Origin of the sequence: Lactiplantibacillus pingfangensis, from assembly GCF_005404945.1 — a bacterium.
In the GTDB taxonomy this organism is placed as follows: Bacteria; Bacillota; Bacilli; order Lactobacillales; family Lactobacillaceae; genus Lactiplantibacillus; species Lactiplantibacillus pingfangensis.
The window spans coordinates 1-55655 of sequence record NZ_BJDG01000025.1 but is presented as its reverse complement, the minus strand read 5'-3'; the positions used below and the strand labels follow the sequence as shown (position 1 = coordinate 55655).

The window sequence follows — 55655 nt, the reverse complement described above, 5'->3', positions numbered from 1 at the left end:
AAAATCGAAATTAAATTTACTCATAAATGAAACCCCCAAAATTGGATTTTTCTGTCCAACCTTGGGGGTTCACTTTACTCAGCGGCATTTTTAGTTGTCCTCGGTTTGCTGCCAAAAATTGGCGCCTTAGCGACCGTCATTCCCGACCCAGTTTTAGGTGGCGCGATGGTCGTCATGTTTGGGATCGTCGGTATCCAAGGGATTCGCATGCTCGCTCAGGTGGATTTCCGCAATAACAATAACTTACTAGTTGCCGCCGTCTCCATTGGTTTGGGGTTAGGCGTTACCGTTCGTACCAATATTTTTCAGTTCTTACCAAATTCACTCCAAATCATGTTAGGCAACGGTGTCGTTGTCGGGAGTTTGGCCGCAGTTGGCTTAAATCTCTTGTTCAATCGTCACGCTGCCGAAAAAACCGTCGATGAAGAATCAGTCGGCCTAAATGAAGAAAACAATTAATTTCATAAAAAAGACTCAGCCGGTCTAGTCGTGATAATCACGATTGGACCGGTCTTTTGTTTACATTGGTCTTACGGTTAATGCGGCCACCCCCTACCATCCAAAAACCAGTATGTTATACTGGATAATTGTTGAATTGTTAACCTTTTATTATGTAAGGAGCGGGAAACTATTTTAGAGCAATTATTTCATTTAAAGCAACGACGCACTTCTGTCCGAGCTGAACTTGTGGGTGGCTTAACCACCTTCTTGGCAATGTCATACATTTTGGCGGTAAACCCCGAACTATTAGGGGGTGCCGGCATGAACAAAACTGCCGTCTTTACCGCGACCGTGTTGGCTGCCATTGTTGGTTGTTTACTCATGGGCCTTGTCGCAAATTTCCCGGTTGCTTTAGCACCAGGAATGGGACTCAACGCCTTTTTCACGTATACCGTTGTGCAATCTTGGCATATTCCGTGGCAAACAGCTTTAGCCGGCGTGTTCGTTGCTGGCTTACTATTTATTTTGCTAACATTATCCAAGTTAAGGGATAAATTAATCAATTTGATTCCGAGCGCGTTAAAATATGCCGTTTCTGCTGGTATTGGGCTGTTCATTGCCTTTTCTGGCTTACAAACTTCTGGTATCATTGTCGCCAGCAAATCGAACGCGGTCGCTTTAGGCAACTTGCATAGTCCAGCCGTCTTGCTCGCCATTTTCGGGATTATCGTCGGCGTCATGCTGGTCACTGCCAATGTGACGGGTGGTATTTTCTGGGGCATGTTCATCACCGCAGTTGTCGGGATGATTTTCAAAGTCATTCCCTTACCAACCGGCATTATCAGTGGCGTTCCTAGCGTCCAACCAATCTTTGGTCAAGCCATCTTGCATCTGACAGACATCAACTCGTTTCAAATGATTATCGTCATTTTGACCTTCTTCATCATTGGCTTATTTGATACCTCGGGAACCTTAGTCGGTGTCGCCACGGAAGCCGGCATGGTCAATCATGACACTGGCGAAGTCAAAGGTGTCGGTAAGGCCTTGTTTAGTGGCGCTTTAGCAACAACGATTGGCGCCATTTTCGGGACTTCGCCAACCACCGCCTATGTGGAATCCACCTCTGGCGTCGCTGTTGGAGCACGGACCGGTTTATCTTCCGTCGTCGTGGCAATTTTGTTCGCGATTGCTGCCTTCTTCTCACCACTCTTATCGGTGATCACGTCAGCCGTCACGGCCTCAGCGTTAATTATCGTCGGTATTTTAATGTTATCCAACGTCCAGTATATTGATTGGACGAAATTTGAAATTGCGGTGCCGACCTTCTTCACTATGATTATGATGCTATTGACTTATAGTATCTCCGAAGGCTTGGCTGTGGGCTTCATCTTCTACCCAATTACCATGACGGTTAAAGGCCGTTGGCGCGAAGTTAACGCCTTAATGTGGACGATGATGGTCGTCTTCATTGCTTACTTTGCTTTTGTGGCTTAATTAAACCTGACAGCAGCAACAAAAAGTGATTCAGAAATTTTAACCAAATTTCTGAATCACTTTTTTTATTTCATTAACTAATTTCGGTGTTAAACTTGTTTTTTCAGGCGACTCAACCCGATTAATCCCATGCAACTGCCAAAGAATATGCCACGAAACACCGCATGCCAAATATTACCAGGTAAACTCAAAACAGCAAAGAAGTCACTACCATCAGTCAGCATATCAATACCGGCAAACAAGAAATACGTGCTGATTCCAAAATAGCTGCCGGAACCGAGTGCTTGCCAGCCTATTTTTTGGCGGGCTTGACGCATTGATTGCCAGCCAACCTCCTGATCAGTTAGATGTGCACGCTGACTAGCAATCATCACGTAAGGTGCAATGATTCCCATCGAAAAGACAATATTCGCCATCATGAGACCAACCAATGCGTCATACGGTGATTGTATTCCCCACACACCCGCAATCACAGTGGCAACGACTATGAACATAATGGAAGCCAAAAAAGCAGTCGTACTAATCCGCCCCACTGCTTGACGTTTATACTCGTCAAAGCTTCCCGTAATACAAAAAAACGTTTGACAACCCAATCGTGCAGCCATTCCCCATTCTTCATCCGTTTATTTTCTCCCAGAACAACTGATTAAGATCCGTATGCAACACTTGCGCTAAACGAATACAGAGATCGAGTGATGGATTATACTTGTCATTTTCAACCAGATTGATGGTTTGGCGGGCAACACCAACCGCTTGTGCTAATTCAAATTGGGTTAATCCTGCCGACTTACGATAATTTTTGACTCGATTCAATGTACTCGCTCCCTTTTAAAACATCAAGGCTAATTGACACCTAGCGTCTAACACTCACTTAAGAAATGTCGATTATATATGACATTAAAATATGAAAATGAGCCATCAACCAACTTCGGCCGATGACTCATTATGATCTAATTAACTGCCTAAAGATTGTAATCAAAAAGGCTCGTAAACACCGTTATGTCAATAATAAACATTTTAGACTAGAATTATGATAACTGCTCCGTCAATCAGAATGATTGTCGGATACGGGATAGTCCCAACCAGAGTGTGGTCTAAGATTTCGATTCAAACCCGATACCCCACGTCTTTGAATCTTACCCACACGGCACAATATTTCTGCCAGTCTCCGCTAAGTTTATGGCTGAAGGTTGGGGCTGATAACATCGGTCGTGATGGTGGCGTTACATCGGCCGTTTTTTGCCGACGTTACGCCACGGACGGTCCGGGATAGTTGCGGTTTTTGCAACCATTCCGGGCGAAGGCCAAGACCGCTCCTCAGGCTTGGCCTGGTCCCACGACCGCATGTGATCAGTTCCAACCGGAAGCGACAGCTATTAATTAATTGGTGACTCATTATGACCTGGTTAGACGCCCCAGACTTCTTCAGCAATTGACTTAACGAGGGCAATCTTTGCCCACTGTTGTGCTTCAGTTAGCACATTGCCTTCTTCGGTAGAAGCAAATCCGCATTGTGTGCTTAAGCACAACCGGTCTAATGGCAAATAGTTGGCCGCTTCATGAATCCGATCAATGACAGTCTGGCGATCTTCCAACTCACCTGATTTAGAAGTCAATAATCCTAAAACAACTAACTTGTTGTCACTAACTAATTTCAATGGTTCAAAGCCACCCGCACGGTCGCTATCGTATTCAAGGTAGTAAGCCTTAACGTTTTCTTGGTTGAACAGTGGGTCGGCCACAGAATCGTAACCACCAGCTGATGCCCAAGTAGAATGATAATTACCGCGACAAATATGTGTATTAATCGTTAAATCTGCGGGTAAGTCTTTAATCGCTTCGTTATTAACGTCCAAATAAAGTTGTTTGTTTTGGTCCAAAACCGCGTCATTACGAGCGGTGAGGTCACCAGTTTCCGCACCTTTAGCATGATTACCGGCTAACATCCCCCAAGTACAGTCATCCAATTGAATCGTGCGCGCACCCGCGGCGTATAAGTCTTCAATAACTTGATGATAGGCCGCTGCTAAATCCTTAACAACTGCAGCCTCCGTGCCATAAACTCGGCGTAATGCCGCCACATTTTCTGGCCTCTGTAATTCAGCTAGGCACTGGGCTGGTGCTGGAATCGTTTGCTTGATTTGGGTGCCAGCACTGACATGATCACGCACAAACTTGAAATGGTCAACAAACGGGTGATTCTCACCGCTAAGCTTGCCGCTGACAATGGCAGATTCGGCCCGCGTTTCTTCATCATGGAAAACATAACCTTGGGCCAGTTGTTTCTTTTCAATCCCTTGTAAGCCCCAGAAAAAGTCTAAATGCCACCAGCTCCGCCGAAATTCACCATCGGAAACAGCCTTTAATCCTGCCGCTTCTTCCTTTTGAATCAGCTCAACAATTGCGGCATCTTCAACTTTTTTTAACCCAGCCGCATCAAGCGCTCCCTTAGCAAATTGCGCCCGTGCTGTCTTTAAAGCTGCTGGCCGCAAGAAACTACCAACGAAGTCATAACGAAATGGTGAAGTGGTCCGGTTTGAAAATGTTTGTGTTGCTGTTGTCATCATAAAAGCCCCCGTTAAATTTTGTTTTAATCGTAACTAAAAAATCGTCCCTTTTAATCACACCAATGTGATTAAAAGGGACGATTTTTTTGCGCGTTACCACCCTAGCTTCACTAATTGTTTACACAACTAGCCTCAACGGTACCTGTTGATACCTGGCAAGCTAACGGTTGCAACCGGTCAGTCAGCGTGAACCGCCTGACATGCTCAGAGCTCATCTTCACGCTTATCTTAGGACCCGTTTCCACTCGTCGGGCTCACTGTCACCTAAAACTAAACGCTACTCTTCTCCTCAACGCAAATATGAGATTACGATTAAATGATGATTAAACTATAAGTCTGTTTCTCATAATTGTCAAGCTCATCATCACGCTTTTTAGGTTTTAGTGAGTCCTTTGGCACCAATATCATGCCGATAACACAAGTCACCTAAGGTCAATTGCGCCAGTTGGGCATAAACTTGGTGCTGGGCTGTCGCTAAATCTACGGCGTGCGTCCCCAGCATCATCAAGCGTCCACCGGCACTCACTAAGGCGCCCGGTTCGCCAGCAACACTGGCATAGTCAGCACCAGGGACGGTCGGTACCGGCACATTTGCTTTTGTTGGCCCCGGATACCCCGGTGCCGCCAAGACAACCCCGAGATAGGTTTCATCGGTTTGCCATTGCACAACCGGTTGCCGATGCTGCAACAAGTCGACGATGAGCTGATAAAAATCGCTCTGACATTGTGGCAACAAGATTTGTGCTTCAGGATCACCTAGTCGCAAATTATATTCAATCACTTGTGGTCCTTGTGGTGTCAAGATACCACCCACATAAATGACGCCTTCAAAACTCAAATCATCGGCTTTAAGCCCTTTGATGGTCGGTTCAATAATGGTCGTCACCGTCTGCGCCAAAATTTCCGGTGTTATTTGCGGTACAGGTGAGTAAGCTCCCATGCCACCAGTGTTAGGCCCAAGATCATCATCCAACAGGCGCTTATGATCCTGTGCGGTTGGTAACAAGACAGTCTTGTCGCCACCAACGAAGACCATTTGTGAGAATTCAAAGCCTTCAACATAATCTTCAATCAAGACCGTCTCAGTTGCCTCAAATGCGGTCACTAACGCCGCTTCCGCCTCATCACGAGTCATGGCCACGGTGACCCCTTTGCCAGCCGCTAAGCCATCGACTTTGATGACTTGTGGCACAGGCTGTTCACGACTATACGCAATGGCACTCGTTAACTCATGAAAAAGTTGATAACCAGCCGTTGGGATTTGATGTCGCGCCATAAATTGTTTTGCAAAAACTTTTGAGCTTTCGAGCCTGGCAGCGGCTTTGTTCGGTCCAAAAACAGCCAAACCCGCCGCCTGAAAGTAATCGACAATTCCGGCGGCCAATGGCACTTCTGGTCCGATCACGGTCAAGTCAATGGCTTTTTGACGTGCAAAAGTGACTAATTCGGAAAAGGCCAGCTCATCAATCGCAACCGTTTGAATATCATCTAACCGCATGCCTGGATTGCCCGGGGCACAATAGACCCGCGCGACTTGAGGACTTGCTAGCAATGCTTTAGCAATCGCATGTTCACGCCCGCCATTACCAACAACTAAAACTTTAGCCATGCCTTGCCACCCTTTCGCTTAATGTCTGAAGTGTCGTACACCCGTCGTGACCATGGCAATACCGTAACGGTCCGCCATATCAATTGAGTCCTGATCTTTGATACTGCCACCAGGTTGTACAATTGCACGAATCCCATGTTGGGCGGCGAATTGAACACAGTCATCCATTGGGAAGAAGGCATCGGAAGCCAAAATGGCATTTTCATAACCTGGCTTGCTCATGGCTTTTTCAATCGCAATTTTGGTTGAATCAATTCGGTTCATCTGACCAGATCCCACGCCCAAAGTTCGGTCCGCGGTAGTCACCACAATCGCATTACTCTTGACGTGTTTGACGACTTGTTGCCCGAATGCTAACGCCTTTAATTGCGCGTCCGTTGGTTGTTGTTTGGTCACAACCGTGAAATCAGCTAGGTTTTCGAATGCTTGATCAACTTCTTGACGTAACAAGCCCCCACCAACGGAGATTGTTTCAAACTTATCGGCCGTGTGTGCTTGATCAAAGTTGACCGTGAGTAACCGCACATTCTTTTTCTTCGCTAAGACGTCAAAAGCATCCTGATCAAAACTAGGCGCAATGATAATTTCCAAGAAAATCTTGTGCATTTTTTCCGCCGTTGCCAAATCAACTGGTCGATTAAGCGCAATAATGCCCCCAAAAATGGAAATTGAGTCGGCGGCATAGGCTTTATCCCAGGCCGCTTCGACCGTATCACCTAGCCCAACACCGCAAGGATTCATATGCTTCATCGCAACAACTGCCGGAACATCGTATTCGCTGACCATATGCAAGGCTGCATCAGCATCCTTGATGTTATTGTATGACAATTCTTTACCATGTAACTGTTTCGCACCGGTAATTGAGAATGGGGTTGGCAAGGCATTTTCATAGAATGATGCCTTCTGATGACTATTTTCACCATAGCGCAGTGCCTGCTTCTTGTCGTAAGTCAGGGTTAATTTGTCAGGAAATTCATCCGTCGTTAAATATTGCGCAATCAACGCATCATAGCTCGCGGTGTGTTGGAAAACCTTGGCAGCTAAGCGCTGGCGCAATTCTGGCGTCACTGTATCGGTTTGTAAGTCAGCTAAAATTTGATCATAGTCAGCTGGGTCCACAATTGGCAATACGGCTGCAAAGTTCTTGGCGGCTGAACGTAACATTGAAGGACCACCAATATCAATCTGTTCAATGGCTTCTGCTTGCGTCACATCTGGTTGTAAGATAGTTGCTTTGAACGGATACAAGTTGACCACAACCATATCAATTGGCGTAATTCCAGCTTCTTTGAGTTGCGCCATATGGGCTGGTAAGTCGCGTCGTGCCAATAAACCAGCGTGAACTTTTGGATGCAAAGTCTTCACGCGACCGTCTAACATTTCTGGGAAGCCGGTCACTTCTTCAATCCCGATAACGGGAACGCCCGCAGCTTCTAAGGCTTTCTTCGTGCCACCGGTTGAAACCAATTCATAGTCGAGTGCGACTAACCCTTTTGCAAAATCAGTCAATCCTTGTTTATCAGAAACACTTAATAAGGCTCGCTTTGTCATTAGATTGCTCCTTCATTGATGAGTGATTGTAAGACGTCTGGATAAAATTGATGTTCTGTTTCGTGAATCCGTGCCGCCAACGACGCGACGGTATCTGCTTGCTTGACTGGCACTTGTCGCTGACCAATAATTTGCCCGGTATCAATGCCAGCATCAATAAAATGAATGGTGACGCCAGTTTCAGAAACACCGGCCGCAAAAGCATCCTCGATGCCGTGCCGCCCGGGAAACTTAGGCAGTAGTGCCGGGTGAATATTAATAATCTTATGTGGATAAGCGGTTAACAACGTTGGCCCAATGATGCGCATGTAGCCTGCCAATAAAATGGCAGCAATTTCATGGCGTTGTAGTGCAGACAAAATAATTGCTTCTGCTGCTGCTTTATTAGCATAATCATGAAAATTAATGACCAAAACCGGAATTTGATCGGCCTGCGCCTTTTTGATTACGGGTGCCTCGGCGTTATCACAAACTAATAAGGCAATTTCTGCCGCGATCGGTCGCGTTTGAATGGCTTGTTGTAACGCCACAAAATTAGTTCCCGTTCCAGAAGCAAAGATGGCAATCTTTTTAAGCATGCGCTGCCTCCTGAAAGACGACTGGTTCACCATGGTCAGTCACTTGACCGACCTGATAAAACACTTGTTGCTGTTGCGTCAAGCTGGTCGTCACTGCTGCTAACTGTTCTGGATGAACAATCAAGACCATCCCCAAGCCCAAGTTAAAAGTTGCGCGTAAGTCGGCCGCTGATAAGTCCCCTAAATCTGCTAAGAGCGACATGATCGGCGGGATCGGCCAAGCACCGACCGTAAATTGTGCCGATAATCCAGTCGGCAAAGCTCGCGCCACGTTCTCAATTAAACCGCCCCCCGTAATATGGGCAATACTAGCAACGCACTTTTGTTGCAACAACGGTAAAATCGCGTCAACATAAATTTTGGTTGGTCGTAATAATTCGGTCTGTAACTCGTGCCCCAATTCAGGGAAAACGTGGGTCAACGCAAAATCATGTTGCTTGAATAAAATATCTCGAACTAAACTGAAGCCATTAGAATGCAGCCCATTAGATGGCAGACCAATCAAAATGTCACCAGCTTGCACATTATCAGGGCTGAGCAAATCCGCTTTATCCGCAATTCCGACCGCAAAGCCGGCTAAATCATAATGATCCTGACCGTACATGTCTGGCATTTCGGCCGTTTCACCACCAATTAAAACTGTTCCAGCTTGCTGACAACCGGCGACAACCCCTGCTAAAATTGCTTTAACGCGAGTCGTATCCGTATGTCCCAGTCCTAAATAATCTAAGAAAAATTGTGGTTTAGCACCTTGAGCTAAAATATCATTCACGCACATCGCCACCAGATCAATTCCAATGGTCGTGTGCTGATTTGCGGCAATCGCGACTAATAACTTGGTTCCAACGCCATCCGTCCCGGCAACCAAAACTGGCCCGTTCTCAACGGCATCGGGCGCCAACGGGAATAACCCACCGAAAGCCCCAAGTTGGCTGTTACCACTCATTTTTTTGACTTCTTTCAAGACTTCATAACCGGCATTTAGGTCGACGCCGGCTTTTTTATATGCGTCGCTCACCTAATCACCCCTCGACTGTTTTGCTTGTAACTGTCGTTGTTCTTCATCATATTCCGCTTGGTAATCATATAGTGGCGTTGGATAGTCACCATTAAAGTAAGCCATGCAAAGACCGCCATATGGGGCATCCACTTTTAAACCGACCGCGTCAATGACCCCTTGTTCACTCAAGAAGCCCAGTGAATCAGCCCCAAATGTCTGACACATTTCAGGAATCGTTTGTTGCGCGGCAATTAACTCTTTAGTGGTCTGAATATCAATCCCATAAAAACACGGGAAACGTAATGGTGGTGAAGCAATTCGTAAATGAACTGCCTTGGCCCCGGCATCTTTTAGCAATTTCACAATGCGCCGACTAGTGGTCCCGCGCACGATTGAATCGTCAATTAAAACCACGCGCTTACCGGCAACGACCCCTTTGACGGCCGATAACTTCATCCGAACCCCTTGTTCACGTAACGCTTGAGTTGGCTGAATGAAAGTCCGCGATGAATATTGATTTTTTATGAGCCCCATTTCATAAGGCAAGCCACTCGCTTCGGCGTATCCCGTCGCCGCAGATAAAGACGAATTGGGCACACCGACAACAATATCAGCTTCAACCGGTTGTTCCTTAGCTAAAGCTGCCCCCATTCGCTTACGCGCAGAGTGGACATTGACACCATGAATATCGGAATCGGGACGGGCAAAATAAATATATTCCATCGAACAGATGGCTAATTGGGTATCCGTCGTATAGTGGTCGATTTTCAAACCCTGGTCATCAATAATCAGTAGTTCTCCTGGATGGACGTCTTGAACAAACGTGGCGCCAACCGTATCTAAGGCACAAGTTTCACTGCAAACGACATACCCACCCGTTGGTAACTTGCCGACAACTAATGGCCGAAACCCATTCGGGTCCAATGCGGCATAGAGCCGGTCATTAGTTAGCAGTAAGTAGGCAAAACCACCATGGACTTGCCGCAGCGCATCTTTGACTTGCTCCGTTAAGGTCGCTGCCGGACTGCGACGAATTAAATGCATCAGGATTTCACTGTCAGAACTCGCATGGAAAATGGCGCCATTTTGCTCCAAATTATGGCGTAACGTCACAGCATTGGTTAAATTACCGTTATGTGCCAATGCGAATTGCGCATCACTAAAGTTAAATTCTAACGGTTGAATATTTTCAACGCCGTGGTTGCCTGCTGTCGCATAACGAACGTGCCCAACCGCCGCATCACCGGTTAACCGGGCTAACCGAGCGGGGTCCCGAAAAACATCGGCTAATAGCCCCAGGTCACGTTCCGATTGCAAGACACCGTGATCATTAGCAGTAATCCCAGCACCTTCTTGACCGCGATGTTGTAACGCATGTAAGCCAAAATAAGTGAGTTGTGCCGCATCCGGGTTACCCCAAACACCAAAGAGCCCACACTCTTCATTCAAACCCTTTACTTCAGTAGGCATGGTAAGGCTCCTTCCCATAACCGTTTCGCAAAACTGACCTTAATGTCAAAATTCTGGTCGGCCGTTTCGATGAACAACCGGTCATCTGCCGTCGTCATGCCTAAATAGGTGGCGTAGGGTTCCATTAAGTTTTCAAATTCTGCACGCTTCGCCGCAGTCACAGAAATCACGAATCGTGATTGGGTTTCCGCAAAGAAATGTGCTGCTGGCAAGTCGCTCTTCAAGTTAACCCCCAAGCCGTTACCAAAGCAGGATTCCGCAATTGTTGTAATTAAGCCACCTTCCGAGACATCATGCGCACTGGCAACGAGCCCTTTTTGAATCGCACGTAATAACAACCGTTGATTTTGATTTTCAGTCACCAGATCAAAGTCAAAAAGTTCGCCAGAAATCGTTCCAGTTAACATCTTTTGTAATTCACTGCCGTTAAAGTCGGCGCCAGTTTCGCCAAAGACGTACACCGCATCGCCCGCTTGTTTAAAGTCTTGAGTCGTAATATCACGTTGATGTTTGATTAACCCGACCATCCCAATCATCGGCGTTGGATAGATTGGGTCGCCATTCGATTCATTGTTCAACGACACATTACCGGAAATCACTGGTGTATTGAACAATTGGCAAGCACGGGCAATCCCCATCGCCGACTCGTCTAAATCGTAAAATTGTTCCGGTTTTTCTGGATTACCATAATTTAAGCAATCGGTAATCCCAAGCGGCTGTCCACCAGAGGCGACAATATTTCGGGCCGCTTCAGCGACTGCAATTTCACCACCGACTCTGGGGTTCAAATACAAGTAGCGGCCATTCACATCGGTCGTGACGGCTAAAGCTTTATCCGTGTATCGAATCCGAATGACCCCAGCGTCAGAGCCCGGCTTAACGACGGTATTCGTCTGAACTTGTGAATCATACGTTTCATAAAGACATTTCTTAGACGCAATCGTTGGTTGTTGCAATAATTTTTTCAATGCGCCGGTCGCATCCACGATTCTTGGCATAAATTGATGATGACTCTGTTTGTTTAAGCGACTGGGCCGTTTCTTTTCACGTTGATAGACGGGGGCCTTCGTCGCTAAGGCATCGACGGGCACATCCGCCACGAGGTTGCCGTGATGGAATAATTGATACTGATGACCATCGGTAACTTTCCCAATCGTCACCGCATCCAGACCGTACTTGTCAAAGACCTGGGTAATTTCAGCTTCTGCGCCAGCCTTCACACAAAGTAACATCCGTTCCTGTGACTCTGACAACATGAGTTCAAAAGCTGTCATGTCGCTTTCGCGTTGTGGGACTAAGTCTAAGTTCAGTTCCAAGCCACTACCGGCCTTTGAGGCCATTTCAGCTGAAGACGACACCAAGCCGGCTGCACCCATATCTTGAATCCCAATCAACACTTCGCGATGGTCATGAATCACTTCCAGACAAGCATCCATCAAGAGTTTTTCCATAAATGGATCACCAACTTGAACTGCTGAACGTTGTGATTCTTTGGCATCATTAAACTCAGCCGAGGCAAATGACGCCCCGTTGATGCCGTCACGGCCAGTTTTTGCGCCAACGTAAATCACTGCATTGCCTATCCCAGTAGCTTGGCCCTTCTGAATATCGGCTTGATTTAAAATCCCAACACACATGGCATTGACTAATGGGTTCTTTTGATAACTGGCGTCAAAAACCGTATCGCCACCAATGGTAGGAATTCCAATACAATTACCATAACCACCAATTCCGGCAACCACTTGTTCAATTAAGTATTTGGTATGCGCATCGTTAGGTTCACCAAAGCGCAAACTATCCAGTAACGCAATCGGCCGCGCGCCCATGGAGAAAATGTCGCGAATGATCCCACCGACGCCAGTTGCTGCGCCTTCATATGGTTCAACTGCCGACGGATGATTGTGACTTTCGGCCTTAAAAACCACGGCTTGACCGTCACCAATATCGATAATTCCGGCACCTTCACCGGGGCCCTCTAAGACTTGTTCGCCTTGAGTCCAGAACTTCTTAAGCACTGGTTTAGAGTTTTTATACGAACAATGTTCACTCCACATACCGGAAAATAAGCCAGCTTCCGTATAATTTGGCAACCGCCCTAACACTTTTTCAGTAATTAACTGGTATTCGGCGTCGGTCAGTCCCCATTCACGGTACGTTTGACTGTCACGTAGCGCTTCGGGTGTTAACTCATTATTTTTAAGCATGGGCAACCTCCTCATGGTGTGCTAACAGTGACTTAAAGATCCCGAGTCCGTCGGTAGACCCTAGCAAGGCTTCCACAGCCCGTTCTGGATGGGGCATCATCCCTAAGACATTGCCTTGTCGATTCACGATGCCAGCAATATTTGCGACACTACCATTTGGATTAGTCACGTATTCAAAGACAATCTGATGATTTGCCTGCAAGTCGGCCAAGGTGGCGTCATCACAATAATAATTGCCTTCCCCGTGTGCAATTGGCAGCTGGAGACGCGCATCCGCGGCATAATCACTCGTAAACTGCGTCTCAACATTACAGACACGTAATTCACTCGTCTCACAAATAAATTGCGCTGAGCGATTCGCTTGTAGTGCACCCGGAAGCAAGCCAGCTTCAGTTAAAATTTGGAAACCGTTACAGATTCCCATGACTGGCTTTCCAGTTACGGCAAACGTCTTCACCGCAGTCATTACTGGGGCAAACCGAGCGATGGCACCGCTGCGTAAATAATCACCGTACGAAAACCCACCTGGCAAAATCACGGCATCATATTCGGCTAAGTCCGTGGTCGTCGCAGGCACTAAATCCGCGTCAGCGTTTAAAATATCACGCAACGCGTTGACCATATCGTGGTCACAATTGGACCCTGGAAAAACAGGTACGGCAAATTTCATGATTGCTTACGCCTCCATCTCAGTAATTTCGTAACGATAACTTTCCATATTCACATTAGCTAACAAGCGATCACACATTTCATCAACTTCCGCCTCAACGGGTTGTTTACCAGCGGTTAGTTTGATTTCAAAATACTTCCCGAGTTCTACCGCGTCAACATTAGTATAACCAAGCCGGTGTAGGGCATCATGAACGGCTTCACCTTTTGGATCTAAGATTGATTCTTTATAAGTCACGTATACTTTTGCCAAATACATTATTGTTGGCTCCCTTCGACAGTGGCTAAACGCTGGAGGACTTCTTGATAAACAGTCGTTAAATCGCCCAGATTTTTCCGAAAAACATCTTTATCTAGTGACTTTTGAGTCTTCTCATCAACTAAGCGACAGCTGTCCGGTGAGATTTCATCCGCCAGTAATACTTGACCAGTTACAGTCAGGCCAAACTCAATCTTAAAATCAACGAGTTGAACGCCCATCTCAGCGAAGATTTCCTGCAACCGGGTATTGACGAGCAGTGCTTGCCGCTTCATTTCGGCCACCACTTCGGTACTGGCAATCGTCAATGCCGCAACTTGTGAGTCATTAATAAATGGATCATCTAAAGCATCACTTTTATAGAATAATTCCAAAACGGGTGTAGCAAATTTAGTTAAATGATCAACGGCAAATTTTCGTTCAAAGCTACCCGAAGCAGCGTTGCGAACGACCGTTTCCAGCGGAATCATTTTGACGCGACGCACTAATTGCACATAGGCAGACGGTTGATCAATAAAATGATTTGGAATGCCATGTTGAGCGAGATCTTTAAAAATCAGACTAGAAATGCGGTTGTTGAGTAAGCCTTTTTGATCAACAACCACTTTTCGTTTCCCGTTCAGCGCGGTTGCTTGATCCAAATATTGGACCCACAACACCTCAGGATCATTGGTCGCATACATTTCTTTAGCCTTGCCTGTGTAAAGTAACTCGCCTTTTTCAACTGCCGTCATAATTATTGTTCTCCCTTCAATTGTTGCAATGCGTTTAATGCTTCATCAACGTTTTGATTTAGAACTGTAATGTGCCCCATTTTTCGTTGTGGTTTAATTTCGGCCTTGCCGTAATCGTGAAAATGCCACTCGGGATGATTCATGAGATTTTCGCGCGCAACAGTTAAATCGGTGCCTAATAAATTGCGCATGACTGCGGGTTCAACTTGCGTGATGGCTGGAATCGGCAATCCACAAATGCTCCGAATATGTGCTTCAAATTGAGAAATATTACAAGCTTCAATGGTGTAATGGCCGGAATTATGTGGCCGTGGTGCAAGTTCATTAACTAATAAGCTATCATCTGGTAAAACGAAGAATTCAATCCCTAAAACGCCGCGTAATTTTAGTGCTTCGGCGATTGAGACCGCAATTTTGCGTGCGGCCACATGTACTGCCGGCCGCACATTAGCTGGCGCAATGGTGGTGTGTAAGATGTGATGTTGATGTCGATTTTCAACGAGTGGAAAGGTGGTCACGACGCCGGCAGCGCTCCGTGTGACTATCATTGACACTTCCGCGCGAAATTCTTGTCGGGCTTCGAGAATGCAAGGTTGGTCAATTAATCGAGCTGCCGCCGCAGTTAATTCTGGTTGCATCAAGTCCGTTTGACCATGGCCGTCATAACCACCCGCCACAGTTTTTAAAATCGCTGGCGTGCCTACTCGTTTCAACGCATAGTTAAAACTTTGTTGGTCAGTCACCGGGGCAAATGGTGTCACTGGAATCCCGTGATCATGTAAGAATTGTTTTTCATTGAGGCGATTGCCAGTAATGTGTAATAGATCAGTACCCTGAGGGAGTTTGGTATAGCGCTGCGCAGCGATTAGCGCGGCTTCATCCACATTTTCAAACTCATATGTCAAGACGTCGCTTTCTTGTGCCAGCATAATCAAGGCAGATTTATCTTGATAATCCGCAGTAATTTGAAAATCCGCAACTTGAGCGGCTGGCGCTTGTGGTGTCGGATCGAGCACCCCGACATGATATCCCATTGATTTAGCACTGAGCGCCATCATTTGGCCTAACTGTCCACCACCGACAATGCCAATCGTGGCTGGCGGTAAAATTGGCTGATTAGAATTGTTGTTCACTTTGTTCAGCCTCCTGCCGTTGTTGTTGCCGAAAGTTAAGTACCGCGTGCTGAATTTTTTCATCTTGTAATCCTAATATTTGTGCCGCCATTAAGGCCGCATTCTTGGCACCAGCTTCACCAATTGCCATCGTGGCAACCGGTACACCGGCAGGCATCTGAACAATCGATAGCAGTGAATCAACCCCGTTGAGCGCTCGGGTTTTAATCGGCACGCCAATGACTGGCAACAGCGTATTAGCAGCCAGCATTCCTGGTAAATGGGCTGCGCCGCCAGCACCGGCAATAATTAATTGCAAGCCACGTACAGCCGCCTGTTCACCGTATGTTTGTAACGTTGTTGGCATCCGGTGTGCCGAAATCACGTGCCGCTCATAATCAATCCCAAGCATTGTTAATTGCTCGGCAGCTAATTGCATCGTCGGCCAATCTGAAATTGACCCCATCACTAAACCAACTTTCGCCATCTCAATCCTTCTTTCTTTGTTTTCATGATAAGTTTAACAACCTCGCTAGTTGCTGTCAACGAATTTCTTAACTTTATCTATTAATTAACGTTATAACGTTCGTGTTATTTAAATTAAGGCAATTTTATCTCTAGCTTAACATTATTAATTTTATATCTGTATAGGCCGCAATTTGTTCGGTTGTCGACCAAATAAACGGTCTGAGGCTGTTTATAAGATATAAATTGTTTTATCGTTAAATTCCGAACGATACAAATTCTTCGCTCAGCTTTTGACTTGACGTTGTGAGCAATCTGACGCGACTTAAAGTTAACTAACTACTTTGGCTCAAAATATCATTACCAAGCGTCCCATATGATGATTTTGAGTTTACAGCGATCAAAAGCCGAACTAAACTGCTGATGTTTCATTGAATCAGTCGTGCCATTGATGTCAGGAGGCGAGTTAGCCGATGCAGCTTAAACACCCAGTAACCTTTTATCGTTCCATTGCGTTTTGGTTTGGTCTCGTATTCGTTTGGGTCGCCATTTTTGGGTTTCCTAAAACTATGGTGACCGTTGGTGATCTCTTCACTTATCCCATCATTTTCGTTATCGCGATTGGCAGTATTTGGTTTTCCATCTTTCAGAAAAAGAAGAAGTATTAACTGATTGGACACAAAAACAGACCCGAAACTAATAACGGTTTCGGGTCTGTTTTAGGTTTCCATCTAATTTAACTGTTCATGTCACCAGCACCTAGTTGTCGTTACTAGAAGCGCCCGAAACACTGTCAACTTCGGGTTTAACTGGTTCAGGATCTGCTGACGCAGCTGAAACTTCATCAGGTTGCTCCGGTTCGGCGTCTGCGGATGCACCCGAAACGCTGTCCGGTTTGGCATCAGCGGATTTGGCAGAAGCGCCAGAAATGGCATCGGCTTTAGCATTCGGATCCTTGGCTAACACTTGACCAGTATGTGCCAAATAATATTTCACAATTGGCAAAATATCGAGGACAAATTCATTAATCCCCTTGTATTCGCCTTTGGCATCATGCATCGCTTGATAGTAATGCATAATGTACTTTTCGGGACCATTTCCTGGAACGGGTAACTTGAACAAGTCGGTCTTACCGGTTCGTAGCATGTGAATCACTTGTTGTACATGCGGAATGGCTCGCTTCGGATGACAATCAGCCATCGGATTGCCGGCTTGCGCTGGTGTCCGCGCCGCCATCATATCTTTGGCATCGGCATTATGATTATAGTAAATAAATTGATTATTCGCATCGGCATAAGTTAATTCCATCGGCATCGAATTTAAGAAGTAATTCAACTGATTGACAGTCAGGACACCACGATCCAACTTAACGGTGTCGTCCCCTTCAGCGGCATGTGTTTTAGCCGCCGCCTGTTCGACCCAATCGGCTGCATGCATATCCACGCCTTCAATCGTCGTTTCAACTTTGCCATGGGCTTCCAAATCTTCCGACTTCCAACTATCGTCTTCGACTGGGCCATTCATCGTATTGATGACTTTAACAAACTTAACGAACTTTTCAAGCGTTTCCTTTAAAAAGCCAACTGTTCGTGGGTCCTTTAAATTATGCTGATCATCAAAAGCATCTTTAACTTCGCCGAGTAAAAATTCATTTCCGGGCATGACAACCGCATCGACGCCGGGAGATTCCAAGATTTGCCGCAAATTCAACTGTGCGCGTGATGAACCTTGATCATAATACGAGGCGCCGACAATCATCACCGGCTTGCCAGATAATGGATGAATACTGAAAGATAGCCATTCAATGACACTCTTTAACGCAGCGGTGATCGTATGATTGTGTTCAGGTGTTGCAATAATCACACCATCCGCTTGCTGGATTTTGTGACTTAAATACTGAACGGCGTCGCTGTTAGTTTGATCATCGCTTTGATTAAACATCGGCACATCTTGAATGTCCAAGATTTCAACGTCAACGGTGTCACTAAAATGCGTCGCAATAAATTTTAATAGTAACCGGTTGTATGACTTATCTGCAACTGAACCGGCAATTCCAACTAATTTCATGGCAAAAACTCCTATCTATAGCTTGTCCCAATTAACGTTTTGTACTTCTTGACGATTAGCCTCGTTCGCATGATTTAGCTCAGCGGTAATATCGACGAACGTCTGAAAATCAGTAAACAGCCCCGTCAACTTCGCTAACTTTTGGGCATCAATTAAGTTGCCATCTTCATCAAAAGCTTGCAATGAATGCCCTAATAAGAACTCTGAACTAGGCATGATCCGCGCACGTAATTCTGGCGAATCCAAAATCTGCCGCAAATGAGCCTGTGCGCGTGAGGTCCCTAACGACCCATATGACGCGCCGATGATCATGACTGGCTTATCCACAAAGGGATGAATATGGAATGACAGCCATTCCAACGCATTCATCAAGACCGCTGGTGCCGAATGGTCATACTCAGGGGTACTGATAATCACCCCATCCGCTTGGTCAATCTTTTCGGCAATCGCCGTTGCCGCCGCTGGCACTTGTTTATTTTCTGGCTTATTGAACATCGGTAAATCCTTAATTTCAACCAGTTCAATGGCCGCTTGGTCGGCAAAATGTTTTTGCATAAATTGTAATAACTTTCGATTTGTGGACTGATCAGAATTGGTCCCAACAATCGCAATAAATTTGTGCATCTTCAGTCACTCCTTTTGATGATTTAATCACTCGTTTTATATAAAATAATTATCATTAATGATATTGTAAACGATTTCATTAATGAAATCAAAGGGTTATCGAAATTACACCCTTTGTGACTAACATACTTATTATTTTCCGGTTTCACCCTGTTCAACAATTAGCTCAATCAACTGGTCACGATCAATCTGACCAAAATACTGTTGTAAATCTAAGTCTGCTAAGGCTGCCGTTACGGCTGTCCGAGTATATTTAACCCCTTTTAACTGGTCCAACACGATTTGAACCGGTTGGGACCCAAAAAAGTCGCCATACACTGTCAGATCAGCAATTCGACCATTGGCAATATTGAGTCGAAAATCAACGGTTCCGGCCGTAAAGTGCCGCCGGTGTTGTAGTTCAAATGCTGGCGACTGACCATAGATCCAATCCCAATTTTTAAAGTAGCGTTGATTTAAGTCGTCAACCCCCGCCTTAGCCGCCGCATCTAACGAATACCTCTTGGCTTCGGCTAAGTCCGACACCCCTAAAATTTCTTGTGCCAAATTATCTCGAAATTCTTCAATCGTCAGATGTTGGTATTCCGGGGCCAAGTATGGTCGCAAATTGGTCACGCGACTCCGAACTGACTTAATCCCCTTGGACGCCATCTTATCGGCTGGTACCGTTAAGGCTTGTGCAATCTGAGACTGATCCACATCATACATTAAGGTCCCATGTGAAAATAGCCGCCCGTTTTCAACATGCATGGCGTTTCCTGAGAACTTTTTACCATCAATTAACAAATCATTGCGACCGCTCATCTCAGCGCCAGTCGCCCCCATAGCATGTAACGCCTTGAGAACTGGTGCCGTGAACCGTTTGAAATTACCAAAGCCATCGCCGTCATCTTTCGTAATGAAACTAAAGCTAACGTTGCCGAGATCATCGAAGACTGCCCCGCCGCCAGATGTCCGACGAGTCAAAATAATCTTTTGCTGTTCAACATACGCCTGATTAATTTCTGCTAAGACATTTTGATAGCGACCAACAATAATACAAGGTGAATTGATATAGAAGTATAAAATTGGTTCGGATAAATCGGCATGCGCCATTAAATAAGTTTCAATGGCTAAGTTTGTCCGAATGTCGTGACTGGGACTCGTTAAATAACGCATATTGTCACTTCCTGATTAGTCTAAATATAACTCGCGTAATCGTAAAATTTCTGTTTTTGTCAATTTTAATTCAGTCCGTAAATAATGCTCAATATTACCAGACTGATGCTTAATTTCTGCCAAGGCGCTGTCTAAATAATCATCATCGACTGACCATAACGCCCGGATACTTTCAACCGTATCGGCACTGGCACCTTGCTTTTTCGCATCAGCGACAGCTGCATCAATTCGATCAGCAGAAGCTGAGTTTGTTAATAAATAATCCTGTCGAATCGTGTCAAGATCCACCCCAAGCGCCGTTAACAAATAAACAGCACCCATCCCGGTTCGGTCTTTGCCGGCAGTACAGTGGAATAAGAGCGATTCATCTGGCTGATCATTGGCTAATAACGCATCGAAAAAGCGCCGATATTCCCGCTTAGCATGATGTTCAGTCACGACCATCCGATAAACTTTAAGCATGTGGCGATAACCACTATCAGGATGATGTTCAAGGTCGGCGGCCATCTTGTCAGTCCCGTCAGAGTTCTTGGTTTCATCAACATTAAACACTGGTGCGTATAAGTATTTGGCATGGCCAGGAACACGGTCAGGACTATCTAAAACTTCTTGTGGCGACCGGAAATCCACATCGTAACGAACACCGTACTCATCTAAAAACTTTAAATCTGCTTGGGTCAGACGGTCCAAGCCGCCGCTCCGAAGTAATTTATGCCATTTAATATGATGACCATCTTTCGTTGCATAGCCACCTAGTTCGCGAAAATTAAAGCCTTGTTGAATTGGTAATAATCGTTCATTTGCCATGAGTCCTGCCACCTATTCTATGAATTTAGAGACGGGCTGTTTTGCGAGCTAACAGTTGGCTAGCGCCAATCGTTAAACTTAGTCGACCGTCTCAGCACCTCTCTATTCTAACATTGTCACGCCGGTGATTTGATAAAAACATTCCCCATTAATTGACAAAGTCAGTCACCGTGAGAAAATAGACGTTAAGACAACAGTTACGGAGGCTTTTTCATGACAAAATTAGACTATTCAACCCAAGCCAATTGGCAATCAATCGGCGGTCAACAACAATCCCCAATCAATATCGAAACTAAAAACAGCACCGCATCGCAGTTATCTGCAATTAGCTGGCGCGGCTTATATCAAGCAAAAACAATTATTGGCACTGACACCACGCTTGAAGCGACCGGGACTGGGATGGCCTATTTAAACGACCGCGACTTCAATTTTGACCAAATCCACTTCCACACACCAGCGGAACATTTAATTGATGGCCAAGCAGCCCCAATTGAATGGCACTTAGTTCATCGTAGTGCGACCGGTCAACTCGCGGTCGTCGCAATTTTTGGCCGAATTGGTAAACCTAATGCTAGTTTCCAAGCACTATTGGACCAGTTCACGCCTGCCACTAGTCACGCGTTGACTGAACCGATTGATCTGACGGAACTCTTACCAGATACTGGGACCGTCTACCATTATCTCGGCTCATTAACCACCCCACCATTAACCGAAACCGTTGAGTGGTACATTTGCGCGGACAGTGTCATGCTTGGTGAAGAACAGTTAGTGACTTATCAAAACTTATTTGCTCCCAACAATCGTCAGGTTCAGCCTTTAAACGACCGACCAATCATTGCGGAACGGCTCTAATCAAACGAGGTGCATACCATGCCTAAAAAACTAAAATGGGGATTGATTGCTTGTATTGCTTTCCTCCTATCAATTATTGGCCTAGGCTTGGTCACCCAACTGCATACCGACCAAGCGAGCCACGTGATTACCGGTCAGAAACGGCCCTTAATGCTGATTGCCGGCAGTAATAGTCAGCGTGATGACTTTGACCAGCTAATCAAAACACTCAACGGCTCGCAACCGCATCCCGTCATTAATGTGACTGTTGACAAGGATTTGAAAGTGTCTTCAACGGCGACCCGCGTCAAACACACACAGTTTAATGACAGCTTTATTGTGATCTTTTTTGAAAATAGTGACGACACGAATGACACGATTATTGAACAAACTAAGGGCTTAGCCAACGCGGTCACTTATTTGCAAAAACATTATAAGTTAACAACGGCCAATGCGTTAGGCTATTCCAACGGTGGCTTGATTTTCAGTCGTTATTTGGCTGGCATGGCGTCTTCGAACCCTTTGGCAATTCGTGATTTAATGCTGGTCGGGACACCTTTCCTAGGCACCAGTGAATCTCAACCAGATGACACGCTCTATAAACCACTATTGGCGAAAAAGGCTAAATTCAAATCCTTACACACCGTCATCAATATTGCCGGCGATGCCGGTGACGGCGACGATCACGTAGTGCCACTTTCAAGTGTAACGGCCGGCAGCAAATTATTTATGAACGAAGCGACTCGATACAACGCCATGACAATTAATCAGAAAGACATCAATCACGGCGATCTCTTACAGGAAAATTACTTAGCCAGATTAGTCCGCCAAAATTTGCTCAATCAGTAGTTGGTAACGAGAAGAAGTCAACGCTGTCGCTTCCGGGCGTCGCTGATTACATGCGGACGAGGGACCAGGTCAAGCCTGAGGAGCGGTCTTGACCTTCGCCCGGAATGGTTGCAAAAAACGCAACTATCCCGGACCGTCCGTCCCGTAAGACCGGCAAAAAACGCCGCTCAACGGGACTTTCACGCCCGATGCAATCAGCGACGCCCTCCAGCTAGGCTAATGGTTATAAAGAAATGACGCTAAAAACGGTTGATTTTATTCTTGCAATTCATTGAACCAGTCAGCAATGCTTTGAACTTTCTAAGTATATTCATTGGCTATCGGTGAGTAATATTTCGTATGTGAATATTGCTCCACTGGGATTACTAGCCACTGGCTACCTTGCAACTTTTAGCTAGCGGTTTCAAGTCCTAAAGAAACGTAAAGTGGACCGCATCTAAACTAAACTTACGATAAGTGCTCCGTCAGGCAGAAACTTAATAGCTGAAGTTTGGGACTAATAACATCGGTCGTGATGGTGGCGTTAATCGGCTATTTTTGCCGATTTTACACCACGGACGGTCCGGGCTTGGACCGGTCCCACGACCGCATGTGATTAGTTCCAACCGGAAGCAACGAAATTCTGAAAGTTAATAAAGACCAGTTCAACACTCAAGCTTCAATGCTTGACGGTTGAACTGGTCTTTATTTTTAAAACTAATTTTATGAATTCGCAGTTGCCACAAAACGGGCTAACTCGTCCTCAGCCATGCCGGCACTCACGCCGACCAATAACTTAATCCGGGCCTTTTGACCGTTCAGTCCCTGGCAGAAAATGACGCCCATCTGCTTCAACTGAACGCCCCCACCTTCATAGTCATAAACGTCTTGGGCAATCCCATTGAAACAACGGGAAACCAACACAACCGGAATCCCCATATCTAATAGCTTTTGCACGGCGGGTAACGTTGCCGGTGGCAAATTACCAGCACCTAAAGCTTCAATAACAACCCCGTTTGTCGTCGATTGTGCAATGGCGTCAAATAATTCTGGCCCCATCCCCGCATATGCCTTGATCAAAAAGACATTGTCCACTACTGTCCGAATTGGGCAAACAGTTGAGCGTAATAATGATTCAAAGAAAACAACACCATGTTTGGCAACTAAGCCAATTGGGCCGAAGGTTGGGGTCCGAAACGTTGCCACGTTGGTCGTATGCGTTTTAGTGACGTAGCGCGCGGAATGAATCTCATCATTCATGACGACCAAGACCCCTTTTTCAGCGGCATCCGGCGTGCTAGCAGTTTGAATGGCGGTTTCTAAATTATGCAAGCCATCAGAACCGATCTCATTCGCCGACCGCATCGCACCAGTAACAACCACAGGTAACTCATTTGGCAATGTCAAATCTAAAAAGTAGGCCGTTTCCTCTAACGTATCTGTCCCGTGAGTCACGACGACACCATCCACCCCGTCACGCGCTGCTTTCGCGATTCGCTGCTTTAATTGCAACATTCGTTCCGGCGTGATGTGTGGTGATGGCAAATTGAAAACATCTTCCGTTTCTAATTGAACTTCGCCACTAAATGGATTTTCATAACTATCCAATGGATTCTGCGCGCCCGGCGCCATATTACCCGCTGCATCCGCCGACATGGCAATCGTCCCACCGGTGTGCAAAACTAAAATCTTTTTCAATTCATTTTCCTCCTATAACCGCTACCTAAACTCAGTAAGTGTAATTTTAGGCTAGCAAGCCGGTGATTGCAATCAAAACTATCAAGACTTAATCAAGGGACTAATGAACCGCCCCGCCAATCAAACGGCGCTGCCCACAAAATTAGTCATCCCCGAAAAGCCACTGACATCAGCGTTTACCGCACTAATTACCTTAAACTAATTGAGATTTAGTTGACAGAATTAATCACAGCCTTTATAGTTAGTTACATAAGCAACTAACCAAATAACAAACTAAGTACCTTAAAAGGAGAAAGATATCATGTCAACAACACCAATTATGACGGTTACCGATTTACACAAAACATACGGCAAGGCCGGTTCTAAACAATACGAAGCCTTAAAAGGGATCAACTTCAACGTCAATGCTGGCGAATTTGTCGGCATCATGGGGGCTTCCGGTTCCGGGAAAACAACCTTACTAAATATGCTTGCCACTCTCGATCAACCTACAAGCGGTGAAGTAACCATTAATCAACAACCGATTACCCATTTAAAAGGTAATCGACTGGCAGACTTTCGGGCTAAAGAAATTGGCTTTATTTTCCAAGACTTTAACTTACTAGAAACGATGACCGCTTACGAAAATATTGCCTTACCCTTAACGTTACAAAACACAGCCGCTAAAAAAATTAAGCCGGCTGTCGAAGCCGTTGCTAGTCACTTAGGCATCGCTGAATTTTTGAATAACTATCCTAATGAACTTTCCGGTGGCCAAAAACAACGGGTTGCCGCCGCACGGGCCTTAATTAATGAACCAGCCATGCTGTTCGGTGATGAACCAACCGGAGCACTGGATTCCAAATCAGCGCGGGAGCTCCTCGACTTATTTACCACGATTAATCGTGAACAAGCCGTTTCCATCTTATTAGTCACCCATGATCCCTTCTCAGCCAGTTATTGCCAACGAATCTTATTTATTAAAGACGGCAAAATCGGTCAAGAACTGAACCGCGCAGACCTCTCTCGGCAAGACTTTTACCAACAAATTCTCGACACCTTAGGCACATTCGAACAATAGAAAGGAGCCGCTCACAAAATGTTAACTAAACTCGCAATGACCGGCTTTCAAAAACGCTGGCGGGACTATCTCGTCCTATTCTCAGGCTTAATTATGTCCAGTGCCATCTTCTACATGTTCGAAGCCCTAGCGACGAACAAAGCCTTCTTAAAGCAAAATACTAGTATCAGTATGGTTGGGATGATTTTCCAATTTGGCTCAGTCCTACTGACGATTATCACCTTAGTTTATATCGGCTACGCCAACTCTTTCTTGCTCAGCATGCGCAAACGCGATTACGGCCTGTTCATGCTAGTGGGCGCACGTAAGGGTAAAATCGGCCAATTGATTTGGTTGGAAACCTTATTAGTCGGAATTACCGCCACCATTATCGGGATTGCCCTTGGCAGCTTGTTGACAATGGGCCTCAGCCAAGTCCTTATCAATAGTCTCGGCTTAACGTTGCATCACCTAGCCGCTTGGTATTTCCCAGCTGCTTTGACGACCCTCTTACTCTATGTCGGCCTATTCATCATCGCTGGCTTCTTCAACCTAATTGCGTTAACGAAGACACCCGCGCTGAAATTATTACACAGTAACGATCAACCAAATCGACCTAAGTTGAAACCAGTACGGCAACTCGTTGAAGTGATTATCGGGCTCTTATCAATTAGTATCGGCTATTGGTCAATGGCGAACCTCGACAAGCTACAACTGGCCGGGATTGGGATCGCCCTAGTCACGATTGTCTTGGGCACTTATCTTCTATTTAATGCCATCTTTGTTTGGCTAATTGTCTTGCTCAAGCGGTTACCCTTTGCCAATCGCGGTTTAAATGGCTTTACCTTGTCACAATTGAGTTTCCGGATTCGTAATTACACGAAGATTTTAGCCATCGTCGCGATGCTCTTTGCCTTAGCCTTGGGCGCGATTACCGTGGGGATGGGCTTTCATCGGCAAGTCCCATTAATGGCGAACGGGACCAGTGCTTATGATATGGGAATTGTGAACACGACCAGTCAACAACAGGCACAGATCAAAGCTTTAAAACCAACGACTGAAACGACTTACCATTTCAAAATCGGTAAAAAGGCCGTTTACTACCGTGCCAGTGAATTTAACGCGCAACCTTTTGCAACTATGTCACCGGTCGGTAAAACCCAGCTCAAATTTAAGCTGAAACGGCTAGATGCCCAAAAATTGACCAAATCATATGAACGTTATCAATTTGGTCAATTACAAGGGAGTGCGCAACAACAGTTAGCGACGACGATGGTCTCTGAGCAACAATATCAATCCTTGACCCAACCAGAACAACGTTTAACCGTCTTTGTGACTAAAGACGTCGTTGCCAATCAAGCGGCCTTGAAAAAGTTAGCCGCTAGTCAACAAAAGCGTGATCATGCGCTACAAGGCCAAGTTCTTGGTGGCCGTTACAGTGGTTATCAAATGGTCAACGGCATGTACTCTGGACTAGAATTTATGGGCTTCTTTCTAGGAATCGCCTTTCTCGCCATGTTAGCCAGTTGCTTAATGTTCAAAATTTTATCTGGTGCCGCTGCCGACCAACATCGTTACGTCATGCTGGCTAAAATTGGGACACGGACTAGCGAACTTAACAATGCCTTGCGCAAAGAAATTGCCGTTCTATTTATCCTGCCCGGCATTGTCGGTGTCGTGCACGTGCTCTTCGGCCTAAAAATGTTTAGTTTCATCATGATTGGCTCACCATATACTGGAATCTGGTTGCCTTTCTTAATCTTTGCGGGGCTCTATTTAATCTACTATCTCATTACGGTCCAGATTTATCGGCGGATCGTCTTACAATAACCTTTTGGAGGAGGAATGAATCATGGTATACTTTGGATTAGTCGCTTTATTAATCGTTATTACGCCAATTCATCGTTACGTCTTAGCTAACCGGAAGCAATTCTGGCTTGGCGGCTTGATGCCAGTCTTTTGGCTCGCTGCAAATTTGATGACCGCCAATTTTGTCGGTTTTGAACATCAGGATACGTTACTCGCAGTACTCGGGATTATGCTACTGCTCTCCTGCTGGATTGCCGCCCGAATTGACCGGACTGAACATCAATTAACCTTGACTCGTCACCACAAAATTGCAACCAAATAACGATTAACCCACTGCAATGAGGTGAAAAATATGCAGTTCAACTTTAATAGTACTGAACCAATCTATTTACAAGTTGCTGAACAAATCGAAGAAGCAATCTTTGCGAGAACATTTGCGGAAGGTGAACAAGTGCCTTCCACGACTGAAATTTCTAAAGAATTCCATATCAATCCAGCGACGGTTTTAAAAGGGATGAACATCCTAGTTGATGCCAACTTGATTGAAAAACGTCGGGGCGTCGGCATGTTCGTCATTGCCGGTGCGCAAAGCCGGATTGTCGAGAAACGCCGTAACCAATTTTATGACGATTACGTTAAAAACTTAGTTAGTGAAGCACGAAAACTGCACATTACGAAACAAGAATTAGCACAATTAATTGAACGGGGGTTTTCAACGAAATGAGCATTCAAATTCACGCCGTTAGTCAAAGTTTCCACGGCAAACCAGTTCTTGAGGATATCAACCTAACTATTGAACCAAACAAAATTTATGGCTTGCTAGGTCGTAACGGTGCCGGTAAAAGTACCTTACTAAATATCATTAGTAACCGCATTTTTCCAAGCCAAGGAACCATTACTTTAGACGAATAATCACTGAATGATAACGATCGTACCCTTGGCCGCCTTTATCTCATGAGTGAAGTCAACCTCTACTCTGAACGAAGTAAATTGAACAAGCTATTCGATATTACTGAAATGATGTATGGCAGTTTTGACCGTGACTATGCCAACGACCTTGCAGAAAAATTCGGTCTCGACTTAACGTCACGCTTCGGTAAACTCTCCACTGGGTATCGCTCGATTTTCAAACTCATCGTCGCCCTCTGTGTGCCAGCCGATTACATTTTCCTTGATGAGCCCGTTTTGGGACTAGACGCCAATCATCGCGAATTGTTCTACCAAGAATTGATCGAGACTTATTCAGAAAAGCCCCGTACTTTCGTGATTTCGACCCATCTGATCGAAGAAATTGCTAACTTGATTGAACATGTCTTTGTTTTGAACGATCATCATATTGTCGTTAATGGCGCCGTCCCAGACATTCTTGAACGGGCTTATACGATTTCAGGCCCAGATGCCGACGTGAAACAATACACCACTGGCTTAAACGTCATTGGCGAAGATCACCTGGGCGGGATCACTGCACATTATGTCTACGGTGCATTAGCAGACGACCGCCCAATTCCAGACACTGTTAAACTGGAACATCTGGACTTACAAAAACTATTCATTAACTTAACCAATGAGAAGAAGGCTGCCACTCATGTCAGCTAAACTGAAACTAACAACGCGTTACTTATTGCGTGAACAGTTAAAAATTCTTGGCTATGTTTATCTGATGATTGTCGTCAGTATTGTTGGGATTCCGCTCGTGTCAACACTCATTACCCGTCAGCTGACTTCACAGACCATTCTGAACACCTTGCAAATCAATTTGGGCTTTACGTTTGGTTGCGTGATTTTCATCATCATGACGTTCACCTACGATAATTTTAAGCTCTTAATTCAAAATGGTATTTCACGGCGAACTTACTGGCGTGCGCGGGTACTCACCGTGATTGCTTTAAGTTTTATCGGTGACCTCGTTGCCACTAGCTATCACTTTTTGGTCAATACGCCGCTGCAACATCGTACTTTTACGAGCGGGTTTAATCACCTCTTTTATGCCCAACTGTACGGAGACTTCTTTGGCAGGCATAACTTGGCTGGCAACTTCATCACGAACCTGATCTTTATGTGGCTAGTCTTTATCATGCTTGGCTTAAGTGGAATGGCCATTGGGAGTATTTTCAGTTTGCTGACGAAATCAGTGCGACGTATCGTATTCATCGCAGTGCCAGTCTTGGGATTCGTTTTCTTGGCCTTTCTCGTTAACTTGATTGCACGGTTTCCTAGTCAAGTTAGTTTTGAGGGCACCGCCAAGTTTCTTGGCTTTCTTGCCGGATACACGGGACAAAGTACGGGAGTCACGCTGAATCCGCTAATGCCCATGGTCACCATGTTAGTCATTAGTGCCATGATGGGTGCGATTTCGACCTACTTCAATCACAAACTTAAACTTAAGAATGCCTAAGTCTGGGAGGGAATTCATATGCCAAATAAAAGTTGGCGTTTAACACGTTACTTGTTCAAGGAACAATTACAATATCTTGGCTGGTCCTACTTAGCCATTATCGTCCTGGCAACCGTCTTTCCTTTTTTAATGGCCGTGCTCAATGGCACGCTCAGCACATTTAGTTGGCGCTCTCATCTGAGTGGTTTAGGCCTTGGTGCAATTTTTGGATTCTTTATTTTCATTGTTGGGTTGCAAAACTACGACAATTTCAAACTATTCATTCAAAATGGCATCTCGCGGCGGACTTACTGGCTAGCACGCGTCACTAATTTGCTCATCATGAGCGCTGTCGGCGTCTTATTAGCGATTATTAATGACTTCGCGATTTCGGCGCCATTACTTCGGCTTGACGTCTTCGGCTTATTGGCGCACGGGCCTTACGAAATGTACGCAAAATTCTTTGGTGACAATGTCTTTCTAACCGTGACGATTTATATGCTATTCTTATGGCTGCTCTTCATCACACTCGGTCTGCTCGCCATGGCCATCAGCAGTATCATGGTCTTATTTTCAAAGACAGTGCAACGACTTATTTACATTGTTGTCCCAGTTTTAGCCATCTTCTTACTGGCCTTCGTTGCCTCCGCAGCGATTAGAACACAAGAATCTGCGGGAACACTGGCCTTACAACGCTTTGTAAAATGGTTGCTCGGCTACCATCAAACACTCGGCTTGTTCAACCCTTTCATGCCAATGATGACGATGGTTGTTGCCAGTCTCATGCTGGCGCTGATTGCTTACGGTTTCAATCGCAAGCTCAAACTCAGAAATTAGGTGATAAAAAACGACTGCCCACTTCACTTCGGACAGCCGTTTTTCATATCACGATTTTTATTTAGCAACTTGCGTATTATTTAAATCAGTTTTAACCACGATAACATCGGTTAAAGCATTACGTTGAACAAAAGTGGTGACCGAGCCTTCAAGAACACGTTCCATCGCGTTCAAGCCAGTCGCACCCATCATAATCAAGTCATTGTGATGATCTTCAATAAAGTCTTGCGAGATGATTGGTTTAGGACTGCCCATTCGAATATGGAATTCAATATCGTCAAACCCGTTTTTCTTAATGGTTTCAACGAGTCCCTTCAAATAAGCTTCCGAATCTTGAACCAATTGGTACGTAATGTCGCCATCCGCCAAGCCGGCTAAATTATACCCAAATTGACCAGGATCAATCACGGCTAGTACGTCAATGTGAGCCTGGTTACGTTTAGCAACCTCAATTGCCTTATTTAAAGCGACTTCCGCTTGTTTCGAACCGTCTAGGGGAACTAAAATATTCGTATATTCTTGTAACATCTGCGCCACACCCTTTCCATCTACTGTCTTTATTTTACCATTTATCGATCATGAATGCGTTCTCAATTGGTTTGTTCAAGCGAAAATGACTGTTAACTGCCCGAACACTCACATTTACACAACATTTACACAAACAGAATCATCTTTTTACACCCAGCGACTACAATGAACTTATTCCACTGGGGAGGCGGTTAACATGTTAGCCCTTGAAAATAAACATCATGGTGTGATTATCAGTCAGACAATTGTCATTAGTGACGAAGTTGAATACCAGCTCGATCTAACCAGCAAACGTTTATCCAAGTATCCCTTTACAGTCAAGATTACAGCCCTAACACTCGTGGGACATACGGTCATTGCCGTAAGCCACTTTGACCATTTGGCAGCGGCACAAACAGCCTACGAGGCCTATTTCGCAGATTTAGCACAAAAATAATTATTAACTGCCGCACAAGTTGTCTTTTTATGCTACGATAATAGCACTTAATTAGACAACTTGGAGCGAAAAATCTTGAAAAAAATCATACAATTATGGCATCGCTATCAAAGCGTTTTGTCTTATTTAATCTTTGGTGGTTTAACCACCGTCGTCAACTTTGTCGCCTTCTGGCTATTCAATGATCTCGTTGGCTGGCCAGTCTGGCTCAGTAATGCAATTGCTTGGTTCTTGTCCGTGTTATTCGCCTACATCACCAACAAGTTATGGGTCTTTGATTCAAAGACCCCAACCGCCAAAGCAGTCTTGGCCGAGGCCAGCTCGTTCTTTGGCTTCCGCCTACTCAGTTTCTTCGTGGATGAAGCAATCATGATTATCGGGGTCACCGTCTTGCATGGTAACAACTTACTCGTTAAGTTCTTAGACCAAGTCATCGTGGTTGTTATGAACTGGTTCTTCAGTAAATTATTTATTTTTAAAGATCGTGCCGATAAAGACTAAAAAAAGTGGCTGAGAATTTTCTCGGCCGCTTTTTTGTTGCGCATACTAGACAAACCAGTTGCTATCAATCCGTGACAGTGGTCAGGGTAAAGGAAAGTCCTCACCCGAGTTTTTGATTCGCAGTATGTAACATCGTTAATGTCTGCATGACTTCATCGATGTTGATGCCATCCCAGTTGTAAAAAACAAATTGACGACCACCCTTCATTTGAATCAATAAATGGCGCGCCGTTGACTCATAACCATTGCGGATTTCATTTTGGGTCGTGGTCATTTCGTAATATTGAATCTGCGCAAGGTTGATTACTAGTTCACCAATTCGGACAAAACGCGGTTCATCTGCCGAGTTTGGCACTGGAATGACGACCCGTGAGCCATCATGATGGTGTAAACATAATTCCGTCGCCATCAATCCAGCAGCCGTTAATTGCGGCGTAAAACAAATCTCCTCCCCCAAATGAACCGGTCCATCAGTCGGTGTCGCTGATAAGGTAAATTTAAAATGACGCCCATGGAAGTCCGTTAAGACGCCTTGATTCAAGCTCCGGTTTATTTTCGTAACATGACCAATCATAATAATCTCTCCCTCCTACCGATACCGTAAATTTACCACCTAATTTAAGTCACTACCGCCTAATTTCCCCAAGCTTGCACTCTTTTGAACAAGTTTAGTCAACTAGTAACTTAATTATCTTTTTTAAGGCATCGAACGTGCTAAACTAGAATGAATCAGAGTAGTTTAAGGAGGTTGTCAAATTGGGATTTAGCCGAGATGAGACGGATTATTTAACCGATATTTTAACCACGCATTTGTTTACATTGTTAGCACGCGTCACCCGTTGGCAAACGCACAGTCTCTCACAACAGCAATATGATCAACAGGTTGCCGAAACGCTGACGCCGAATGTTGAAAAATTACAGTCAATTGCCACAATCCTAGCACCAACTGTTGGTAATCAAGATCAATTTAAAGCCTTACAACTCGGAATCGACAAGCTTATTCAGGCACAACGTTATCAATTGACCGAAGAACAGCTCAATCAAGCAAACGAACGTCGTCTCAGTCGACATCGCTTTCGTTAGCTCGGGAATACTTTTAAATAGCCGTTATCAAAATGACGTTAGTACGAGCAATCGTGCTGGCGTCATTTTGATAACGGCGAAATAATCTAACCGAGCGTAGTTAATCTCGTGCCATATTCCAGGGCATTTTTTCAATTGACTTAAGTTGGCATTGCAAAAAAATTGGCAGCACTATCCTATCAGTAATGACTACTGCTTAATCAGACTCTTAACAAAAAATTCAAATTTATATCACGAGATGGCTACTTTTTGTCGTTACAATTAAGCTATTAAATTAATCGACACGATGTGAAAGAGGGAGGATCCCAATGTTTTTACTCATATACTGTACGCTCGCCATTGCCGTTTTCTTTTTAATCTTTGGTTTTAAAACCGCCGCGGTAGTCATCGGACTTTTGGCGCTCGCCTTATTGGCTTACTCCTTCATTCGTCGACAAATTGAACGGAAACGCGGACTAAAGCGGCATACCACCGCCAACAAAAGCCGCAGCTAAGCGATCAAAAAAATAACGTTCTTCAAATCTAAATAGATTTGGGAACGTCTTTTTTTGATTAAGCCGTTAATTCAGCTAAACAGGTCACAATATTTTGAACCGCTTGATGCACATATTTGGGATCAGTTGCCAAATTCAAACGGACAAATCCCTTATCATTAGCACTAAACCATTCACCGAAATCGACCGCCAAGCCACATTTATCTTGAATAAACTCGCGAGTGTATTCAGGTTTTACATATGGCCGAATATCCAACCACGTTAAATACGTCCCTTGCAAGTCTGCAACGACAATTTTAGGCGCGTGAGCCGCCAATTCAGTTTTCAAGTAATGATAATTGCCACGAATAATGTCCAAAATTTGATCTAACCATTCCGTGCCATACGTGTAAGCCGCTTCACCGGCCGTTTGACCGAGAATATTCGTTTCGGTTTGATTAATCGTCTGGATAAAGTCGTCATAACGTTGACGCAACGACTCGTCTGGAATAATCACATGTGAATTTAATAAACAAGCCACATTAAATGTTTTAGAAGGTGAATTGACCACGATCACATTATCGGCAAACCGCTCATTGGCGACCGTTAACGCGGAAATAAAAGGATGATTTTCTGGATCAATTTCTAAATCTTGATGAATCTCATCTGAAATCACTAGCACATGATATTGTTCGCATAAGGAAAGAATTTTAGTCTCTTCTGCTTCTGTCCAAACATGTCCAACTGGATTATGAGGTGAACATTGGATAAACAAGCGAACTTCATTTTGCTTGATTTTGTTTTCAACATCTTCAAAATCAATCGCGTAACTGCCATGATCATTAACCAGTTCAGAGGTCACCAATTGACGATGATTATCTTGAACAGCATTAAAGAATGGGTAGTAAACTGGCGTCAAAATCAGCACACCATCGCCAGGTTGCGTGTAGGCATTAACAAGGGCGTACAACGAATTAACCACACCCGTGCCAAAACGAATCCAATCTTTTTTTAAGGTTAAGCCGTGACGCTGTTCTTCCCAATTAATAAAGGCGTCGTAATAACTATCTGGCGTATAGGAGTAGCCATAAATCCCATGGGCGACTCTTTCAGTCAGTGCCGTGGTGACTTGTTCAGGCACTTTAAATTCCATGTCGGCGACCCACATTGCAATTAAATCCTTGTTACCATAACGTTGATCCAATGCATCCCACTTTAGTGAGTTGGTGTTTAACCGATTAGTGGCATATTTTTTAATAAATCCTGCTTGATCCATTCTAAAACTCCCCTTCATCACTGGCTGACAAAAACAAAAAACTCCGTCCTCATTACGAAGGACGAAGTTTTTTTACTCCGAGGTGCCACCTATCTTCACAGCTTCTGCTGCCTCATTCTCGCGCGAAAAACACGCTTGATCTGGGTATCGGTGATCAATCCGAACCAGTTGCGTCAACAACTGACCAACTCCGAGTTCATCTTCATTAAGCCACTGTCGTCAATTTCCACCACCCATTGACTCGCTGTTCACCACGACTTAACTACTCTTCTCATCAACGTATCATTTTTTAAGTTATTTCTAACTTACAACGTTCAGTCTTGATTGTCAAGCTGACGAAATTGTGGTTCGGCCGGTGTCTCATAATTGGCAATAACCTGATCAGCGATCGGAAAAGTCCGCGTTTCCAAATAACGTTTCGCTTGTAAAACTAATGGCGAACTGTTCGCCCAATTCAACTGATTCAGTGGCACTCGATCCGCCCCAGCAGATAAAGCAACCGTATAATTTGGTCGTTCGGTGATCAAGTGACCGCCGACTGGCTCTAACAAATAAAACGTACTAACAATCATCCGCGGTTGCTCTGCCGTTACAATTGCCGGTAACAATAGCCGAATCGTGCCCAATTGTTTTTCGATGGTTGTTTGTAAGCCGGTTTCTACCGCCGCGATTTCCGTCACCGTTTCGCTAAGCGTCTTGGCAATTGATACGGGGGCCGTTGCTAAATCGTAACGATTTTCAAAGGGCCCGGTCAGGCACTTGGTCACAACTAAAGTGGTCTCATCACCAATGACGCCACAAACGACTAACGGTGAATCTTGTTTGACTATCATCGGTTCCGCTTCCTTCACTATATCGTTTACACTAAAAATTCAAATTTACTGATGAGTTAATTTTACCCCTTTACGCAACTGGCATAAACTAAAAACTATTTTAAATATAAATATTTAACAACTTTTAGTAATTAATTCCCTTTATACGAAAAAAGAGACCACGACAAAGTCATGGCCCCCTCAGTATCTCCAAACAGTGACAGTCGAAACTTGTATCAACCACTCTCACTAGTTCAATTATTGATTTTGAATATCCGTTGTATTAATAAATGATTGGGCTGGCACCCGGATCAACCAACGTGTCATGGCTTGATGACCAACTCGCACACCCAGACCATTGATGAATGATGGCTGGTAAGTTGCTATCATTTTAGCCACATAGGCATTTTCATGTTGGGCATCCTTTTTCTGTAACGTTTTTTGTGACCACGGAATCCCAGTATCGATGATTTTTACTTGCTTTAAGCTGCTAACAACCGTGGCTTTATTACTGGAAACCGTATACTTAGCACCCTTGACCCAGTAATTATAAACGTGGACCGGCTTGTTACTCGTGCTGCGATCAACAGCGACATAGTAAGAACCTTCTGTGCCGACTCGTAACACTAATGGTTCATAGTCATAGGCAACTTTGACAGCATTCTGATCTGATAAATTGACGCGCCGACCAAAGGTAACATAACCCATCCCGATGACTAAACAAAACGCGACAATTAATTCCAAGCCGCTAGCGATTAAATTACCCCATTCAAACGTATGCTTGCGTTCCACAATCATTTTAATTCGACGAACGCGGATATGATGAAATACCCAAACAAACACCGCTAAAGTAATAATCCAAGCAATGATTCCAATCCAGTTCCATGCAGAAGTCATTGATAGGCCAATCCTTTCCCTATTTCATTGTTGTTATGTTCTAATTGTAAATAATTAGCCCCTAAATAACAAGTAATGCCACCAAACTTATTAAATGAACGCCCTAACCAAATTGTGAAAATTATCACTGAGCACTCCCAATGTAATCGAATTCATGGTAAAATAAAGTTATTAACTTGAAGAAAGAAGGAGTACCAATGATCGCTGCAATTATTTATTGGGTCGTCGTCGTAGGCTTAATTGTCTGGGGCGTTTGGATGGCCATCTTATCAGCTTACTGGGCTGGTCAAAAACAAAATGGCAATATTTTCTTTATCGCAATTATGAATACTTTAGGGGCACTTGCCGGCTTGTTAGTTTGGTGGGTATTCAATAATCAACACTGGCAATATTACTGGTTATCCAGCAATGTGAACACCACTAATCTATTAGGGATTGTTCTAATTTGCTACGTTGTTTTGATTGTGATCGAATTCTTCCAAGGTCGCAGTATTAAACCAGCTGCAACTAAATAGCACCATCAAGTCGCTCGAAATCTTAGCTGATTTTGGCGGCTTTTCTTTTGTGCCAAAAAACGCTCAAATCTGAATTTTTATTCACATACTAATCACAACTATTAGCTAAAGGTGGTTTTAACTTGAAAATTTATTTAATTCGCCATGGTGAACCAGACTATCGCGCTGTCACCGAAAAACATTATGTGGGTTACGGTCGTGATTTAGGCGGCCTCACCCCTGCTGGTATTCAACAAGCCCAACAATGTGCACGACGCCCTGAATTACAGCAAGCGCAGGTGATTTTAACGTCACCATTCACCCGCGCAATGGCCACAACACTCGAAATTGCCCGTCAAGTCGCCGCTCCCGTCAAAGTTGAGCTAGGGTTACATGAGTGGCAACCTGACCGAACGGGGACCTTAATTGAAAACAATCAACAAGTTTCCCAGTCCTACGCCCAATATAAACGCACACCACACAGTCGGCCAGCCGATTTTCCTTATCCATACGAAACGGCCGATGAGCTTCAAGCACGGGTAACAGCAGTTTTTGACCAATACGTCACGCAGTACGACTGCATCATCTGCGTCACCCATGGCGAGGTCATGTCACAGTTTGTTCACCAAGACCAGTTTGATTACTGTGAAATTCAGTCCATCAATTACCCGAATTAAAAAATCCAATCACGATTTTCAAACTCGTGGTTGGATTTTATGATTACTTCACGCCTGAAGTTTAAAAGGACAAAAGGACTCGTAAACACTATCATATAGACAACAGGCATTTCCAAATTTATGGTGATCCGCTCCGGCAGGCAGAAATCGCTGTGCTATGGTGGGACAGTTGTAGCCATAGTGCGGTCTGCGCCTTCGATTTAAAGCCGATAATTCACGTCTTTAAATCGCCCTGTAAGATTAGGCGGCCAAGACCACCGACCAATCTTACCGACACAGCACAACGATTCTGCCCGTCTCCGCTAAGCCTAGCCTAAAAACAGTTAAATTAGCTGGAAGTCGCCGCTGATAGCATCAGCCGTGACCGTGGCGTTGGGTCGGCATGTTGCTGGCCGGCGTTACGCCACGGACGGTCCGGGACACTTGCGATTTGTGCAAGGGTTCAGGGCGAGGGCCAAGACGTTTCTCAGGCTTGACCCGGTCCCACGGCCGTATGCTATCAGTGGCGACTGGAAGCGACCACGTCAACTAATTTTCATGCCATCATCATTGATATGGCAGTAGTTACTAGTGATTTTGATCGTTCAACCTTTACTTCACGCTTAAAACAAAACCAGCTGCGCCCAACTGACCGGCAGTCAGCGCCGTCGACAAGATAACTTTATCAGTGGTAACCGTTACCGGTGTTTCACCGAGATTAATTGTGGCCGTGACTGTCTGGGTCGCATCTTGACGAATTAATTTCAGGACATCACCGGCAACCTGCCAACTTAATTGACTTTCTGCTAAAAAGTCCGCCTGACTTTGCCGCCAAGTCACTAATTTCGTCACAAAGCTGCGCAGTGCTAAATCTTGATCTGCTGGTTGCCATGGCATACAGCGGCGATTATCTGGATCGGGGCCGCCCGCCAAACCAACTTCTGTGCCGTAATAGAGACATGGCGTCCCTGGCAATAACATCAATACTATCAAGGCTGCCTTAACTTGATCAACATTATGATCCAACACCGTCAGTAGCCGCGCTGTATCATGCGTATCTAGCGCGTTGAACATCACTTGCTGATTTGGTTGCCGATATTGCATCAACTGTAGATTAGCTTTGCCGACATAGTCAGTCAACGTCAACTCGTGTTTAAATAACGCCAAGATGGGTTGGGTCAATGGGTAATTCATCACCGCGTCAAACTGGCCATTGCCGACCAATGCTTGACTACTATGCCACGCTTCACCGAGCAAATACACATCTGGTTTCACTGCCCGCAATGCGCCACAGAGTTTTCGCCAGAAGCCATGATCAACTTCATCCGCCACATCAAAGCGCCAAGCATCAATATTATATTGTTCAATCCAATATTTCGTGACGTCAATCAAATACTGTTGCACCGCCGGATTCTGCGTATTAACTTTTGGCATCGCCGCCCCGGTTGCGAAAGTCTCATAGTTGAGGACGCCAGTTTTCGCGTCAACTCCGACTGGCCAACCATGAATATGGAACCAATCCGCAAACCGAGAGTCCTGACCATTTTTGACAACGTCGCGCCACTGTGGTGATTGATCGCCAAAATGATTAAATACAGCATCCAGCATGACTTTCATACCGCGCGCGTGGGCCTGATCTACCAATTCTTGAAAATCTTTTTTAGTGCCAAAATGTGGGTCAATTTCAAAGTGGTCAATCGTGTCATACTTATGATTTGATGGTGAGGTAAAGATTGGGCACAAGTACAAGCCGTTCACACCCAACGCCGCAATCTCGTCTAAATGGTCAATAATGCCACGCAGGTCGCCACCATAAAATGAGTCTCGCTTGACTGGTCCTTGCCCCCATGGCTGGGTTCCAGCCGGATCATTGCTGACGTCGCCATTGGCAAAACGTTCCGGAAAGATCTGATACCAAACCGTGTGTTTGACCCACGCCGGTGGTAATTCTGCATCACTTAGATGCAAGTATGGGAGATGGAAATAGCGCCCAGCAACCGCCCAATTGGCCGTCGTATCGGCGAAAAAGCCTTCATCACCATAACCAATCGTTTGACCCGCTTGATCCGTAATCTTGAACGCATAGATGGCGCGATTAGTGGGCAGGTCAACCGCCAACGTCCAATATTGATTGGCTTGCGTTGCCAACCCTTTTCGCATCTCGACCTGCTGCATCGGTGCGCCTTCCTGCCATAAGTACATGTCGGCATAGGCCAACTCAACTTTTACCACATCGTCCAACGCCGTCTGTAGGCGCAGTAAGACACGATGATCGGCTAAAATCGCGCTGTCTTCACTTTCAGGCCGATGTAAAATTCCTGCTAATTGCATGCTTAACGCTCCATTTCTCGTAACCGGTTACATTTATCACCGTTAAAAGGCGACCAATTCATAAAATGTCCGGGTAATTTTCTTGTAAACGCCCCCGTTGCCGTCTAATTTAGTGTATCATTTAGACAAAATCAATTGAAAGGACGTTCATCCATGGAAACACTTTATCGCAGTACCCGAGAAACTGCAAGTCACACCATGACTAGTTCACAAGCGGTCTTGCAAGGGTTAACACCCGACGGCGGCCTATTTGTCCCGGTCAACTTGCCAACCGCCCATTTCGATTTCGACCAACTCGCAACACTGTCCTACCAAGAAGTTGCTTACGAGGTACTAAAATTATTTTTCACCGACTACAGCGAGACTGAATTAAAAGCTTGCATCCGTGCGGCTTATGGCGATCAATTTGACGATCCTGCCATTGCGCCAGTCACGAAACATGGCAAACAATACTATTTAGAACTTTTTCATGGCCCGACAATTGCCTTCAAAGACTTGGCTTTACAAATTTTGCCACAATTGATGACGACCGCCGCAAAAAAGAACCAACTCGAAAGCGAAGTCGTTATTTTGACGGCCACTTCTGGCGATACTGGTAAGGCTGCCATGGCAGGCTTCGCTGACGTTCCCCAAACGCGCATTATCGTGTTCTATCCAAAAGATGGGGTCAGCGCCATTCAAAAACAACAGATGATTACCCAAACTGGTGATAATACTTATGTGGTAGCCATTAACGGCAACTTTGACGAAGCTCAGACTAAGGTTAAGGAACTTTTAAACGACCCGGACTTGCATCAAAAACTGGCTGCCAATCAATTTCAATTTTCGAGTGCCAACTCAATCAACATTGGCCGCCTCTTTCCACAAGTTGCCTACTACGTCTACGCCTATGCCCAATTAATTAAGCAGGGTCAGATCAAGAACGGCGACGAAGTCAATTTTAGCGTCCCTACTGGCAATTTTGGCGATATTTTGGCGGGCTATTATGCTAAACAATTGGGAACCCCCATTCACAAATTAATTTGTGCGTCAAACCGTAATAATGTCTTGACCGATTTCTTTAATACTGGCGTTTATAACAAAAATCGCGACTTTTTCTTAACGAGTTCACCCTCGATGGATATTCTCGTTTCAAGTAACTTAGAACGGTTAATCTTCTACTTAACTGGGGAAGATCCCGTTCAGACCGCCAGTCTAATGGCTGATTTAAAGGCGACCGGGCAGTACCAGTTAACGCCAACCATGCGCCAAGCAATTAAAGACTTCTGGGCTGGTTTCGTCACCGAGGGGCAAGATCAGGCGGAAATTCACCACTTATCTGCCCATCATCATTATACGATTGACCCTCATACCGCAGTGGCGTCGGCCGTTGCCAAACAGTATCGCACGGCAACTAAAGATCAACGGCCAATGGTAGTTGTCTCAACCGCGAGTCCATATAAATTCCCACAAGCCGTTTTATCCGCAATTACTGGGGCTGCGGTCGATGTGGATGGGTTAACTGCAGTCGACCAATTACACGAATTGATTAAAACGCCAATTCCAGCCACCGTCGAAAAACTACGGAAGGCCCCAATACGACATGATCAAGTGACTGAAACTGCCAAAATGGGCGCCGCGATTCAACAAATTTTGCATTTAAACTAAGCTTTAGAAAGGAAACTTGTCATGATTACAACGATTGCGTTGGATTTAGATAATACCTTGCTCACTTCTGAAAAGACGATTTCACCGCGGAATGAGAAAGTGCTTAAACAATTACACACTAATGGTATCCGGGTCGTCCTCTGCACTGGCCGGCCGATCAAGGCGATTCAGCCACTGCTGAATCAACTCGGCTTAATGGAAACAACTGATTATTCAATCACCTTCAACGGCGGGCTAGTCCAACAAAATGCGACCGGTGATATTCTCGCCCGGACGAGTCTAAGTAAGGCTGACATTGCCCCCTTACACGCCTATGCCCAAAAATTAGGCATTCCATTAGATGCCATTGATTTGACCCAGGTCTTCTCACTAGTCGATTTAGGAAAATCTGAATATGAGGCCTTTTTAAAAGGTCTGATGCCTTTCAGTGATGTCACCTTTGCCGACCTACCTGCTGATGATAAGTTCGGTAAAGTCGTCAGCGCTTCGGCCAAAGCCGTTGACAATCGCGACCAGTTACCTGCTGAAATCACCGCTAAATTCCATGCAGTGCCTTCACGACGTAATTTATTAGAATTTTTACCACAGCACACCGATAAAGCCAGTGGCTTAAAACAACTCCTCGCCCACTTTGACGAAGATTACAGCAATCTAATGGCGTTTGGTGACGAAGAAAACGACCTCGGCATGCTAGCGGCCGCGAAAGTTGGGGTCGCCATGGATAACGCGATTCCCGCTGTCAAGGCGGCTGCATCAGATCACACCTTGAACAATGATGCGGATGGCGTGGCAGTTTTCTTGGAACAATATTTTGGCCTGGTTTAAGTCTTAATTGCTAACGGACGCTTCTAATTTAGAGTTGTTGTGAGTGGCGCTCCACTAAACCATACAACTTTCAAATTTATGTCATTAAACTAAAATAAGGTCACCGTCAAATACGGAGGCCTTATTTTTTTCGATTTATTCAAATAATATGGTTAATCAGATTATTAAGTCATCAAAAGCAACGTGAACAGAACCATATCAGTAACAGTCGTTCCAAAACTAAATTCGTGGTAAACGCTAAGCTTAATCGCTGTAGGTTGGGACTGATCACATCGGTCGCGAGGTCCAAGACGTACTTGGCTTGGACCGGTCCCACGACCGCATGCGATCAGTCCCAACCGGAAGTAACACTAACCACGAGACAGCTTGAACTGTTCACCAGTAAAGCCAGTCTGATCAGCTGCGGTAATTGCTCGGATGACCTGACAAGGATTGCCAGCCGCAATTACTCCGGCAGGTATGTCATGCGTCACAACGCTCCCCGCGCCAATGATTGTCCCTGCCCCAATGGTCACGCCGGGTAAAACTGTCACATTGGCAGCCAGCCAACAACGATCACCAACCGTAATTGGTTTCGCAATACAGCCACCAAGTTCACGTTCACGCGCGTCAAAGAGATGATTACTCGTATACAGCCCAACTTTAGGGCCAAAGAGAACACGACTACCAATCGTAATTGGCGCACCGTCTAGCATCACACAATCATAGTTAGCATAAAAAGCATCACCAACCCGAATGTTACGCCCAAACTCAACCCGAAAATTAGGTTCAACAACTGGAGACTCACCAGCTTTACCGACCAATTGCCGAAACAAGCTTTCTTTTTCAGTTCCAGTAGCGGTATTTAAAGCGGTCGTCTTAAGCGTGGCCACTCGTCGGGCTTCGACCAATTCAGAGTCCAAGTCATTATAAGGGTCACCTGTTGCCATATAATTGAATTTATCGCTTAAGTCCATCGGTTAACCCTTTCGAATGAAGTTCAAATACCAAGTAATCGCACAAATGCCTTGGGCTGAGCGAATCTTACCCGCTTTCAACAAGTCGATGACTTGCGGCAATGGTACTAACTGCGTATTGACATATTCATCATGATCAAAATGGCGGTCGCCATGTTCATTGGGATCAATGTGCGTCAAAATCAAGCTCACCGCTTCATTGGTAAAGCCCTCCGAAGAACTAATTGTTGTCATAATTTGGCTATCATGCGCAATATAACCAGTTTCTTCTTGTAGTTCCCGTTTAGCTGCGGTTAACGGTGCCTCACCCGCATTAATTAAGCCCGCTGGTAACCCGATTGTTTCCGAATTACGGCCGACCCGATATTCCGTGCCCAATACCACTTGATCATCCGCAGTCAGCGCTAAAATCGTCACAGCGTTGCCATGATCAATCAAATCCCGTTCAACTTCTAAGCCATCCGGCGTTTTAATCGTTTCCTTAACCAAGTTAAAAATTGGCCCGCTGTAAACTTGCTCTTTTCTTAGAACTGTCCCTTGACGGCCAGCCTTATCCAATGCATCTGCCATTTACAAGTTCCTTCTCTCAATCCTATTTTTCAGACGGCAATAGTTTGCGAATCCCACCTTCTGGATGTGGACTATCACCATGGTAACGCGGAATCAAATGGACATGACAATGCATCACCGTTTGTCCCGCAGCCGCACCGACGTTGATGCCAATATTATACCCATCTGGCCGATAGCGTTCATCTAAATAGGTCTTAGCCAGATCAATCAAGTCCGCCATCGCCTGTTTATCAACCTGGGGAACGTCAAAAAACGTCGCATAATGCTGCTTTGGAATAATCAACAAATGGCCTAGACTAACCGGATGAATATCAAAAAATGCCGCCGCCCGCTCATTTTCGAGCACATACGGCTGTGGCTGACAAAAGATACAATCCGTCATACGTCTCACACCTACTTTTCTAACCAACCACCATCAATTGGGGTCACCGTGCCATGAATATAATCCGCATGCCGGCTCGCCAAAAATAGCGTTAAATCGGCCACTTCTTGCGGTTTGGCCCAGCGTTTGGCGGGGGTCTCACTTGCGACCCACTTAGCCATCTTGCCATCACCGGCAAAATCAGCCGCATTCATGGGCGTATCAATGGCGCCCGGTGCAATACAGTTCGCGCGAATGCCCTTCGCCGCATAATCCAAATCCAACTGTTTCGTGTAGCCAATAATTGCGTGCTTAGCTGCCGTATATGCCGCACCACCGCCACCAGCGACCAATCCAGCAATGGACGCCATATTGACAAAGACTCCTTGCTTGGCCGCTAGCATACTTGGCAACACGGTATTCGTCACGATAAATTGGCTGGTGACGTCGGTGGCAAAGATGTCTTGCCACTGTGCCATGCTCGTGTCTAAAGTTGGCCGATACGCATCTAATTTGCCGGCGGTGTTACAGACAATCTGGGGCTGACCCAATTTTGCCATCCCGGTCTTGATCGCTGTCACCAATGCCGATTCATCACAGACATCCGCAACTTGATAAGTTAAGTCGGAATTTTTTAAAAGTTCCGCTGGTTCTAGTTGTCGATCAATCGCAATGACCTTGGCGCCTTGTGCCAGGAAAGCCTGCACTTGTGCGAAGCCAATTCCTGACGCGGCCCCGGTAATCAGTACGGTCTGGCCCTGATACTCACTAAATTGCATTAGTCGACAAGTTGCCAATCTTCGGCCAAGATGTCGCAATCCGTTGGTGACCACAGGCTAAAGGCTTCGTCGGCCGTCTTAATTAGGAAGTAAGGATTCAGGACATCGCCTTGATAAGTAGTCGTTGGTTGTAATACCACGTACAGTTCGGTACCTTCCCAACCAGTTCGTACCGCCTTTTGACCTTTTTTCAATGCGGGTAAAATTGCTTCAAATGTCATGTTAATTCCTCCATTATAGTCTGTTCATCATGACCGACAATCTTTCCGATAGCTTTAGATGGGCCAGTATCCTCGCAGCCCAGCCGTAACTGAAAAAACAATCGTTCACGCTGTCCAATTAATACTCAAAGCGTAGCATAATCCCGTCGATAAAAACAGCAGTCAAATTTGTACCAACAAATTCGTGGTTTTCGCTGGTATGGACCAATTAATCATGCTACAATGAAAGCGAATACAACTACGACTATCATGGAGGAATTAATTTATGAGTAAACTTGGCGTATCCGTTTATCCCGAACGGTCAACCTTTGAAAAGGATGCTGCTTATTTAGATCTAGCAGCGAAGTATGGTTATCAACGAGTGTTCACTTCATTACTAGAAATTAAAGGCAACAAAGATGAAGTGGTCGCTAATTTCAAAAAAGTCATCACTTATGCCAACAAATTAGGGTTACAAGTTATGGTCGATGTTAACCCCGACTTGTTCAAGCAACTTGGCGTTTCTTATGACGATCTCTCATTTTTCCACAACTTAGGCGCCTGGGGAGTCCGTTTAGACCTTGGATTCACGGGTCAAGAAGAAGCCCGGATGACGCATAACGAGTACGGCATCAAAATCGAAGTCAACATGTCGAAAGGCACGCACTACGTTGACACGATTATGGACTACTATCCTGAAAAAGATAATTTATTAGGTTCCCATAATTTTTATCCACAACAATATACTGGTTTAGGCGTTAACTACTTTGTCGAAACTTCTAAACAATATCGGCAATACGGCATTAACACCGCTGCCTTTGTGTCATCAAATGATGCAACTTATGGGCCCTGGCCAATGCAAGATGGTCTCTGTACGTTAGAAGACCATCGCGGCTTGCCAATTGCAACTCAAGTTCAACATTTGAAGCTGACCGGTTTAATTGACGACGTGTTAATCGGTAATGCCTATGCTAGCGAAGCTGAATTAAAGGCTGCTAGTGAGGTCTTCTTCAGTCCACTACCTTTATTGCATGTTGAAACGCCAGCTGACCTTTCAAAGGCCGAAAATGCCGCCCTCTTCAACCAATCACAAACTTATCGTGGCGATTGCTCCGACTATGTGATCCGTTCATCACAAACGCGGGTCATTTACAAAGATGAAGACTTCCCAGCCAAGCATACCGACGATGTACACGTTGGTGATGTCTTAATCGACAACGATGAATATGGTCAATATAAAGGTGAAACTCAGATTGCCTTACGCGACTTCAAGAATACTGGTCGGATCAACGTGGTTGGCCATATTCCAGCTGCAGAACTCCCAATCATGGGCTTATTAGTGCCTTGGATGGATTTCAAGTTTTTACCTGCTAAATAAGGAGGCGTAACTGATGACAGAAAATTTACGGTTAACAACTGATGAGGACCGCGAAGCCTTTTATCAGTTATACCAATATGCCTTTAACCGGCAAGATACCCCGGAACGACGGGCCTTCTTCATGGACCGCTACCAACATGGCTGGATCTATGGTCTTCATGACCAAACTAAACTGGTCAGTGGTCTGTATAGCTTGCCGTTTCAAATTAACTTTCACGGTGTTAACTATGGGATGAACGGGATTGGCGACGTGATGAGTGCGCCAGAATATTCTGGCCGCGGTGGTGCCGGTAAATTACTGACCGCTGCCCTCAATGAAATGGCCACTAACCATATCGAGCTCTCGTATCTGGCCCCATTTTCATACGCTTATTACCGAAAATTCGGTTACGAGCAGACTTTCAATCATACGATCCAAACCATTGCGGCCAAGGACTTACCGCGGATTAAGCCGAGTGATTTCAGCGGGACCATTACCCGCTATGGCAATGACGGTCTGGCGTTGGTCAATGACTTTTACGCTGCCCAACCGGCCAATCAACGTGGCGGCCTCATTCGCCCTGACTGGTGGTTAAACTACCTCCAGTTGAAACATGATTGGTCGGTCGCCATTTATCGGAATGCCACGGGTAACATTGAAGGTTATCTGATTTATGAGCGACAAGCCACTAACTTCGCCATTCAAGAATGGTCGACGAGTACGCCCGTCGCGTTTGAACGACTCGCTAATTTTGTCACGAAACACGGGACGACGTTTGAAACGTTCAGTTATGACGGCCCTAGCGATGGCCATGGACTGGATTTATTGGCTGACCCTTACCCACTGACCGTCAAAACCGTTCCTTATATGATGACGCGAATCGTTTTGTTGCACGACTTCATCAAGAAATATCCTTTTACTGGGACTGATCTGGCCCCAATTCGGCTAGCCGTAACCGATGACACCTTGGCACAAAATCAAGGCATTTGGGACTTACAGCTAGTTGCCGGCAACGTTACCTTGAATCGACTCACGACCGATCTAACTAAGCCGTCAGCGCTGCAACTAAGTATTCAGCAGTTGACCAAAGCCTTGTTCGGCACGCGTTCACTGACGAGCACCTGGCAACACGGTCAACTTACCGGCGACTTATCGGCAGCCCAACGGTTAGATGCCGTTTTGGTTCATGAAAAGCCAGCATTGATTGATTATTTCTAAACAGGTTTAAAGGACCCACACAAAGGCATTTAGCTTTGTGTGGGTCCTTTTTAGATTAATTCCAAATAAGGGATTGTATTTTAGGAAAATCAGTGAAGTAATCGTACACAAGGACAAATGTCGGTATCATTGAAATATTTGAGATCAGTGTTGTCGTAATATGTATCTGGACAAATCTCGTTAATGTACTTTTTTGCACATCCGTGAGTCTTCGAGAAATTGAATCGTCATTTTTAGTCGCCACCCAATCAAAAAGTACTGAATATATCAACAGTTCAATCAAAATGATATTGCAGAAAAAGCCAATATGCCATTGAAACTTTGAAATCGGTAGATTAAAATATATTGCCAAAATTTGTACTGCGCCAAATGACCACAAAATAATGTGAAAACAAATTCTCAGGATCAAGGTTCGCCTTGATTTAGAAGCAACAATCCGATTAATTCCGCCATTTTTAGTTTTAAGTAACTCAACGACTTGCAATGATATCGCGATCAAGAACCAAGCTGAATATGCCACCATTAAGGTTACTAGCCGATCAATTACTAACTGGTCAGAAATATGCCAAATCAAATAATTTGGATATAAATACATCTTCGCCTCCGCTGAAAAGATTTTGTCACCGATTTAAGTCTTATCTACTGATAATTGTACATTACTCGATATAGATGGTAAAGATCATTCGTATGTTGATGATTTAAAGGTCAACCTATCTTCGGTCATTCCGCCAGCCAAATTACTCACACCAACTGCAGATTGTAAGGTGGCTAGTATTCCTATTGCAGCAGCATTTACATACGAAATATTACTCAGGGATGACCAATGAAAGCATTGAGAAAGCTCAAAACATTGCCGAGCTGGCCGACGTCGCTCTGTCACGTAGAATCACTTTGAGATGCGGGACAGTCGCAGCCATGGTACGGGTCTGCGACTTCGATTCAAAGCCGACATGGTACAACAATTCTGGTTGCCTCCACTAAACCTAACCTAAAAACAGTTAACTTAGCTGGAGGTCACCGCTGATAACATCGGTCGTGAAGGTGGCGTAACGCCGGCAAGAAACGTGCCGGCGTTACGCCACGGACGGTCCGGGACACTTGCGATTTGTGCAAGGATTCTGGGCGAGGGCCAAGACGTTTCTCAGGCTTGACCCGGTCCCGCGGCCGCATGTTATCAGTGGTGACTGGAAGCGGCCATGTCAATAATCTTCATGTCCTAATCATTGACATGGCGGTAGTTACTAGCAATTTTGATCTTGCAACCTTTTACATACCAACCTAAAAAAGCCTGCATCGTCACATTTAATGACAATACAGACCCTTTTCGTTTCATAATTTCAATTCAATTACTTAATGTCCGCCCCATTGGTCTTAATCACTTTCTGATACCAATAGAACGAGTCTTTCTTCGAGCGAGCCAATGTTCCTTGACCGTCATCGTCTTTATCCACGTAGATAAAGCCATAACGTTTGGACATCTGACCGGTCCCGGCTGAAACTAAATCAATACAACCCCAAGGTGTGTAACCAATCAAGTCAACGCCATCTTCATTGACAGCTTTGATCATTTGATCGATATGAGCCCGCAAATAGTCAATCCGGTATGGATCATGAATTGACCCATCAGCCTCGACTTTGTCGCGTGCGCCTAACCCGTTTTCGACGATCATCATTGGCTTGTTATAACGGTCTTGCAACCAGTTCAAGGAATAACGTAAGCCTTCGGGATCAATTGGCCAATCCCATTCGCTCGTCTTCAAATAAGGGTTATCAACGGCTTCCGTGCCGACAAAGTGATAGCTTGGATTGTCTTTTTGAGCTGCGACTGTGTTGGAGTTGTAATAACTGAACCCAATATAGTCAACGGTCCCTTCAGACAAGACTTCTCGGTCTTCCGCCGTAATATCAGGCCGGAACCCAGTTTGCTTGAAATAGGCTTCCATGTTACGTGGGTAATAACCCCAAGACTGAACATCGGCAAACCAATAACGCCGTTGCATGGCTTTTTCTGCTTGCATGATGTCCGCTGGTTTCGCGGTCAATGGGTAAATTGGCGTCATGTTAATCATATTCCCGATCTTAAAATCAGGATTGATCTTATGACCAATTTTAACTGCCAAAGCACTCGCGACGACTTCATAATGGGCCGCCTGATACATCAAGGCTTCGGCATCAGGATCGTCTGGCTTCAAAACTAGCCCAGAATCGGTCGCCATCAAAAATTGGTTCGTATAAGTCGTTTGATTATTAATTTCATTGAAAGTCATCCAATACTTAACTTTGTTCCGGTAACGTTTGAAAACCGTTTCCGCGTAATGCACAAAGTAATCAATGACTTTCCGATTACGCCAACCACCGTATTTTTCAACTAAGTGGTATGGCATTTCAAAATGAGCTAACGTGATGACCGGTTCAATGCCGTACTTGAGACAAGTATCGAACATGTCATCATAAAATTTCAAACCGGCTTCATTTGGTTCAGCTTCATCACCATTTGGGAAAATCCGCGTCCAGGCAATTGACGTCCGAAAACATTTGAAACCCATTTCGGCAAATAATTTAATATCTGCTTCATAGTGACCATAGAAGTCAATCCCAGCATGGTTCGGATAGTTCTTACCTGCAATCACACCATCGGTAATTTCACGTGGCACACCGTTCGCGCCGGCCGTCATGACATCTGCCATGCTGACACCTTTGCCACCAGCATTCCAGCCGCCTTCTAGTTGATGAGCGGCAACCGCGCCACCCCATAGAAAGTCTGAACGTAACCCACTTTTAGTCGTTGTCATTAATAATCGTCCCTTCTATAACTTTTCGCCGTCACTCGCAATAACATCTTTATACCAGTTGAAGGAATCCTTCTTCGACCGGTCAAAGCTGCCTTCGCCATTATCATCAGCATCCACGTAGATAAAGCCATAACGCTTAGCCATTTCACCGGTGCTAGCTGAGACCAAGTCGATGCAGCCCCATGGCGTATAACCAATCAAGTTAACCCCATCTAACGCAACTGCTTCTTCCATCGCCTTAATGTGGTCACGGAAATAGCTAATCCGGTAGTCATCATGAACGCTGCCGTCAGCCTGCTTCTTGTCATACGCACCGAAACCATTTTCCACGATGAATTGTGGTAAGTGCCAACGATCTTCCATCCAGTTCATGGCATAACGCAACCCAGTTGGATCAATTTGCCAGCCCCAGTCGGACTTTTCAACGTATGGATTTTCAACAAAATCATCGGGTTCCTTGAAATCATATTCAGGGTCATCGCCTTGATCTTTAGTAACAAAGGACATGTAGTAACTGAAACCAACGTAATCAACCGTGCCGGCCTTCAAAGTTGCCAAGTCAGCGGCGGTGATATCTAGGTCAAAGCCCTTGCGTTCGAAATACTTAGGCAACCAAGCTGGGTATTCGCCACGGCAATGCACGTCACCGAACCAGTAACGCTTCTGCATGGCACGTTCAGCCATCATGATATCTTGTGGCTTAGCGGTCAATGGGTAAATTGGGCACATCGCAATCATGCAGCCAATTTGGAAATCAGGATTGATTTCGTGACCAGCTTGTACAGCCAAGGCACTCGCCACTAATTCATAATGGGCAGCTTGATACATCGCTTGTTCCCAATTGTCGTCCTTGCCAAGCTCCAAACCGGAGTTTTGTAGCAATGGGTGCGCATCGTCCCAAGCAGTTTGGTTGTTAATTTCGTTAAAGGTCATCCAATACTTAACCTTATTCTTGTAACGCTTGAAGACCGTCTTCGCAAAGTTCAAGAAGAAGTCGATCATCTTACGGTTAGAAAAGCCACCATACTTTTTAACTAAATGGTAAGGAATTTCAAAATGAGACAACGTGATCACTGGTTGAATGCCATGTGCTAACAGATCGTCAAACATGTCATCATAAAACTTCAAACCAGCTTCATTCGGTTCTGCTTCATCACCATTTGGAAAAATCCGGGTCCAGGCGATTGAAGTCCGAAAACACTTAAAGCCCATTTCTTCGAACAACTTAATATCCTCTGGATAGCGATGGTAAAAATCATTGCCCCAGTGGTTCGGGTAAACTTCACCAGCCTTAACGCCATCGGTCACTTTCCGTGGCACACCATGACGCCCAGCAGTCATGACATCTGCGATGCTGACACCTTTACCGCCGGCTTCCCAGCCGCCTTCTAATTGATGCGCAGCGACCGCACCGCCCCAAAGAAAATCTTTGGGCATTTTATAACCTGTTGCCATAAATGCATCCTCCTAAATTTCTCTTGTGTTATTTGTTTAAATCGTTTGGATAGAGCCTGCTTGCCGCCTTCCGGGTGGGGGGATTTAGGGCTGGAACGTGGTGGGCACGTTTTCGAGCCACAAAGCGGTCTCGAAAGCCGGCCTTTTACTAACCCGCCGGTAAAATCACCCGGCAGCCAAGTAAAATTTCACCACTGAGCCCTAAATCCCCCCACCCTCACGGCTACATAACCATACATTCTGTTAGTCATGAACAACCGCCCGTTGGGTAATGCTTCGTCAGGAAAATTTCAAAACTAACCGTTAGAATACCTCACAACGTCTCATCCCGATTAGACTTAGGCAAGTATCGTCAGCCACTAGTTTCGCTACCGAATCAAGCTAAGTTTTAGCCCAAACTTACACCCGGATAGTTTCGAGCATACTAATCTTATTGACCATTTCGTATATTATCAACCCAACCAGAATTGATACTAACGTATTAACTGCTAAAGGTTGCACGGACACTAGTGGCTATTAATCCTAGTGTAGCAGTATTTACATGCCAAATGTTACATGTGAATAGCCAATGAAAGTATTTAGAAAGTTCAAAACATTGCCGATCCGTTCATTGACTTTTAAGAATCAAATCAACCACTTTTTAGTGCCAGTTACTTTATAACCATTAACCTAGCCGGAGGGCGTTGCTGATTGCATCGGACGTGAAATTCCCGTTAGAGCGGCGTCTTTTGCCGGTCTTACGGGACGGACGGTCCGGGATAGTTGCGGTTTTTGCAACCATTCCGGGCGAAGGCCAAGACCGCTTTTCAGGCTTGGCCTAGTCCCTCGTCCGCATATAATCAGCGACGGCCGGAAGCGACAACGTCGACCCATTTTCGTTACCAATGTACTAGTACGACAACATTTATTAGTGATTTTCGTTCTTTAACCGTTAGCTAGCCGAGAGGTCGTGGTCAGTTAGGACTCAGCGGTGAAATTTTACTTAGTGGGCGGTGAAATTACCGGCCGCTTAGTAAAAGGCCGGCTTGGAAGACCGCACTGTGGCTTCCAAACGTGCCCACCGCGTTCCAGCCCTAACTGGCCACGACCGGCAGGCGGGAATCGATCGACTATCTACGTTCCAAGTGCAAGCCCTTGATACGAAAGAAGGACCCAACCAACACCATCAAGGTATTCGTCTGGGTCCCCAAAGACGTGATTATTTATCTTCAGCAGCTAAGCGACGGTATAAATCAACAATTTCACCAGCTAAATCCCGGAAAGTAATGGCATTCATCATGTGGTCTTGTGAATGGACCAAGAGTAATGAAACATGGGTGTGTTCACCGTTAGCTTCAGCGGTTAACATCGATGTTTGAGAATTATGGGCTTCGGTTAAGAAGTTGTCAGCTTCCTTTAACTTTGCATCAGCGGTTTCAAAGTCGTTTTCTTTAGCGGCTTTGATTGCTTCGAAAGCTGAGCTCTTCGCGTTCCCACCATTAACAATTAATCCCATGATTGTTTCTAAGCTTGCTTCTTTTTCTGTTGGTACTTGATTTTCTTCTGCCATTATCCTCATCCTTTTAGCTTATTTCGTGTGCCCACACAATCAAAATGCTGCCGACCGTTTTTAAACTTCATCCGCTGTCTGGCAGCACCCATCTTCTAGTTATTTAATTATTTGGCCATTGATGCTTCGGCTTCTTTAAGTACCTTTTCGCCGTTCATCATACCGTAGTCTTGCATGTTGATGACTTCAACAGGAATATCAACACGTTTTTGGAAATCACTTAACATGTAACGAACTTGTGGTCCAAGCATTAAAATGTCAGGATTCTTTTCAGCCAATTTTGCATCGGCGTCACTGGCAGCGGTTGCAAAAATTTCTGCATCGATTCCGTCTGCTTCAGCAGCCTTTTGCATCTTTGAAACTAAAAGTGATGTAGACATTCCTGCAGCACATACCAACATAATTGTTTTTTCAGCCATAATAAACACGCTCCTAAATAGTTTTTAAATTTATTGTGATTCTGCGGTTGCTTTACTAAACCGCTTTCATTACAATTAGAATTATAAGTCATGGGTACAAATTTGACAAGTCCTAATGTTTAAATAAACTGAATTTATTAAATTTGTACCCATAAATTTTTTGACTATTAATATCCCTTAGATGAAAGAAGTGATTTCTATGTACCGTGATATTGCGACCAAACTCGTTAATGCGATTCAAGACGGTGAATTCGAAACAAAATTACCCACGGAAGCGCAATTGATGGCGCGCTATCACGTCAGTCGCAACACGATCCGCAAAGCGATTGATTTGGTCTACCAACAAGGCTTATTACGCCGCGTTCAAGGGAGTGGCTATTTCATCGCCACAATTCAGCTTCGTCATAAAACCGTTGTGAATTTATCTGCTAGAACCATGCCTAGCAGTGCGTTGCATCCGCGTGACCTCGTCTCTAAAATTGTCACCTTCGACACGATCCATAGTGACGCTGCTTTAGCGAAGCAAATGCAAATTGCAGAAAATTCCGAGCTCTATCGGGTCATCCGCCTCCGTTATTGGCATAATCAACTCTATTGTTTGGAAAAGGCCTACTATTTGCGTTCCGTGGTCCCTTACCTCTCACCAGAAGCCGTAAATAGTTCGATTTGGGACTTTCTTAATGAAGCTTATGGCATTGGGATTGCCAATAGTGATGATTACTTGTCACTCACGAATTTGACGGAAGAAGAAGCGAGTTTACTCCAACTAGGTCATGGCGATACATACATGGCGCTCGATTCCTGCAATTATTATAAGAATAATAGTTTACTTGATTTTTCCCATACGGTCTTCGTTTATCCCGACCTAGCGCTCTATTTTCACACGACCAATCTCGCAAATAATTAAATTATCCTCAAAAAAGGACAATTCGCTATAATTTCATCACACTTTACGGCTATAATGGTAAAGTATATCAAATTACGATGGAGGAATTAGCGTGTCTGCACCCCTTTTTTCAGTGGTTGTACCGGCGTACAATCAACATAAATTTATTAATCCTTGCTTGACCAGTCTACAACGCCAAACGGTAACTGACTTTGAAGTTATCGTGGTTAATGACTGCTCAACTGATGACACCGGTGACCAGATTGCGGCGTTGATCAAGGGTGATGACCGTTTTCACGTCATTACCCACGCCCAAAATCGTGGCGTTTCAGCCGCTCGTAACTCTGGGATGGCCGCTGCCAAAGGAAAATACCTCTGCTTTGTCGATGGCGATGATTGGGTTGAACCCAACTTCTTAGCCGCTTTTTTAGCCGCCTATCAAGCTGCGCCAAAGACACAGTTAGTGATTTGCGGCCATTTTGGCTATTTAGCTGTGCCTAGTCCAGCCAAAACTTATACGCAAAAAGATCTCATCACTAACATTAATTTTGGCACAGTTGGTGGCTTCTCGTGGAACAAGTGCTTCATTCGAACGATGATTACGACCCATCATTTAACCTTCAATGAAGAGATCAACTTTCTTGAAGATCAACTCTTTGCGTTTCGCTATGCCAATTACGTTCAGTCGGCAGAGTTGTTAACGGATAAAACTTATCATTACCGCTGGCGTTTTCGGAGTAACCTGTCCCATATTGGGATTCCGTTCTTCGCCGCTCGCCGTAAAATGATGAAGATTTTGAAGCAAGAACGCAAACACACCTTTAGTGAAGATTTAAATAACCAATAAAAAATGGCTCTTTGTCAACTGTTGTTGGTAATCAGCTATCATTAGCGCCCAGCCGCCCCGTGGCTGGGCGCTTTCTGTACA

Annotated in this window: 57 protein-coding genes and 2 pseudogenes; 24 read left to right on the top strand and 35 right to left on the bottom strand. The window is 45.0% G+C overall.

Going from position 1 to position 55655, the window contains the following annotated elements:
• Positions 1–72: 72 nt before the first annotated feature.
• A pseudogene (locus FFM74_RS11260) lies at positions 73–459 on the top strand (solute carrier family 23 protein); the annotation flags it as partial.
• A gap of 171 nt (positions 460–630) precedes the next feature.
• Positions 631–1935, top strand: a complete 1305-nt coding sequence (locus FFM74_RS11255) for an NCS2 family permease (protein ID WP_137626724.1) — start codon at positions 631–633, stop codon at positions 1933–1935.
• 89 nt (positions 1936–2024) lie between these two features.
• Here FFM74_RS11255 and FFM74_RS11250 read toward each other — a convergent pair whose 3' ends face one another.
• The 14 genes from FFM74_RS11250 to purE all read right to left on the bottom strand — a co-directional run bounded on the left by FFM74_RS11250 (position 2025) and on the right by purE (position 16175).
• Positions 2025–2540: a DUF3278 domain-containing protein gene (locus FFM74_RS11250; protein WP_137626723.1), complete on the bottom strand. Its 516-nt coding sequence runs from the start codon at positions 2538–2540 to the stop codon at positions 2025–2027.
• A gap of 10 nt (positions 2541–2550) precedes the next feature.
• Entirely contained in the window at positions 2551–2748 is a 198-nt protein-coding gene (locus FFM74_RS11245) for a helix-turn-helix transcriptional regulator (protein ID WP_137626722.1), read from the bottom strand.
• Between the two features lie 593 nt (positions 2749–3341).
• Complete coding sequence (locus FFM74_RS11240) at positions 3342–4499, bottom strand: 5-methyltetrahydropteroyltriglutamate--homocysteine S-methyltransferase (RefSeq protein WP_137626721.1); 1158 nt, start codon at positions 4497–4499, stop codon at positions 3342–3344.
• Between the two features lie 376 nt (positions 4500–4875).
• The gene (purD, locus tag FFM74_RS11235; RefSeq protein ID WP_137626720.1) at positions 4876–6111 is read right to left on the bottom strand and encodes a phosphoribosylamine--glycine ligase; all 1236 of its coding nucleotides are present in this window, start codon (positions 6109–6111) and stop codon (positions 4876–4878) included.
• 18 nt (positions 6112–6129) lie between these two features.
• The gene (gene purH, locus FFM74_RS11230) at positions 6130–7662 is read right to left on the bottom strand and encodes a bifunctional phosphoribosylaminoimidazolecarboxamide formyltransferase/IMP cyclohydrolase (RefSeq protein WP_137626719.1); all 1533 of its coding nucleotides are present in this window, start codon (positions 7660–7662) and stop codon (positions 6130–6132) included.
• The gene (gene purN / locus FFM74_RS11225) at positions 7662–8240 is read right to left on the bottom strand and encodes a phosphoribosylglycinamide formyltransferase (protein ID WP_137626718.1); all 579 of its coding nucleotides are present in this window, start codon (positions 8238–8240) and stop codon (positions 7662–7664) included. Before purN ends, purH begins: the two co-directional genes overlap by 1 nt.
• On the bottom strand, positions 8233–9258 hold the full coding sequence (purM, locus tag FFM74_RS11220; RefSeq protein ID WP_137626717.1) for a phosphoribosylformylglycinamidine cyclo-ligase: 1026 nt from the start codon (positions 9256–9258) through the stop codon (positions 8233–8235). The genes purN and purM overlap by 8 nt, the downstream gene beginning before the upstream one ends.
• Entirely contained in the window at positions 9259–10710 is a 1452-nt protein-coding gene (gene purF / locus FFM74_RS11215) for an amidophosphoribosyltransferase (protein WP_137626716.1), read from the bottom strand.
• Complete coding sequence (purL, locus tag FFM74_RS11210) at positions 10695–12914, bottom strand: phosphoribosylformylglycinamidine synthase subunit PurL (RefSeq protein WP_137626715.1); 2220 nt, start codon at positions 12912–12914, stop codon at positions 10695–10697. Before purL ends, purF begins: the two co-directional genes overlap by 16 nt.
• The gene (gene purQ, locus FFM74_RS11205) at positions 12907–13587 is read right to left on the bottom strand and encodes a phosphoribosylformylglycinamidine synthase subunit PurQ (protein WP_137626714.1); all 681 of its coding nucleotides are present in this window, start codon (positions 13585–13587) and stop codon (positions 12907–12909) included. Before purQ ends, purL begins: the two co-directional genes overlap by 8 nt.
• A gap of 3 nt (positions 13588–13590) precedes the next feature.
• Positions 13591–13842, bottom strand: coding sequence for a phosphoribosylformylglycinamidine synthase subunit PurS (gene purS, locus FFM74_RS11200; RefSeq protein ID WP_137626713.1), 252 nt, complete (start codon positions 13840–13842; stop codon positions 13591–13593).
• Positions 13842–14579 (bottom strand): phosphoribosylaminoimidazolesuccinocarboxamide synthase, encoded by a 738-nt coding sequence (purC, locus tag FFM74_RS11195; protein ID WP_137626712.1) that lies wholly within the window; start codon positions 14577–14579, stop codon positions 13842–13844. Before purC ends, purS begins: the two co-directional genes overlap by 1 nt.
• Positions 14579–15709: a 5-(carboxyamino)imidazole ribonucleotide synthase gene (gene purK, locus FFM74_RS11190; RefSeq protein ID WP_137626711.1), complete on the bottom strand. Its 1131-nt coding sequence runs from the start codon at positions 15707–15709 to the stop codon at positions 14579–14581. Before purK ends, purC begins: the two co-directional genes overlap by 1 nt.
• A complete protein-coding gene (purE, locus tag FFM74_RS11185; RefSeq protein WP_137626710.1) occupies positions 15693–16175 on the bottom strand; it encodes a 5-(carboxyamino)imidazole ribonucleotide mutase in 483 nt (160 codons plus the stop codon). The genes purK and purE overlap by 17 nt, the downstream gene beginning before the upstream one ends.
• 451 nt (positions 16176–16626) lie before the next feature.
• On the opposite strand from purE, the gene FFM74_RS11180 reads away from it, so the two are divergent.
• Entirely contained in the window at positions 16627–16821 is a 195-nt protein-coding gene (locus FFM74_RS11180) for a hypothetical protein (protein WP_137626709.1), read from the top strand.
• A gap of 91 nt (positions 16822–16912) precedes the next feature.
• On the opposite strand, the gene FFM74_RS11175 is transcribed toward FFM74_RS11180, so the two are convergent.
• The 4 genes from FFM74_RS11175 to FFM74_RS11160 all read right to left on the bottom strand — a co-directional run bounded on the left by FFM74_RS11175 (position 16913) and on the right by FFM74_RS11160 (position 20809).
• Complete coding sequence (locus FFM74_RS11175) at positions 16913–18220, bottom strand: NAD(P)H-dependent oxidoreductase (protein ID WP_137626708.1); 1308 nt, start codon at positions 18218–18220, stop codon at positions 16913–16915.
• A gap of 15 nt (positions 18221–18235) precedes the next feature.
• The gene (locus tag FFM74_RS11170; RefSeq protein ID WP_137626707.1) at positions 18236–18844 is read right to left on the bottom strand and encodes an NADPH-dependent FMN reductase; all 609 of its coding nucleotides are present in this window, start codon (positions 18842–18844) and stop codon (positions 18236–18238) included.
• A gap of 132 nt (positions 18845–18976) precedes the next feature.
• A complete protein-coding gene (locus FFM74_RS11165; RefSeq protein WP_137626706.1) occupies positions 18977–20002 on the bottom strand; it encodes a lipoate--protein ligase in 1026 nt (341 codons plus the stop codon).
• A 15-nt stretch (positions 20003–20017) separates the two neighbouring features.
• Positions 20018–20809 carry a tyrosine-protein phosphatase gene (locus tag FFM74_RS11160; protein ID WP_137626705.1) on the bottom strand — a complete coding sequence of 264 codons (792 nt, stop codon included), beginning with the start codon at positions 20807–20809 and terminating at the stop codon, positions 20018–20020.
• 213 nt (positions 20810–21022) lie between these two features.
• On the opposite strand from FFM74_RS11160, the gene FFM74_RS11155 reads away from it, so the two are divergent.
• Together FFM74_RS11155 and FFM74_RS11150 are read left to right on the top strand one after the other, a co-directional pair.
• Positions 21023–21661, top strand: a complete 639-nt coding sequence (locus FFM74_RS11155; protein WP_137626704.1) for a carbonic anhydrase family protein — start codon at positions 21023–21025, stop codon at positions 21659–21661.
• Positions 21662–21679: 18 nt separating this feature from the next.
• On the top strand, positions 21680–22489 hold the full coding sequence (locus FFM74_RS11150; protein ID WP_137626703.1) for an alpha/beta hydrolase: 810 nt from the start codon (positions 21680–21682) through the stop codon (positions 22487–22489).
• Positions 22490–23191: 702 nt separating this feature from the next.
• Here the strand turns inward: FFM74_RS11150 and FFM74_RS11145 are convergent.
• Entirely contained in the window at positions 23192–24166 is a 975-nt protein-coding gene (locus tag FFM74_RS11145; RefSeq protein WP_137626702.1) for an asparaginase, read from the bottom strand.
• A 301-nt stretch (positions 24167–24467) separates the two neighbouring features.
• On the opposite strand from FFM74_RS11145, the gene FFM74_RS11140 reads away from it, so the two are divergent.
• The 7 genes and pseudogenes from FFM74_RS11140 (at position 24468) to FFM74_RS11110 (ending at position 30225) form a co-directional block, all read left to right on the top strand.
• Positions 24468–25226 carry an ABC transporter ATP-binding protein gene (locus FFM74_RS11140; RefSeq protein ID WP_137626701.1) on the top strand — a complete coding sequence of 253 codons (759 nt, stop codon included), beginning with the start codon at positions 24468–24470 and terminating at the stop codon, positions 25224–25226.
• An 18-nt stretch (positions 25227–25244) separates the two neighbouring features.
• Entirely contained in the window at positions 25245–27035 is a 1791-nt protein-coding gene (locus tag FFM74_RS11135; protein WP_137626700.1) for an FtsX-like permease family protein, read from the top strand.
• 22 nt (positions 27036–27057) lie between these two features.
• Complete coding sequence (locus FFM74_RS11130; protein ID WP_137626699.1) at positions 27058–27336, top strand: hypothetical protein; 279 nt, start codon at positions 27058–27060, stop codon at positions 27334–27336.
• A gap of 30 nt (positions 27337–27366) precedes the next feature.
• Complete coding sequence (locus FFM74_RS11125) at positions 27367–27738, top strand: GntR family transcriptional regulator (RefSeq protein WP_137626698.1); 372 nt, start codon at positions 27367–27369, stop codon at positions 27736–27738.
• Positions 27735–28610, top strand: a pseudogene (locus FFM74_RS11120) (ATP-binding cassette domain-containing protein). Before FFM74_RS11125 ends, FFM74_RS11120 begins: the two are co-directional and overlap by 4 nt.
• Entirely contained in the window at positions 28600–29409 is an 810-nt protein-coding gene (locus FFM74_RS11115) for a hypothetical protein (RefSeq protein ID WP_137626697.1), read from the top strand. Before FFM74_RS11120 ends, FFM74_RS11115 begins: the two are co-directional and overlap by 11 nt.
• 18 nt (positions 29410–29427) lie before the next feature.
• Entirely contained in the window at positions 29428–30225 is a 798-nt protein-coding gene (locus tag FFM74_RS11110) for an ABC transporter permease (RefSeq protein WP_137626696.1), read from the top strand.
• A 57-nt stretch (positions 30226–30282) separates the two neighbouring features.
• Here the strand turns inward: FFM74_RS11110 and FFM74_RS11105 are convergent, their stop codons facing one another.
• Positions 30283–30753 (bottom strand): universal stress protein, encoded by a 471-nt coding sequence (locus FFM74_RS11105; RefSeq protein WP_137626695.1) that lies wholly within the window; start codon positions 30751–30753, stop codon positions 30283–30285.
• A gap of 196 nt (positions 30754–30949) precedes the next feature.
• Between FFM74_RS11105 and FFM74_RS11100 the strand changes: the two genes are divergently transcribed.
• Positions 30950–31189, top strand: a complete 240-nt coding sequence (locus FFM74_RS11100) for a hypothetical protein (protein ID WP_137626694.1) — start codon at positions 30950–30952, stop codon at positions 31187–31189.
• A 75-nt stretch (positions 31190–31264) separates the two neighbouring features.
• A complete protein-coding gene (locus tag FFM74_RS11095) occupies positions 31265–31690 on the top strand; it encodes a GtrA family protein (protein WP_414672081.1) in 426 nt (141 codons plus the stop codon).
• Between the two features lie 100 nt (positions 31691–31790).
• On the opposite strand, the gene FFM74_RS11090 is transcribed toward FFM74_RS11095, so the two are convergent.
• Positions 31791–32264 carry a hypothetical protein gene (locus FFM74_RS11090; RefSeq protein ID WP_137626693.1) on the bottom strand — a complete coding sequence of 158 codons (474 nt, stop codon included), beginning with the start codon at positions 32262–32264 and terminating at the stop codon, positions 31791–31793.
• Positions 32265–32446: 182 nt separating this feature from the next.
• On the opposite strand from FFM74_RS11090, the gene FFM74_RS11085 reads away from it, so the two are divergent.
• Both FFM74_RS11085 and FFM74_RS11080 read left to right on the top strand, forming a co-directional pair.
• The gene (locus FFM74_RS11085) at positions 32447–32773 is read left to right on the top strand and encodes a hypothetical protein (protein WP_137626692.1); all 327 of its coding nucleotides are present in this window, start codon (positions 32447–32449) and stop codon (positions 32771–32773) included.
• Between the two features lie 308 nt (positions 32774–33081).
• Positions 33082–33267, top strand: a complete 186-nt coding sequence (locus tag FFM74_RS11080) for a hypothetical protein (RefSeq protein WP_137626691.1) — start codon at positions 33082–33084, stop codon at positions 33265–33267.
• 58 nt (positions 33268–33325) lie between these two features.
• On the opposite strand, the gene FFM74_RS11075 is transcribed toward FFM74_RS11080, so the two are convergent.
• The 3 genes from FFM74_RS11075 to FFM74_RS11065 all read right to left on the bottom strand — a co-directional run bounded on the left by FFM74_RS11075 (position 33326) and on the right by FFM74_RS11065 (position 36231).
• Positions 33326–34522, bottom strand: a complete 1197-nt coding sequence (locus FFM74_RS11075) for a MalY/PatB family protein (RefSeq protein ID WP_137626690.1) — start codon at positions 34520–34522, stop codon at positions 33326–33328.
• 314 nt (positions 34523–34836) lie between these two features.
• A complete protein-coding gene (locus tag FFM74_RS11070; RefSeq protein WP_137626689.1) occupies positions 34837–35355 on the bottom strand; it encodes an NUDIX hydrolase in 519 nt (172 codons plus the stop codon).
• Positions 35356–35592: 237 nt separating this feature from the next.
• On the bottom strand, positions 35593–36231 hold the full coding sequence (locus FFM74_RS11065) for an LVIS_2131 family protein (RefSeq protein WP_137626688.1): 639 nt from the start codon (positions 36229–36231) through the stop codon (positions 35593–35595).
• A 176-nt stretch (positions 36232–36407) separates the two neighbouring features.
• On the opposite strand from FFM74_RS11065, the gene FFM74_RS11060 reads away from it, so the two are divergent.
• Both FFM74_RS11060 and FFM74_RS11055 read left to right on the top strand, forming a co-directional pair.
• Positions 36408–36746: a hypothetical protein gene (locus FFM74_RS11060; protein WP_223877222.1), complete on the top strand. Its 339-nt coding sequence runs from the start codon at positions 36408–36410 to the stop codon at positions 36744–36746.
• Positions 36747–36868: 122 nt separating this feature from the next.
• Entirely contained in the window at positions 36869–37402 is a 534-nt protein-coding gene (locus tag FFM74_RS11055; RefSeq protein WP_137626687.1) for a histidine phosphatase family protein, read from the top strand.
• 591 nt (positions 37403–37993) lie between these two features.
• On the opposite strand, the gene FFM74_RS11050 is transcribed toward FFM74_RS11055, so the two are convergent.
• Positions 37994–39712, bottom strand: a complete 1719-nt coding sequence (locus FFM74_RS11050; RefSeq protein WP_137626686.1) for a glycoside hydrolase family 13 protein — start codon at positions 39710–39712, stop codon at positions 37994–37996.
• Between the two features lie 153 nt (positions 39713–39865).
• Between FFM74_RS11050 and thrC the strand changes: the two genes are divergently transcribed.
• Together thrC and FFM74_RS11040 are read left to right on the top strand one after the other, a co-directional pair.
• Positions 39866–41359 carry a threonine synthase gene (gene thrC, locus FFM74_RS11045; RefSeq protein ID WP_137626685.1) on the top strand — a complete coding sequence of 498 codons (1494 nt, stop codon included), beginning with the start codon at positions 39866–39868 and terminating at the stop codon, positions 41357–41359.
• A gap of 21 nt (positions 41360–41380) precedes the next feature.
• Positions 41381–42184 carry a Cof-type HAD-IIB family hydrolase gene (locus FFM74_RS11040; RefSeq protein ID WP_137626684.1) on the top strand — a complete coding sequence of 268 codons (804 nt, stop codon included), beginning with the start codon at positions 41381–41383 and terminating at the stop codon, positions 42182–42184.
• A gap of 350 nt (positions 42185–42534) precedes the next feature.
• On the opposite strand, the gene FFM74_RS11035 is transcribed toward FFM74_RS11040, so the two are convergent.
• The 5 genes from FFM74_RS11035 to FFM74_RS11015 are packed head-to-tail and all read right to left on the bottom strand — an operon-like array spanning position 42535 to position 45071.
• Complete coding sequence (locus FFM74_RS11035; protein ID WP_137626683.1) at positions 42535–43140, bottom strand: sugar O-acetyltransferase; 606 nt, start codon at positions 43138–43140, stop codon at positions 42535–42537.
• Positions 43141–43143: 3 nt separating this feature from the next.
• A complete protein-coding gene (locus FFM74_RS11030; RefSeq protein ID WP_137626682.1) occupies positions 43144–43710 on the bottom strand; it encodes an NUDIX hydrolase in 567 nt (188 codons plus the stop codon).
• Between the two features lie 22 nt (positions 43711–43732).
• Positions 43733–44092, bottom strand: a complete 360-nt coding sequence (locus tag FFM74_RS11025; RefSeq protein ID WP_137626681.1) for an HIT family protein — start codon at positions 44090–44092, stop codon at positions 43733–43735.
• Between the two features lie 11 nt (positions 44093–44103).
• Positions 44104–44850 carry a 3-oxoacyl-ACP reductase gene (locus FFM74_RS11020; RefSeq protein WP_137626680.1) on the bottom strand — a complete coding sequence of 249 codons (747 nt, stop codon included), beginning with the start codon at positions 44848–44850 and terminating at the stop codon, positions 44104–44106.
• Complete coding sequence (locus FFM74_RS11015; protein WP_137606753.1) at positions 44850–45071, bottom strand: DUF2829 domain-containing protein; 222 nt, start codon at positions 45069–45071, stop codon at positions 44850–44852. Before FFM74_RS11015 ends, FFM74_RS11020 begins: the two co-directional genes overlap by 1 nt.
• A 265-nt stretch (positions 45072–45336) precedes the next feature.
• On the opposite strand from FFM74_RS11015, the gene FFM74_RS11010 reads away from it, so the two are divergent.
• Positions 45337–46428, top strand: a complete 1092-nt coding sequence (locus FFM74_RS11010; protein ID WP_137626679.1) for a DUF871 domain-containing protein — start codon at positions 45337–45339, stop codon at positions 46426–46428.
• Between the two features lie 13 nt (positions 46429–46441).
• Complete coding sequence (locus FFM74_RS11005; RefSeq protein WP_137626678.1) at positions 46442–47626, top strand: GNAT family N-acetyltransferase; 1185 nt, start codon at positions 46442–46444, stop codon at positions 47624–47626.
• A 55-nt stretch (positions 47627–47681) separates the two neighbouring features.
• Here FFM74_RS11005 and FFM74_RS11000 read toward each other — a convergent pair whose 3' ends face one another.
• The 5 genes from FFM74_RS11000 to FFM74_RS10980 all read right to left on the bottom strand — a co-directional run bounded on the left by FFM74_RS11000 (position 47682) and on the right by FFM74_RS10980 (position 53841).
• Positions 47682–48221 (bottom strand): hypothetical protein, encoded by a 540-nt coding sequence (locus tag FFM74_RS11000; RefSeq protein ID WP_137626677.1) that lies wholly within the window; start codon positions 48219–48221, stop codon positions 47682–47684.
• A 751-nt stretch (positions 48222–48972) separates the two neighbouring features.
• On the bottom strand, positions 48973–50418 hold the full coding sequence (locus FFM74_RS10995; protein WP_137626676.1) for a 6-phospho-beta-glucosidase: 1446 nt from the start codon (positions 50416–50418) through the stop codon (positions 48973–48975).
• A 15-nt stretch (positions 50419–50433) separates the two neighbouring features.
• Positions 50434–51873, bottom strand: coding sequence for a 6-phospho-beta-glucosidase (locus tag FFM74_RS10990; protein ID WP_137626675.1), 1440 nt, complete (start codon positions 51871–51873; stop codon positions 50434–50436).
• 1198 nt (positions 51874–53071) lie between these two features.
• Positions 53072–53422 (bottom strand): PTS sugar transporter subunit IIA, encoded by a 351-nt coding sequence (locus FFM74_RS10985; RefSeq protein WP_137626674.1) that lies wholly within the window; start codon positions 53420–53422, stop codon positions 53072–53074.
• Between the two features lie 107 nt (positions 53423–53529).
• Positions 53530–53841 (bottom strand): PTS sugar transporter subunit IIB, encoded by a 312-nt coding sequence (locus FFM74_RS10980; RefSeq protein WP_137606760.1) that lies wholly within the window; start codon positions 53839–53841, stop codon positions 53530–53532.
• Between the two features lie 199 nt (positions 53842–54040).
• Here FFM74_RS10980 and FFM74_RS10975 point away from each other — a divergent pair, with 199 nt between their 5' ends.
• A complete protein-coding gene (locus FFM74_RS10975; RefSeq protein ID WP_137626725.1) occupies positions 54041–54748 on the top strand; it encodes a GntR family transcriptional regulator in 708 nt (235 codons plus the stop codon).
• A gap of 91 nt (positions 54749–54839) precedes the next feature.
• Positions 54840–55574, top strand: a complete 735-nt coding sequence (locus FFM74_RS10970; protein WP_137626673.1) for a glycosyltransferase family 2 protein — start codon at positions 54840–54842, stop codon at positions 55572–55574.
• The last annotated feature ends 81 nt before the right edge of the window (positions 55575–55655 follow it).

Excerpts from the sequence above, each read along its gene's own strand:
- FFM74_RS10975 (WP_137626725.1), top strand. The coding sequence starts at position 54,041 with ATGTACCGTGATATTGCGACCAAACTCGTTAATGCGATTCAAGACGGT.
- purE (WP_137626710.1), bottom strand. The coding sequence starts at position 16,175 with ATGGCGAAAGTTGGTTTAGTGATGGGGTCAATTTCAGATTGGCCGACG.
- FFM74_RS11130 (WP_137626699.1), top strand. The coding sequence starts at position 27,058 with ATGGTATACTTTGGATTAGTCGCTTTATTAATCGTTATTACGCCAATT.
- FFM74_RS10990 (WP_137626675.1), bottom strand. The coding sequence starts at position 51,873 with ATGGCAACAGGTTATAAAATGCCCAAAGATTTTCTTTGGGGCGGTGCG.
- FFM74_RS11000 (WP_137626677.1), bottom strand. The coding sequence starts at position 48,221 with ATGTATTTATATCCAAATTATTTGATTTGGCATATTTCTGACCAGTTA.
- FFM74_RS11135 (WP_137626700.1), top strand. The coding sequence starts at position 25,245 with ATGTTAACTAAACTCGCAATGACCGGCTTTCAAAAACGCTGGCGGGAC.
- FFM74_RS11180 (WP_137626709.1), top strand. The coding sequence starts at position 16,627 with ATGCAGCTTAAACACCCAGTAACCTTTTATCGTTCCATTGCGTTTTGG.
- purN (WP_137626718.1), bottom strand. The coding sequence starts at position 8,240 with ATGCTTAAAAAGATTGCCATCTTTGCTTCTGGAACGGGAACTAATTTT.
- FFM74_RS11050 (WP_137626686.1), bottom strand. The coding sequence starts at position 39,712 with ATGCAATTAGCAGGAATTTTACATCGGCCTGAAAGTGAAGACAGCGCG.
- FFM74_RS11025 (WP_137626681.1), bottom strand. The coding sequence starts at position 44,092 with ATGACGGATTGTATCTTTTGTCAGCCACAGCCGTATGTGCTCGAAAAT.
- FFM74_RS11065 (WP_137626688.1), bottom strand. The coding sequence starts at position 36,231 with ATGACTTCTGCATGGAACTGGATTGGAATCATTGCTTGGATTATTACT.
- FFM74_RS11040 (WP_137626684.1), top strand. The coding sequence starts at position 41,381 with ATGATTACAACGATTGCGTTGGATTTAGATAATACCTTGCTCACTTCT.
- FFM74_RS11105 (WP_137626695.1), bottom strand. The coding sequence starts at position 30,753 with ATGTTACAAGAATATACGAATATTTTAGTTCCCCTAGACGGTTCGAAA.
- FFM74_RS10980 (WP_137606760.1), bottom strand. The coding sequence starts at position 53,841 with ATGGCTGAAAAAACAATTATGTTGGTATGTGCTGCAGGAATGTCTACA.
- FFM74_RS11030 (WP_137626682.1), bottom strand. The coding sequence starts at position 43,710 with ATGGCAGATGCATTGGATAAGGCTGGCCGTCAAGGGACAGTTCTAAGA.
- FFM74_RS11175 (WP_137626708.1), bottom strand. The coding sequence starts at position 18,220 with ATGAAATTAGTTGGAATTGCCGGTTCAGTTGCAGATAAGTCATACAAC.
- FFM74_RS10985 (WP_137626674.1), bottom strand. The coding sequence starts at position 53,422 with ATGGCAGAAGAAAATCAAGTACCAACAGAAAAAGAAGCAAGCTTAGAA.
- FFM74_RS11075 (WP_137626690.1), bottom strand. The coding sequence starts at position 34,522 with ATGGATCAAGCAGGATTTATTAAAAAATATGCCACTAATCGGTTAAAC.
- FFM74_RS11110 (WP_137626696.1), top strand. The coding sequence starts at position 29,428 with ATGCCAAATAAAAGTTGGCGTTTAACACGTTACTTGTTCAAGGAACAA.
- FFM74_RS11005 (WP_137626678.1), top strand. The coding sequence starts at position 46,442 with ATGACAGAAAATTTACGGTTAACAACTGATGAGGACCGCGAAGCCTTT.
- FFM74_RS11035 (WP_137626683.1), bottom strand. The coding sequence starts at position 43,140 with ATGGACTTAAGCGATAAATTCAATTATATGGCAACAGGTGACCCTTAT.
- FFM74_RS11010 (WP_137626679.1), top strand. The coding sequence starts at position 45,337 with ATGAGTAAACTTGGCGTATCCGTTTATCCCGAACGGTCAACCTTTGAA.
- FFM74_RS11240 (WP_137626721.1), bottom strand. The coding sequence starts at position 4,499 with ATGACAACAGCAACACAAACATTTTCAAACCGGACCACTTCACCATTT.
- FFM74_RS11070 (WP_137626689.1), bottom strand. The coding sequence starts at position 35,355 with ATGATAGTCAAACAAGATTCACCGTTAGTCGTTTGTGGCGTCATTGGT.
- FFM74_RS11080 (WP_137626691.1), top strand. The coding sequence starts at position 33,082 with ATGTTTTTACTCATATACTGTACGCTCGCCATTGCCGTTTTCTTTTTA.
- FFM74_RS11125 (WP_137626698.1), top strand. The coding sequence starts at position 27,367 with ATGCAGTTCAACTTTAATAGTACTGAACCAATCTATTTACAAGTTGCT.
- purF (WP_137626716.1), bottom strand. The coding sequence starts at position 10,710 with ATGCCTACTGAAGTAAAGGGTTTGAATGAAGAGTGTGGGCTCTTTGGT.
- FFM74_RS11150 (WP_137626703.1), top strand. The coding sequence starts at position 21,680 with ATGCCTAAAAAACTAAAATGGGGATTGATTGCTTGTATTGCTTTCCTC.
- FFM74_RS10995 (WP_137626676.1), bottom strand. The coding sequence starts at position 50,418 with ATGACAACGACTAAAAGTGGGTTACGTTCAGACTTTCTATGGGGTGGC.
- FFM74_RS11020 (WP_137626680.1), bottom strand. The coding sequence starts at position 44,850 with ATGCAATTTAGTGAGTATCAGGGCCAGACCGTACTGATTACCGGGGCC.
- purS (WP_137626713.1), bottom strand. The coding sequence starts at position 13,842 with ATGTATTTGGCAAAAGTATACGTGACTTATAAAGAATCAATCTTAGAT.
- FFM74_RS11250 (WP_137626723.1), bottom strand. The coding sequence starts at position 2,540 with ATGGCTGCACGATTGGGTTGTCAAACGTTTTTTTGTATTACGGGAAGC.
- FFM74_RS11100 (WP_137626694.1), top strand. The coding sequence starts at position 30,950 with ATGTTAGCCCTTGAAAATAAACATCATGGTGTGATTATCAGTCAGACA.
- purL (WP_137626715.1), bottom strand. The coding sequence starts at position 12,914 with ATGCTTAAAAATAATGAGTTAACACCCGAAGCGCTACGTGACAGTCAA.
- FFM74_RS11090 (WP_137626693.1), bottom strand. The coding sequence starts at position 32,264 with ATGATTGGTCATGTTACGAAAATAAACCGGAGCTTGAATCAAGGCGTC.
- purD (WP_137626720.1), bottom strand. The coding sequence starts at position 6,111 with ATGGCTAAAGTTTTAGTTGTTGGTAATGGCGGGCGTGAACATGCGATT.
- FFM74_RS11115 (WP_137626697.1), top strand. The coding sequence starts at position 28,600 with ATGTCAGCTAAACTGAAACTAACAACGCGTTACTTATTGCGTGAACAG.
- FFM74_RS11140 (WP_137626701.1), top strand. The coding sequence starts at position 24,468 with ATGTCAACAACACCAATTATGACGGTTACCGATTTACACAAAACATAC.
- FFM74_RS11160 (WP_137626705.1), bottom strand. The coding sequence starts at position 20,809 with ATGGCAAATGAACGATTATTACCAATTCAACAAGGCTTTAATTTTCGC.
- purH (WP_137626719.1), bottom strand. The coding sequence starts at position 7,662 with ATGACAAAGCGAGCCTTATTAAGTGTTTCTGATAAACAAGGATTGACT.
- FFM74_RS11155 (WP_137626704.1), top strand. The coding sequence starts at position 21,023 with ATGACAAAATTAGACTATTCAACCCAAGCCAATTGGCAATCAATCGGC.
- FFM74_RS11165 (WP_137626706.1), bottom strand. The coding sequence starts at position 20,002 with ATGCGTTATTTAACGAGTCCCAGTCACGACATTCGGACAAACTTAGCC.
- thrC (WP_137626685.1), top strand. The coding sequence starts at position 39,866 with ATGGAAACACTTTATCGCAGTACCCGAGAAACTGCAAGTCACACCATG.
- FFM74_RS11015 (WP_137606753.1), bottom strand. The coding sequence starts at position 45,071 with ATGACATTTGAAGCAATTTTACCCGCATTGAAAAAAGGTCAAAAGGCG.
- FFM74_RS11170 (WP_137626707.1), bottom strand. The coding sequence starts at position 18,844 with ATGCACAAATTTATTGCGATTGTTGGGACCAATTCTGATCAGTCCACA.